General features: G+C 55.5%; 55 protein-coding genes (1 of these 55 running past the window's edge). 46 read left to right on the forward strand and 9 right to left on the reverse strand.

Annotated features, from left to right (window positions below):
* Window positions 1-359: NUDIX domain-containing protein (locus PCH01S_RS26325; RefSeq protein ID WP_042234868.1), on the forward strand; the 359-nt coding region annotated here is incomplete at its 5' end.
* Window positions 360-487: 128 nt separating this feature from the next.
* Here PCH01S_RS26325 and PCH01S_RS26330 read toward each other — a convergent pair.
* Together PCH01S_RS26330 and PCH01S_RS26335 are read right to left on the reverse strand one after the other, a co-directional pair.
* Complete coding sequence (locus PCH01S_RS26330) at window positions 488-1102, reverse strand: superoxide dismutase (protein WP_009676925.1); 615 nt, start codon at window positions 1100-1102, stop codon at window positions 488-490.
* 85 nt (window positions 1103-1187) lie between these two features.
* Window positions 1188-1385, reverse strand: a complete 198-nt coding sequence (locus tag PCH01S_RS26335; protein ID WP_042234871.1) for a hypothetical protein — start codon at window positions 1383-1385, stop codon at window positions 1188-1190.
* 414 nt (window positions 1386-1799) lie between these two features.
* On the opposite strand from PCH01S_RS26335, the gene PCH01S_RS26340 reads away from it, so the two are divergent.
* From PCH01S_RS26340 to PCH01S_RS26455, 22 genes are all read left to right on the forward strand, one after another.
* The gene (locus PCH01S_RS26340) at window positions 1800-2693 is read left to right on the forward strand and encodes a carbohydrate ABC transporter permease (protein WP_009676921.1); all 894 of its coding nucleotides are present in this window, start codon (window positions 1800-1802) and stop codon (window positions 2691-2693) included.
* Window positions 2690-3574: a carbohydrate ABC transporter permease gene (locus PCH01S_RS26345; protein WP_042234873.1), complete on the forward strand. Its 885-nt coding sequence runs from the start codon at window positions 2690-2692 to the stop codon at window positions 3572-3574. The genes PCH01S_RS26340 and PCH01S_RS26345 overlap by 4 nt, the downstream gene beginning before the upstream one ends.
* A 31-nt stretch (window positions 3575-3605) precedes the next feature.
* Complete coding sequence (locus PCH01S_RS26350; protein ID WP_042234875.1) at window positions 3606-4985, forward strand: ABC transporter substrate-binding protein; 1380 nt, start codon at window positions 3606-3608, stop codon at window positions 4983-4985.
* 63 nt (window positions 4986-5048) lie between these two features.
* A complete protein-coding gene (locus PCH01S_RS26355) occupies window positions 5049-6077 on the forward strand; it encodes a LacI family DNA-binding transcriptional regulator (protein WP_042234876.1) in 1029 nt (342 codons plus the stop codon).
* A 53-nt stretch (window positions 6078-6130) separates the two neighbouring features.
* Window positions 6131-7093, forward strand: a complete 963-nt coding sequence (locus PCH01S_RS26360; RefSeq protein ID WP_042234878.1) for an N-acetylglucosamine kinase — start codon at window positions 6131-6133, stop codon at window positions 7091-7093.
* A gap of 22 nt (window positions 7094-7115) precedes the next feature.
* The gene (locus PCH01S_RS26365) at window positions 7116-8438 is read left to right on the forward strand and encodes a 6-phospho-beta-glucosidase (protein ID WP_042234880.1); all 1323 of its coding nucleotides are present in this window, start codon (window positions 7116-7118) and stop codon (window positions 8436-8438) included.
* Window positions 8439-8863: 425 nt separating this feature from the next.
* Entirely contained in the window at window positions 8864-9295 is a 432-nt protein-coding gene (locus PCH01S_RS26375) for a GNAT family N-acetyltransferase (protein ID WP_042234884.1), read from the forward strand.
* 280 nt (window positions 9296-9575) lie between these two features.
* Entirely contained in the window at window positions 9576-10127 is a 552-nt protein-coding gene (locus tag PCH01S_RS26380; RefSeq protein ID WP_042234887.1) for a DUF402 domain-containing protein, read from the forward strand.
* 1 nt (window position 10128) lies between these two features.
* Window positions 10129-10737, forward strand: coding sequence for a signal peptidase I (gene lepB, locus PCH01S_RS26385; protein ID WP_042234889.1), 609 nt, complete (start codon window positions 10129-10131; stop codon window positions 10735-10737).
* 147 nt (window positions 10738-10884) lie between these two features.
* Window positions 10885-12132: a tRNA epoxyqueuosine(34) reductase QueG gene (gene queG, locus PCH01S_RS26390; RefSeq protein ID WP_042234891.1), complete on the forward strand. Its 1248-nt coding sequence runs from the start codon at window positions 10885-10887 to the stop codon at window positions 12130-12132.
* Between the two features lie 73 nt (window positions 12133-12205).
* Window positions 12206-12805, forward strand: coding sequence for a methylated-DNA--[protein]-cysteine S-methyltransferase (locus tag PCH01S_RS26395; RefSeq protein ID WP_042234893.1), 600 nt, complete (start codon window positions 12206-12208; stop codon window positions 12803-12805).
* Window positions 12802-13833: an HD-GYP domain-containing protein gene (locus tag PCH01S_RS26400; RefSeq protein WP_042234896.1), complete on the forward strand. Its 1032-nt coding sequence runs from the start codon at window positions 12802-12804 to the stop codon at window positions 13831-13833. Before PCH01S_RS26395 ends, PCH01S_RS26400 begins: the two co-directional genes overlap by 4 nt.
* 78 nt (window positions 13834-13911) lie before the next feature.
* The gene (locus PCH01S_RS26405) at window positions 13912-14154 is read left to right on the forward strand and encodes a YneF family protein (RefSeq protein ID WP_042234898.1); all 243 of its coding nucleotides are present in this window, start codon (window positions 13912-13914) and stop codon (window positions 14152-14154) included.
* Between the two features lie 93 nt (window positions 14155-14247).
* The gene (locus PCH01S_RS26410; RefSeq protein ID WP_042234900.1) at window positions 14248-14856 is read left to right on the forward strand and encodes a TetR/AcrR family transcriptional regulator; all 609 of its coding nucleotides are present in this window, start codon (window positions 14248-14250) and stop codon (window positions 14854-14856) included.
* Entirely contained in the window at window positions 14846-15433 is a 588-nt protein-coding gene (folE, locus tag PCH01S_RS26415; RefSeq protein ID WP_042234902.1) for a GTP cyclohydrolase I FolE, read from the forward strand. Before PCH01S_RS26410 ends, folE begins: the two co-directional genes overlap by 11 nt.
* 287 nt (window positions 15434-15720) lie before the next feature.
* Window positions 15721-16827 (forward strand): putative 2-aminoethylphosphonate ABC transporter substrate-binding protein, encoded by a 1107-nt coding sequence (locus PCH01S_RS26420; protein ID WP_042234904.1) that lies wholly within the window; start codon window positions 15721-15723, stop codon window positions 16825-16827.
* A gap of 73 nt (window positions 16828-16900) precedes the next feature.
* Entirely contained in the window at window positions 16901-17947 is a 1047-nt protein-coding gene (locus PCH01S_RS26425) for a putative 2-aminoethylphosphonate ABC transporter ATP-binding protein (RefSeq protein ID WP_042234906.1), read from the forward strand.
* A gap of 18 nt (window positions 17948-17965) precedes the next feature.
* A complete protein-coding gene (locus PCH01S_RS26430) occupies window positions 17966-19726 on the forward strand; it encodes a putative 2-aminoethylphosphonate ABC transporter permease subunit (RefSeq protein ID WP_042234908.1) in 1761 nt (586 codons plus the stop codon).
* 126 nt (window positions 19727-19852) lie between these two features.
* Window positions 19853-20701, forward strand: a complete 849-nt coding sequence (gene phnX, locus PCH01S_RS26435) for a phosphonoacetaldehyde hydrolase (RefSeq protein ID WP_042234910.1) — start codon at window positions 19853-19855, stop codon at window positions 20699-20701.
* 43 nt (window positions 20702-20744) lie between these two features.
* On the forward strand, window positions 20745-21872 hold the full coding sequence (gene phnW / locus PCH01S_RS26440; RefSeq protein WP_129112583.1) for a 2-aminoethylphosphonate--pyruvate transaminase: 1128 nt from the start codon (window positions 20745-20747) through the stop codon (window positions 21870-21872).
* A gap of 70 nt (window positions 21873-21942) precedes the next feature.
* Window positions 21943-23127: a saccharopine dehydrogenase family protein gene (locus tag PCH01S_RS26445; RefSeq protein ID WP_042234912.1), complete on the forward strand. Its 1185-nt coding sequence runs from the start codon at window positions 21943-21945 to the stop codon at window positions 23125-23127.
* A 190-nt stretch (window positions 23128-23317) separates the two neighbouring features.
* On the forward strand, window positions 23318-24103 hold the full coding sequence (locus tag PCH01S_RS26455) for a DeoR/GlpR family DNA-binding transcription regulator (RefSeq protein WP_042234918.1): 786 nt from the start codon (window positions 23318-23320) through the stop codon (window positions 24101-24103).
* Window positions 24104-24305: 202 nt separating this feature from the next.
* On the opposite strand, the gene PCH01S_RS26460 is transcribed toward PCH01S_RS26455, so the two are convergent.
* Window positions 24306-26093, reverse strand: coding sequence for a Fe-Mn family superoxide dismutase (locus PCH01S_RS26460; RefSeq protein ID WP_042234920.1), 1788 nt, complete (start codon window positions 26091-26093; stop codon window positions 24306-24308).
* 68 nt (window positions 26094-26161) lie between these two features.
* Complete coding sequence (locus PCH01S_RS26465; protein ID WP_042234921.1) at window positions 26162-27175, reverse strand: alpha/beta hydrolase; 1014 nt, start codon at window positions 27173-27175, stop codon at window positions 26162-26164.
* Window positions 27176-27473: 298 nt separating this feature from the next.
* Here PCH01S_RS26465 and PCH01S_RS26470 point away from each other — a divergent pair, with 298 nt between their 5' ends.
* The 4 genes from PCH01S_RS26470 to PCH01S_RS30015 all read left to right on the forward strand — a co-directional run bounded on the left by PCH01S_RS26470 (window position 27474) and on the right by PCH01S_RS30015 (window position 30058).
* Window positions 27474-28214 carry an IclR family transcriptional regulator gene (locus PCH01S_RS26470; protein WP_042234923.1) on the forward strand — a complete coding sequence of 247 codons (741 nt, stop codon included), beginning with the start codon at window positions 27474-27476 and terminating at the stop codon, window positions 28212-28214.
* 76 nt (window positions 28215-28290) lie between these two features.
* Window positions 28291-28413, forward strand: coding sequence for a hypothetical protein (locus PCH01S_RS31540; protein ID WP_255246869.1), 123 nt, complete (start codon window positions 28291-28293; stop codon window positions 28411-28413).
* 232 nt (window positions 28414-28645) lie between these two features.
* On the forward strand, window positions 28646-29587 hold the full coding sequence (locus tag PCH01S_RS26475) for a cation diffusion facilitator family transporter (protein ID WP_042234988.1): 942 nt from the start codon (window positions 28646-28648) through the stop codon (window positions 29585-29587).
* A 267-nt stretch (window positions 29588-29854) separates the two neighbouring features.
* Window positions 29855-30058, forward strand: coding sequence for a DUF1272 domain-containing protein (locus tag PCH01S_RS30015; protein WP_084706689.1), 204 nt, complete (start codon window positions 29855-29857; stop codon window positions 30056-30058).
* Between the two features lie 147 nt (window positions 30059-30205).
* Here PCH01S_RS30015 and acnA read toward each other — a convergent pair whose 3' ends face one another.
* The gene (acnA, locus tag PCH01S_RS26480) at window positions 30206-32920 is read right to left on the reverse strand and encodes an aconitate hydratase AcnA (protein WP_042234925.1); all 2715 of its coding nucleotides are present in this window, start codon (window positions 32918-32920) and stop codon (window positions 30206-30208) included.
* A gap of 268 nt (window positions 32921-33188) precedes the next feature.
* Between acnA and PCH01S_RS26485 the strand changes: the two genes are divergently transcribed.
* The 9 genes from PCH01S_RS26485 to PCH01S_RS26525 all read left to right on the forward strand — a co-directional run bounded on the left by PCH01S_RS26485 (window position 33189) and on the right by PCH01S_RS26525 (window position 41410).
* Entirely contained in the window at window positions 33189-34211 is a 1023-nt protein-coding gene (locus PCH01S_RS26485) for an amidase domain-containing protein (RefSeq protein ID WP_042234927.1), read from the forward strand.
* Between the two features lie 32 nt (window positions 34212-34243).
* The gene (locus tag PCH01S_RS26490; RefSeq protein WP_042234928.1) at window positions 34244-35383 is read left to right on the forward strand and encodes a D-alanine--D-alanine ligase; all 1140 of its coding nucleotides are present in this window, start codon (window positions 34244-34246) and stop codon (window positions 35381-35383) included.
* A 163-nt stretch (window positions 35384-35546) separates the two neighbouring features.
* On the forward strand, window positions 35547-35870 hold the full coding sequence (locus PCH01S_RS26495) for a hypothetical protein (RefSeq protein ID WP_042234930.1): 324 nt from the start codon (window positions 35547-35549) through the stop codon (window positions 35868-35870).
* A gap of 213 nt (window positions 35871-36083) precedes the next feature.
* Entirely contained in the window at window positions 36084-37085 is a 1002-nt protein-coding gene (gene uvsE, locus PCH01S_RS26500; protein WP_042234932.1) for a UV DNA damage repair endonuclease UvsE, read from the forward strand.
* A gap of 220 nt (window positions 37086-37305) precedes the next feature.
* A complete protein-coding gene (gene fabI / locus PCH01S_RS26505) occupies window positions 37306-38082 on the forward strand; it encodes an enoyl-ACP reductase FabI (protein ID WP_009676877.1) in 777 nt (258 codons plus the stop codon).
* Between the two features lie 207 nt (window positions 38083-38289).
* Window positions 38290-39123 carry a hypothetical protein gene (locus PCH01S_RS26510; protein ID WP_042234935.1) on the forward strand — a complete coding sequence of 278 codons (834 nt, stop codon included), beginning with the start codon at window positions 38290-38292 and terminating at the stop codon, window positions 39121-39123.
* Complete coding sequence (locus PCH01S_RS26515; protein WP_042234937.1) at window positions 39123-39617, forward strand: S24/S26 family peptidase; 495 nt, start codon at window positions 39123-39125, stop codon at window positions 39615-39617. Before PCH01S_RS26510 ends, PCH01S_RS26515 begins: the two co-directional genes overlap by 1 nt.
* Window positions 39618-39761: 144 nt before the next feature.
* A complete protein-coding gene (locus PCH01S_RS26520) occupies window positions 39762-40622 on the forward strand; it encodes an inositol monophosphatase family protein (protein ID WP_042234939.1) in 861 nt (286 codons plus the stop codon).
* 164 nt (window positions 40623-40786) lie between these two features.
* Entirely contained in the window at window positions 40787-41410 is a 624-nt protein-coding gene (locus PCH01S_RS26525; protein WP_241688749.1) for a hypothetical protein, read from the forward strand.
* A gap of 157 nt (window positions 41411-41567) precedes the next feature.
* Here the strand turns inward: PCH01S_RS26525 and PCH01S_RS30710 are convergent, their stop codons facing one another.
* Together PCH01S_RS30710 and PCH01S_RS26530 are read right to left on the reverse strand one after the other, a co-directional pair.
* Complete coding sequence (locus PCH01S_RS30710) at window positions 41568-41774, reverse strand: hypothetical protein (RefSeq protein WP_129112544.1); 207 nt, start codon at window positions 41772-41774, stop codon at window positions 41568-41570.
* Window positions 41775-41878: 104 nt separating this feature from the next.
* Window positions 41879-42772, reverse strand: a complete 894-nt coding sequence (locus PCH01S_RS26530) for an AraC family transcriptional regulator (protein WP_042234941.1) — start codon at window positions 42770-42772, stop codon at window positions 41879-41881.
* 170 nt (window positions 42773-42942) lie between these two features.
* Between PCH01S_RS26530 and PCH01S_RS26535 the strand changes: the two genes are divergently transcribed.
* From PCH01S_RS26535 to PCH01S_RS26565, 7 genes are all read left to right on the forward strand, one after another.
* Window positions 42943-43701: a sugar phosphate isomerase/epimerase family protein gene (locus PCH01S_RS26535; RefSeq protein WP_042234943.1), complete on the forward strand. Its 759-nt coding sequence runs from the start codon at window positions 42943-42945 to the stop codon at window positions 43699-43701.
* Window positions 43702-43971: 270 nt separating this feature from the next.
* A complete protein-coding gene (bioB, locus tag PCH01S_RS26540; RefSeq protein ID WP_042234945.1) occupies window positions 43972-44991 on the forward strand; it encodes a biotin synthase BioB in 1020 nt (339 codons plus the stop codon).
* Window positions 44992-45192: 201 nt separating this feature from the next.
* Window positions 45193-46161 carry an ABC transporter permease gene (locus tag PCH01S_RS26545; RefSeq protein ID WP_042234947.1) on the forward strand — a complete coding sequence of 323 codons (969 nt, stop codon included), beginning with the start codon at window positions 45193-45195 and terminating at the stop codon, window positions 46159-46161.
* 25 nt (window positions 46162-46186) lie between these two features.
* Complete coding sequence (locus PCH01S_RS26550; RefSeq protein ID WP_042234949.1) at window positions 46187-47083, forward strand: carbohydrate ABC transporter permease; 897 nt, start codon at window positions 46187-46189, stop codon at window positions 47081-47083.
* A 90-nt stretch (window positions 47084-47173) separates the two neighbouring features.
* Window positions 47174-48814, forward strand: coding sequence for an extracellular solute-binding protein (locus tag PCH01S_RS26555; RefSeq protein WP_042234951.1), 1641 nt, complete (start codon window positions 47174-47176; stop codon window positions 48812-48814).
* Window positions 48815-48907: 93 nt separating this feature from the next.
* Window positions 48908-50479 (forward strand): response regulator, encoded by a 1572-nt coding sequence (locus PCH01S_RS26560; RefSeq protein WP_042234953.1) that lies wholly within the window; start codon window positions 48908-48910, stop codon window positions 50477-50479.
* Window positions 50480-50527: 48 nt separating this feature from the next.
* Window positions 50528-52294 (forward strand): sensor histidine kinase, encoded by a 1767-nt coding sequence (locus tag PCH01S_RS26565; protein WP_042234955.1) that lies wholly within the window; start codon window positions 50528-50530, stop codon window positions 52292-52294.
* Window positions 52295-52642: 348 nt separating this feature from the next.
* On the opposite strand, the gene PCH01S_RS26570 is transcribed toward PCH01S_RS26565, so the two are convergent.
* Window positions 52643-53953, reverse strand: coding sequence for a glutamate-1-semialdehyde 2,1-aminomutase (locus PCH01S_RS26570; protein WP_042234957.1), 1311 nt, complete (start codon window positions 53951-53953; stop codon window positions 52643-52645).
* Between the two features lie 124 nt (window positions 53954-54077).
* Window positions 54078-55157: an LCP family protein gene (locus PCH01S_RS26575; protein WP_084706687.1), complete on the reverse strand. Its 1080-nt coding sequence runs from the start codon at window positions 55155-55157 to the stop codon at window positions 54078-54080.
* A gap of 278 nt (window positions 55158-55435) precedes the next feature.
* Between PCH01S_RS26575 and PCH01S_RS26580 the strand changes: the two genes are divergently transcribed.
* The 3 genes in view from PCH01S_RS26580 to PCH01S_RS26590 are tightly spaced (at most 3 nt apart) and all read left to right on the forward strand, a layout consistent with a single transcriptional unit that may run on beyond the window.
* Window positions 55436-56518 (forward strand): ABC transporter ATP-binding protein, encoded by a 1083-nt coding sequence (locus tag PCH01S_RS26580; protein ID WP_042234959.1) that lies wholly within the window; start codon window positions 55436-55438, stop codon window positions 56516-56518.
* Entirely contained in the window at window positions 56511-57305 is a 795-nt protein-coding gene (locus PCH01S_RS26585; protein ID WP_042234961.1) for an ABC transporter permease, read from the forward strand. The genes PCH01S_RS26580 and PCH01S_RS26585 overlap by 8 nt, the downstream gene beginning before the upstream one ends.
* A 3-nt stretch (window positions 57306-57308) precedes the next feature.
* Window positions 57309-57671: the start of an ABC transporter permease gene (locus tag PCH01S_RS26590; protein ID WP_042234964.1), read on the forward strand. The gene runs 423 nt beyond the window's last position; the window shows 363 of its 786 coding nt (coding positions 1-363); the start codon lies at window positions 57309-57311; the stop codon falls past the right edge of the window.

Consider the following 57671-nt stretch of genomic DNA (forward strand, 5'->3'; position numbering starts at 1 on the left):
CGGCCGCCGGGCCGGAAGCGCCGGCGAAGCGGGGCCGCCGCGGCAAAGCCGCCGCTGCGGGCAGCGAGGCTCCCGCAGCTTGGCCGGGCGATGCGCACAGCATGGAGCAGTTGCGCATTGCTCTGGCCGAGGAGGAGCACGTGGACGTGCTCCCGCAGGGCTGGATCGCCGACACGAACCACACCTTCAGCCATCTGTACTGGGACATGAAGGTGTACCGGTGCCGGCTCGGCGGCCAGGGAGGCGCCCCCGCGGGGCAGCTTCCTTACCGTTACCGCTGGATGTCGCCGGAGGAGCTGGAGCGCTACGCGTTCCCGAACGTCTTCCTGCGCGTTTTGAAGATGTACGCGGAGGAGTAGGGGGTATGGGCGGGGACGAAGGGAAGTAGACCCCGGCCGCCCCCGCTGCCGTCTAAAATACAGCCACATAAAAAAAAGACGCCCTCCCAGACTTATCGCCTGGGGAGGGCGTCTTGCGTATACCGGAATTATTTCTTAGCGGCTTCGTAACGCTTGTTAACGGCATCCCAGTTAACAACGTTCCAGAAAGCGGAGATGTAGTCCGGACGTTTGTTTTGGTATTTCAGGTAGTAAGCGTGCTCCCATACGTCCAGTCCGAGAAGCGGAGTGTCGCCTTCGAAGAGCGGGCTGTCTTGGTTAGGAAGGCTGTATACTTTCAGTTGGCCGTCTTTGCCGAGCGCAAGCCATGCCCAGCCGCTGCCGAAACGGGTAGTAGCCGCTTTGGCGAAATCTTCTTTGAATTTATCGAAACCGCCCAGCTCGCTGTCGATAGCTTGAGCCAGAGCGCCGGTAGGCTGACCGCCGGCGTTAGGAGCGATGGTTTCCCAGAAGAGGGAGTGGTTGGCGTGTCCGCCGCCGTTGTTGCGTACTGCAGTGCGGATCGCTTCCGGAATGCTGTTCAGATCGCTGATCAGGTCTTCCAGGGATTTGTTCTGAAGGTCCGCATGGCCTTCAAGTGCAGCGTTCAGGTTCGTTACGTATGTGTTGTGATGACGATCGTGGTGAATTTCCATCGTTGTTGCGTCGATGTGCGGTTCCAGTGCGTTATTCGGATAAGGTAGAGCCGGTAATTGATGTGCCATGATTTGAATACCTCCTAAGCGATATGTTAACACTTACCTGTTTATTATAAGACGATTTTTGATAGTAAATCAACATTTATGTATATTAAGTCGGCTGGACCGTGTTTTCCCGCCTTTTTTCGATCTCCCGGATGACCTGCGCATGTATAGCCGTACCTTGTGCGTTGAGCCAGGGGGACAACTCGCTCATCACCGAATGGTGATAAGACAATTCTTCTTCATCCCAGGCGGAAGCGTCCAGTGAACTCAGTTCGTGCAGATGCCGTCTTTCCTGCTGTGCCATTTTTTCACCTCCCTATATAAGAATGACCGGAAACCGGAGTTATTATCAGAAATTTTCTGCAAGAAGGCGCGGGGAAGATGTGAATAAGACGGAGGTTAGTTATAGAAGGATCGGAAAGGTCAACATTTTCTTTACCACATGATTTGTAAGCGCTGTACATATTTGCTTGTGAAAGCAAATAAGGGATTGACACCCGACATGAAAGCGTTTATCTTAAACTTATAAAAGTTAAACCCTTTTAATTTTGAGAACAAGCTGACACGGATGACAGAATAGGAATTTGAAGTGGTTTAAGAGGTTTTAGGCTGAAAAATGGGCATAATATCCAGAAATCCGAATCGGTTTATATGGAAATCATGTCTTTTATTTTTAGACTAAAATTAAAGCGTTTTAACTTTCGAAAGGAAGGATGCCATGAGAACCAAAACGGCAAGGCACCAAACGCTCTGGTTTTACATCTTCATTTCACCTTGGCTGATCGGAGCTGTTCTGTTTGCCCTGTATCCCATCGTATCATCGGCTTATTACAGTTTTACCGAGTATGACATCGTAAATCCCCCGAAATGGGTCGGCTTTCAGAACTACGTCGATTTGTTCCACGATGATATCTTCTGGATTTCCATCTGGGCTACCGTGCGGTATACGCTGCTGAGCGTTCCGATCCAATTGGGGCTTTCGCTTCTTTTCGCACTCCTGCTCAATCAGAAAATCCCGTTCAAAGGTTTTTTCCGGACGGTCATGTATTTCCCGAGCATGATATCTGGTGTGGCTATGGCACTGATCTGGATGTGGATTTTCAATCCGCAGAGCGGGCTGCTCAACCAGGGACTCAGCCTGCTGGGGCTGCCGGGGCCGCTTTGGCTGTTTGACGAGAAGTGGGCCATCTTCGCTCTTGTGCTCATGTCCCTGTGGACGGTAGGCGGCGGAATGGTTATCTTCCTGGCGGGTCTGCAAAGCGTGCCGCCCAGTCTGTACGAAGCGGCCGAACTGGACGGTGTAACGCGTCTTCGCTCGTTCTGGCACATTACGCTGCCGATGATTTCGCCCGTGTTTCTTTTTCAACTGATCATGGGGCTGATCGAGTCTTTCCAGGTCTTTACCCAAGCGTTCATCATGACCAAGGGCGGACCGAACTATTCGACGATGTTCTATGTGTATTACCTGTATCAGAACGCCTTCAAGAACTTCAAAATGGGTTACGCTTCCGCGATGGCCTGGCTGCTGCTGATCGTTGTCATGGTTCTTGCCCTGCTTATTATGAAAGGCTCTAAACGATTCGTTCACTACGAAGGGGGAGACGGAGTTTGAGCAGCACGGTTCCTACACAGCCCGCGAGGGCCTATAAACCTTCCAGGCTGAAGGCTGGGCGCAGAACATGGTTCGACTGGTTCGTCTTCGCCATGCTGATCGTCCTGTCGGTTCTGATGATTCTGCCGTCGGTCCATATGCTGTCCACGGCTTTCAAAACGCGGGCGGAATCGCTGAGATTCCCGCCGACGATCTTACCGGAGAAATTCGTAACGGAAAACTTCAAAAAATTGTTCGAGCTCGATTTTCTCAACTGGTATCAGAACAGCCTGCTCATCGGCATTATGACGGTGATCGGCACGGTGCTTTCCTCCGCACTGGTCGCCTACGGCTTTTCGCGGTACCGGGCGAAGGGCAAGGACGCCCTGTTCGCTTTTCTGCTGGCCACGATGATGCTGCCTTATCCGGCCGTCATGATCCCGCAGTTCATCCTGTTCAAGGAACTGGGCTGGATCGATACGTTCCTGCCGCTGATCGTTCCGGCATTCCTGGGCTCCGCCTATTTTATATTCCTGCTTAGGCAGTTCTATACCTCCCTGAGCAACGAGCTTTTCGAAGCGGCCAAAGTCGACGGCTGCTCGGAACTCCGCCAGTGGTGGAGCATCGCTCTTCCGCTGTCGGGCCCGGCCCTGGCGACCGTCGCCATTTTCTCCTTCATCTGGAGCTGGAACGACCTGCTCGGGCAGGTGCTTTATCTGAACTCGACCGAGAAGTTCACTCTGCCGATCGGCATGGCCGGCATGGTGTCATCGACCACGCGCCCTCCTTCCTGGAACGTCGTTATGGCCGCATCTCTGCTGGCGCTGGTACCGATTCTGGTTTTATTCTCCGTTGCGCAGCGCTATTTCGTACAGAGCATCGTGCTGACGGGTGTGAAATAAGAGAGGGAAACAATAAGGAGGTCTACCTTAAATGTGGATGACTAGAAAACCGTATCATTTGACGCTCGCGGCCGTATTGGCGGCGTCGGTAACGCTGGCGGGCTGTTCCGGGGGAGACAAGAAGACCGAGGGGACGGGCGGTTCCGGCAAATCGGGAGACACCGTAACGATCACCCACTACACCCAGGATGCGCCGGACAAAGCCTACGTGGAGGAGCTCATTCCGGAATTCGAGAAAAAGTTCCCCAACATCAAGGTCAAAGTGGTAAAAGCGCCTTACGAGCAATTCGAATCGAAGCTGCAGAGCATGGTAGCCGCCGGCAATTCGCCGGACGTCACTTCCCACTGGGGAGATGCGGGCTTCGCGGAATACTACAACAAAGGCTTGGTCCGCGACATGACGGACCTTCTGAAAGAAGACAATTTCAAAGCTTCCGATTACGGAATTTCGGATCATTTGATGGATATCTACAAAGTCAATGGAAAAACTTATGGAATTCCTGTCTATAGTTACGTATCTGTTCTCGTATATAATAAGGATATGTTTGACAAGGCAGGAATTCCGTACCCTCCGTCCGATTATGAAGACAAATCGTGGACGTTCGAGAAGATGCAGGAATATGCCAAGAAGCTGACCAAAATATCCAAAAACCTGAACGATACCCAGTACGGCATCGATTGGGGCTGGTCCGAGAGAGATATGAGACCGCTTTATTTCGGTGCCAGTGCGTATCCGGAAGAAACGTTTACGAAGAACGGCGGCAACCCGGAGGTTTCCAAGTTCAATTCGCCTGAAGTGAAAGACGCTTACCGGACGATGTTCGATATGATGCACAAAGACAAAAGCATGATCGATCCCGTTACGACCAAAGCAGTCGCGGGCGAAGGCGGAGATCCGTTTGCCGCTGGTAAAGTCGCGATGTCCGTGGGCGGCGCCTGGCTTCTCGCCGGCTCCAACGATTTCGGCTTTAAAGTCGGCGTAGCCGCCGTCCCGGCCGGAAAGAACGAGAAGGCGAGAGACGTGCTGTTCGTCGATCCCCTGTTCATCCTCAAAGACTCCAAGCATCCGAAAGAAGCGCTGGAGTGGATTAAATTCCAGCTTTCCAAAGAAACGCAGGAGAAGGCGGTCGAACTTAGCGGAGGCACGCCGCCGGCGAATTCGCTGGCAGGTGAGAAGTACTTCAGCTACTTCCAGAATATCGATCCGAAAGATCTCAAGAACGTGTACGAAGGCGGCCTGAAGTACGGCGTGGAATCGTGGAACCACATGATCCCGGGCTATGCGGAGCTTAATACGATCATCAAAAACGAGATGGAGCCGATCGAGAACGGCAAAAAATCGGTCGACGAAGTCATGCCGGATCTTGAGAAGCACATCAACGACGTTTTGGCGAAAAGGCAGAAAAAATAACACAGTCGGACTCTTGACCAGCCCCGCTGCATGGTGGGATTCCGACGTTGGGAGTTCGATTGGATGAAAATAAGCATATTTGATGTTGCAAAAAGGGCGGGAGTATCGGTCGTCACCGTCTCCCGCGTTCTGAACGACTCGCCTACGGTGAGGGAAAACAACCGGCAGAAAGTGCGCCAGGCTATCAAGGAGCTCGATTACCGGCCCAATTCGGCCGCAAGGAGTTTAGCCAGAGGGAAGACGGGCGTAATCGGTCTTACGCTTACGACTTTGCAGGATTCCCTGTTCGACGGGATCGTCAAGTGCGTGAACGATGCGTTGAAGGAGCACGGCTATTTCCTGGCCCTGTCCATCGGACCGGACACGAGTGATTCCGATTGGGGAGAAGGCAGCAACTTTCTGTACCAGGAAGACAGGGTGGACGGAATTATCGTACTTTCCCCTCTCAAGGAGGAAAACGACGTCCTGGAGTTGAAAAGGAAAAAGATCCCATTTGTTCTGGTGGATAACCAACTGGAAGACATGAGCGCCTCGGTCGTTAACGTCGATAACTATATGGGCGGTTTGGAGGCGACGCGTCACCTGCTGAGTCTCGGACATACCAAAATCGCGCATATCGCGGGTCCCGAGCTTTATCGGAGCGCGAGGGAGCGGAAACGGGGCTATATCGATGCCATGGCGGAAGCGGGGCATCCCCCGTTTCTTTTGGTGGATTCGGATTTCGATATCCGAAGCGGCTTCGACATCGCCAAGAGCTGGCTGGCGGAGGGCGATAGGCCGACGGCCGTGTTTGCCGCCGACGACTTTATCGCGCTCGGCGTGATTGAGGCCTTCCGCGATGCGGGACTTCACGTGCCGCGCGATCTGTCCGTCATCGGTTACGATGACCAAGCTTTCTCGTCGGCGATTCATCCCCGGCTGACGACCGTTCGTCAGCCTTCCGAGGGGATGGCGCAAGAAGCGGTGAAGCTGCTGCTGAAGATCGTGAACGGCACGCAGAAACGGAATGCTTCGGTGAAGCTGGAGCCGAAGTTAATCGTACGCGAATCCACGGCGTCTCCGGACGGCAGAACACTCGAAATAGACAGATAAAACAGGAGCTGTGAAATAGAAGAACAATTGCATGAAACGGGAGATGGAGAACTGTGACTTATTATTTGGGCATGGATGCAGGAGGCAGCAAAACTTACGCGGTTATCGCCGATGAAACCGGACGGGTGGTCGGCACCGGCAGAAGCGGCATGGGGAATCATCAAATTCATCACGACCGGGCGGCCGCGAGCATCGGGGGCGCCGTGGACGAGGCGCTTCGCGAAGCCGGCTTGACGAAAGCCGATATCGCTTTCGCTTACTTCGGGCTGGCGGGTGCGGACCGCGAGATCGACTTCCGCATCCTGCGGAAGCTCCTGGAGCCGATCGGCTTCGCGAACTGGGATCTCGCCTGCGACACCATCGTCGCCATGCGGGCGGGCACGACGAAGCCTTACGGCGTCGTCGCCATCTGCGGCACCGGCGTGAACTGCTCGGGCATGAACCGGCAGGGCGAAGCCTACCAGTGCGGCGGCTTTACCTACATGTTCGGCGACTTCGGCGGCGGAGGCGGCCTTGCCGTCGAAGCGTTCCGCTCGGTCGTCCGCGCCTGGGACGGACGGGGCGAGCAGACCGTGCTGACGGGACTGGTTCTGGAGCAGCTCGGCTACGAAACGGTCGGAGACATGTTCCACGATTTTCTCGACCATAACAAGTCCGTTCCGCTGGAGCTCGCGAAGCTGCTCTTCACGGCCGCAGGCCAGGGCGATCAGGTTGCCCTCGATATTTTGAAGGAGCAGGGCGAGGAGATCGGCCTTTCGATCAAAGCGATCGTGAACAAGCTCGGCATGGCCGAAGAAGAGTTCGATGTCGTGCTCGCCGGCAGCGTGCTGATGCGCGGAAACGGCGACTACATCGAGAAGTATATCGTAGACGCGGCGAAGAAGGCGGCTCCGGCAAGCACGATCCGCCGTTTGGACGCCGAGCCGGTAGTGGGCTCCGTGCTGCTTGCGATGGAGCGCGGCGGCATGACGGTCAGCGAAGAAGTGAGCGAGAAACTGAAGCAGTTAAGCATGTAAACCAAATCGGGGAGTGAGAGAGATGGACAAAAGTTTGAAAATCGTCGTCATCGGTGGAGGTTCCTCTTATACGCCGGAAATCGTAGAAGGATTTATTCTGAATTACGACAAGCTGCCGATTCGCGAAATTTGGCTCGTCGACATTCCGCAGGGCGAATGGAAGCTGAACATCGTGGGAAGCCTGGCGAAGCGCATGGTCGAGAAATCCGGCCTGCCGATCCAGGTTCATCTGACGCTGGACCGCCGGGAAGCTCTGCCGGGCGCAGACTTCGTCTCGACGCAAATGCGTGTCGGCATGCTGGAAGCCCGCGCCTGGGACGAGTCCATTCCGCTGAAATACGGCGTCATCGGCCAGGAAACGACGGGACCGGGAGGCATGATGAAGGCATTCCGGACGATACCGGTTCTGCTCGACATCTGCCGCGACATGGAAGAACTGTGCCCGGACGCTTGGCTGCTTAACTTCACGAATCCGGCCGGCATGGTGACGGAAGCTATCTCCAAGCACAGCTCCATCAAATCGATCGGCCTGTGTAACGCTCCGATCGGCATGCACAAATGGCTGATGAAAGAATACGACGTTCCGGCGTCGAGCATTTATACCGAATTTGTCGGTCTTAATCACCTTCACTGGATCACGCAGATCACCGTGGACGGGGAGTCGAAGCTGGAAGAGCTCGTCGGCAGCGGCAGCGGATATTCCGCCAAGAACGTGCCCCAGATGGAATGGAACGCAAGCTTTATCCGCGGTCTGGGCGCGGTGCCTTCCTACTATCTCAAGTATTTCTACCTGAAGGATGAAATGCTGGAGGAGCAGATCGAGGCGTCGAAGAAGGACGGCACGCGCGCCGAGGTCGTCAAGCGGGTCGAAGACGAGCTTTTCGAGCTGTACAAAGATCCGGATCTGGCAGAGAAGCCGAAACAGTTGGAGAAGCGCGGCGGAGCCTATTATTCCGAAGCGGCGGTCAACCTGATGTGCTCCCTTTACAACGACACAAAGGATATCCAGACCTTGAACGTGCGCAACGACGGCATTCTGGATTTCCTTCCGAACGAGTCGAGCATCGAGGTAAACTGTGTGGTGACCCGGCAGGGACCGATCCCGCTTTCGGTGACTCGCGTGCCGGAGGCTGTTAAAGGCCTGATCCAAGCCGTGAAAACGTACGAGATCCTCGCGATCGAGGCGGCCGTTACGGGGGACAGAAGCATCGCCCTTCAGGCGCTTGCCCATCACCCGCTTATTTCCTCGGTCAATACGGCCGAAAAAATGCTGGATGAAATGCTGGAGCAGAACCGCGCTTATCTGCCTAATTTCTTTCCCGCAGCGGAACATTCGAACGTTTAACGGTTTACGGCCCTAATCATTTCCGCGTAAAAGAAAAATCGACAATCGAAGAAACAATTCCGCTGATGGAATGGAACGAAAACGAACCGCCGGGATATCCCGGCGGTTTTTTTGTATGCGCGAATCGGAAGTTTCCGCCTGTGCGGTCACAGGCAATACATGACAGCGATCTTGCCGGAGGATTGAATGAAGAAGGTGTCTGAAAGGGTTCCTTCCAGGCCCATGTTCCTATGAAACCGCTGGAAGAAGAAGGACTTTTTAGGCGAAAAAAAGCACAAAAAGTCATGTAAACGCTTCCTATTAAGCGCTTTCAAGAGATTTATTAAGAAAAGCTAGTGTTTTTTGAAAAAAAGGGAGGATTTTCGGCGTTTTTTGTCGTAAAATTATTTTTACACCGAAAAATTGATATTGTGGGAGTGGACCTCATGCGTGTTCGTTCTTTTCGATTGTCTGATTACAGCCTGATCTCCGGTTTGCTACAGGAAGCGCTAAGCGATCCTTGTTACAAGGAAACGATGCAGGCGTTTGCCAAGCAGTTGTCGTGGGACGGCGAATTAGTGTTGGTTGCGGAAGAGCAGGATGAGCTGGTTGGTATGGTAATCGGAACCATTGATGACAACAAAGGCTACTATTACCGTCTGGCAGTTGCACCCGGGCATCGCCGCAAGGGAATCGGCAAGGCTTTGATTGAAGGAATGAAGCAGCGTTTTATGCAGCGCAAGGTTAAACGCATTCTAGTCACAGTCGATCATCACAATGAATTGGTGCTGCCTGTTTACGAGTCGGCGGGATACAATCACTCCGATTTTACGAGAACGGCAAACCGGCTCAGCATTGTAAAGAAAGCAAGCATGTAGGGGTCAATTATAGTATAATGAAGGCATATCTTTTTGTCGCTGGCGGACAGGCTCCGCTCCCGGGAGGAAGGTATGCTTTTATTGTAACCACTTCTTTTATGCCGGGAAGAACGGGCTCCGTAGGGAGCTTTTTTAGTCGCTGCGTATTTGTTTTTCTACGCGGGTTCCGGTCATTTCGTTTCAACCTGATCGAATTTCGAATGAACCGACAATAACAATGAAGTCATGAGCATAAGCTGCATTAGCCGGATGAGACGGTCTATATAGAGGGGCAATTTTAATGGAATCTTTCGAGCATTTTGTCATTAAGAGCTTTAAGCACGACGGTCATCTGCACCGGATGTGGCTGGAGAACTGGAAAGTGCCCCAGCACGAGCTCCATCCCGAACATCAGAGAGAAAACATGAACGTGTTTATCAACAACCAGACGAAAATCCAGGAAGCGGACGGGAAGGAATGGACAAGCCGGATTCCGGGTGTCTCTTTTTTTATACCGGGGGAATGGTACAATATCGTCGCTCTTCTCGAAGAGGGGGGCGTGCGCTACTACTGCAACGTAGCCTCTCCGTTTTACCGGGCGGGCAACGTCATTACCTACATTGACTACGATCTGGATGTGATCCGGATGGCCGGAGGCGACGTTCATGTCGTGGACCGGGAGGAATACGAGCATCATAAGGCGCTGTACCGGTATACCCCGCTGGTCGAGTCGAAAGTAAAGGCGGGGCTGGACGCCCTGGTGAAGCGAATCGGCAAACAGGACGCCCCCTTCGGGGACGAAAGCGTCCGCCGATACTATGAGCTGTGGAAGGACAGGGAAACGGAGGCGTGAGGTGACGGATTCCGGGCGGGAACCCCGGTCGTCTTCCGTACCCGCACCGGAGACGGGCGGAGTGGAGGGAGGCGGCCGCATTTCCGGGAGAAGAAACTGGAGCAGGCTGGGGACATTCGTTGTAATTATATTGGCTGCTGCCGTTATTCAGCGGTACGGATTCAACATTTCCGCCGTCCGCGGAATATCGATGGAGCCGACCCTGCATGAAGGGCAGCGGCTTTTTGTGAATAAAACGGCAGCTTGGACCGGGAGTTTCAGCCGGGGAGACGTCGTAGTCCTGAAAGAGCCGGATGGGACGGGTACGGAGAAGATTCACCCCTATCTGGTCAAAAGAATCGTGGCTGCGGCCGGTGACCGGGTTGAAATTACGGACGGGCGGGTATTTGTAAACGGGGAGGAACTGAAGGAGCCCTATACGGACGAAAGGATCGAGGACGGCGATTACGGTCCTTTTACCGTAGGAAAAGGTTACTGCTTCGTCATGGGCGATAACCGGCGCGCCGGAGCGAGTCTGGACAGCCGGAGTTTCGGTCCGATAGCCGTTAGATCGCTGGTCGGACGGGCAGAATGGATAGTATGGCCGCCAGACGCTCTGAAAGGTCTCTAGGGAGGCTTTGAGGTCACGAATAAGCTGAGAGAAGCAGCCGGCATTTAAAGGGCGCATGCGCAGGAAGAAAGGCCCTTGATACACTGTCCGTCGGCAGGGCTGACTGGGACGGTTCAACTCAAGATCATACGGAAGGAGGGATAGGGCATGCGGATAACACTTGCGGATGCTTCCGAAAGAGACCTGCTCCTGCTGAAGCAGGAAATCATCCAGGCGGCGCCGTCGCTCGGAATCGATAAGATCGGATTCGCTTCCGCGGAGCCTTTTCACGAGTTGAAGGATATTCTTCTTCGGCATCGTGAGAAGGGTTACGAATCCGGTTTCGAAGAACCGGATATCGACAAGCGCGTCCATCCGGACCGCAGCTTCGAAGGAGTCAAATCCATCCTTGCTATCGCGGTCGCCTATCCCTCCAAGCTGGTAAACCCGCCCCGCTCTGAGGCGGGAGCTTACCGGGGGATACTCGCCCGAGCCGCCTGGGGCGACGATTACCACCTGGTTCTGCGGGAACGACTGAAGCGGCTGGGCGCATTTCTGGAGGAACGCGTCGAAGGGGTCCGGTTTATGGACATGGTCGACACGGGCGCACTCGTGGACCGCGCTGTGGCCGAGCGTGCGGGCATCGGCTGGATCGGCAAAAACTGCGCCGTCATAACCCCCGAGTGGGGTTCTTGGGTTTACCTCGGCGAATTGCTTACAAATCTTCCTTTCCCCGCCGATACTCCTATTATGGACCAGTGCGGGGAATGCCGGATCTGCATCGACGCCTGCCCGACGGGAGCTCTTGTCGGGCCCGGGCAGCTGAACTCCAGCCGGTGCATCTCCTTCGTGACACAAACGAAGGGAATGATTCCGGACGAGTTCAAGGAGAAGATCGGGAACCGGCTGTACGGATGCGATACGTGCCAGATCGTCTGCCCGGTGAACAAGGGCAAGAACTGGACGCACCACGAGGATCTCCAGCCGGATCACGAGGTCGTGAAGCCGCTGCTGATTCCGCTGCTCACCATGGGCAACCGGGAATTCAAGGAGCGCTTCGGAAGAAGCTCCGCAGCCTGGAGAGGGCGCAAGCCCATCCAGCGCAATGCGGTGCTCGCGCTGGGCAATTTCAAGGACCGGTCGGCCGTACCGGTGCTCGCTTCCCTGCTCAAGGACGATCCGCGTCCGGAGCTTCGGGCCACGGCGGCCTGGTCGCTCGGCAAGATCGGAGGCGAGGCGGCGCTGGAAGCCGTGCTTCGGGCGCAGCGCAGCGAACGCGACGAAGCGGTGCTCGCCGAGCTGGACAATGCGGCGCGGAAGCTCGGCGGGCTTACGCCAAGCGGCGGCGATGCGGCCGCGGTAGAAGCCGGCGGACCGCAGGCGGACGGCGCCGGAGCGGCACCGGCTGCGGAGTAGCCGCTGTGCGTTAAGCCCGGGGCGTGCTGCCGGAAGTGCCGGCAGCCAACTACCAGAAGCGGAGGGATGCTTGATGGACGACAGCGGCAGAGGAACGGTCGCGACGACAGGGGAACCTGTTCTTATAGAAACCGATACGCTGGATGATTCTCCAATCGGCCCTTTGCTTCTCGCCAGGACGGAGAGAGGACTCTGCGCGATCGAATTCGGGAACGGGCCGGAAGCGGTCCGCAAGCTGGAACATTGGACGGACCGCTGGATTCCGGGCGGCACCGTTGTTCCGAGTCCCGCAGGACTCCGGGAAATCAGAGAACAGCTTGAAGAGTATTTCAGCGGACAGAGACGTTCGTTCGACCTTGCTTTCGATCTGCGGGGGACGGAGTTTCAGCTCAGGGTATGGAAGGCGCTGCTGTCCGTTCCGTACGGAGCTACCGCTTCTTATAAAGATATCGCCGCCGCCATCGGATCGCCTCAGGCGGTCAGGGCGGTCGGCGGGGCCAATAACCGCAATCCGGTCCCGATCGTCATTCCGTGCCACCGCATTATAGGCGCAGGCGGGCAGCTGGTAGGATACGGGGGCGGACTTTCCGTCAAGACGGCCCTGCTTGAGCTGGAGGGCTGGTCGCCGGCGGATGTCCGGCATACATCGAAGAATCGGGAGTGGAAAGCATGAAATATGTTCCTATTGATTCCATAGAACCGGGACAATATCTGGGAAAGACGATCTTTACGGCGTCCGGGGCGGTTATGCTGGCCGAGGGGGTTCAGCTTACCGTTTATATGATTAATACGCTGAGGCGCATCGGGGTTTCCATGCTTTATATCCAAGATCAGGAGACGAGCGACATCGAAATTCCCGAAGTCGTCAGCGAGGAAACGAAGCGGATCGTCATCCGGCAGATGCTGGACACCTTCGATTCCATCCGGTCCGGTAAAGATTTCAATACACGCCACATGAGCAAAAACGTGGATACGCTGCTGGACGAAATTTTAAAAAACAAGGACGTTCTGATCCAGTTGACGGATATCCGTACGAAAGACAATGACATGTATCTGCATGCCCTCAACGTCTGCATGATTTCCACATTGATCGGGATCAATATGAATCTGAATCCCCAGCAGTTGAAAGAGCTGGCTATAGGGGCGCTGCTTCACGACGTAGGCAAGCTCGACGCGATTACGGACGACGAATCCAAGGACGATCGGCTTCATCATACGTGGAGAGGCTTCGAGGCGCTTAAAGCCAAGCGGGAATACAGCCTGCTCATCGCGCATGTCGCGTTCCAGCACCACGAAACGCCCGACGGGCTCGGCGAGCCGCGCAGACTCCTGGGCGAGCAGATTCATCTGTACGCGAAGATTGTCAGTGCGGCCAATACCTACGACAATCTGCTTCAAGGCAGCGGTCTGAACGCGGGGCTGCTTCCCCATGTGGCGATCGAGCATATGATGGCTATGGCGGGCACGAAGCTGGACAGGGACATCCTGATTCACTTCCTGCGCACCGTATCGGTCTATCCGACGGGGATTTCCGTTCGTCTGTCCACCCGCGAAACGGGTGTCGTGGTCGGCCAGCACCGGGGCCTGCCGGGCCGTCCGGTGGTCCGTATCATCAAACAGGACGGCGGCAAAGAGTACGATGTGAAGGAAATGGATCTGGCGAAACACACGACGCTTTTTATCGAACACGTGTTGGCCTGAGAAGCTTGGATTTTCGGCTTTATAATGCTATGATGAGTTTGACTGAAAACAATCTTTGAACGCAGGGGGAAAAGCAGGATGTGGCAAATTATCATTCCGATTCTGACCTTGATCGGGGGACTGGTCGGAGGCTTTTTTATCGGGGTGTTCTATCTCCGTAAGCAGCTCGAATCGATGCAGAACAATCCGGAAATGATCCAGAAGATGGCTAAGCAGATGGGCTACAACATGAACAAGCAGCAGATGAACAAAGTGCAGACCATGATGAAGAACCAGAACCTGACCAACAAAAAGCCGAATAAAAATGCAAGATCCAAATAAAAAATCCGCATGAAAGCGGCCGGGAATCCTGTTTCACAGGTTGCTCGGCCCTTTGAGTAGAACGGACCAGTATTATCCAGAGGTGGTTGGCTTATGCCCAGCAACAAAGACAAGATTATCGCTGCTGCCATGGAACTTTTTCACGAGCAAGGCTTTCAGGCTACGGGCCTGGAAGAAATTCTCTCCCGGTGCGGCGTGGTGAAAAGCAACTTTTATTACCATTTTAAGAGTAAGGAAGAGCTCGGCCGGCAAGTCATTCAGCAGAAGATTGCGCTGATGGAGGAGCAGATATTCGGGCCGTCGCTGGGCAACCGTACGCTCGGGCCGAAAGAGAGGCTGGGACGGCTGTTCCGCCTCATGCAAGTCTCGGCGGAAGAGCATGATTGCCGCAGGGGATGCTACATCGGCAACCTGGTTGTTGAATTGGGGGACCGGTACGAAGAACTGCGCCGCTTGCTGGTGAATTTTCTCGAAGACATAGAGCATAGAATCGAAGCCTGCCTGCAGGAAGGGGCAGCTAATCAAGAGATCAACCTTCATGGCATGAAAGCCAGGGAAACGGCCGTTGCGCTGACCGCACTGCTGCAGGGCGGGATGCTTCTCGGCAAAGCGCACCGCAGCAGTTTCGCGCTGCAGTACGGCGGCAAGCTGGTAAAACATATCATAGGGAACGGATGGGAAGGAGAGCAACATGCCGGCTAAAGAATACAAAAACACGAAGGTCGCGGATAACCGTGAAGAGATTGAAGGGCATATCCGGGAAATACTTCGCCTGATCGGCGAGAACCCGGAACGCGAGGGGCTGCTGGATACTCCGGCGCGCGTAGCCCGTATGTATGAGGAAATTTTCGCCGGATATGAGGCGGATTTTCACGACGTACTCGGTGTAACCTTCGATGAGCAGCACGAAGAACTCGTCATCATCAAGGACATCGTCTATTACAGCCAGTGCGAGCATCATATGGCGCCGTTCTTCGGCAAAATCCACGTGGGCTACATTCCGAGCGGCAAAATCGCGGGCTTAAGCAAATTCGCCCGTTTGGTGGAAGCCATCACCCGCAAATTGCAGGTGCAGGAGCGGATCACTTCCCAGATCGCCAACACGCTGGACGAGGTGCTGGAACCGCACGGCGTCATGGTCGTCGTAGAAGGCGAGCATCTGTGCATGTGCTCCCGCGGCGTGAAGAAGCCCGGCAGCAAAACCGTCACGTCGGCCGTACGCGGCTCGTTCCGGACGGATTCCGCTTTGCGTGCGGAGTTTTTGTCGCTGATTAAGTAAATTCGGAGCACAACCTATCGGGAAATTAGAAGGATAGCGATCTACGGAACCCGAGATCCAAACCAACTGCAACGAAATCAAAGTGAAAGACAGCCATAAAGGCTGTCTTTTTTTTGTGCCTACATAAACAAAATACAACTAAAAACAACAAAATAAAATTAAACACACAATCTTTACTTGTATTTAATCGTGAGTTTACAAAACTCATTTACCATAAGAACTGTAAGAAAAACGAATTCAATTGCAGCTTATTTCATTTTACAAATTCGAGAGGATGAACGACGGTCATGAAAAAAACAGCTTCATTATGCCTGACTCTTCTTATGGCGATTTCCCTTCTGGCAGGCTGCGGCAAAAGCGGCAGCGAAGCGGGCGCCGCGACCAAACCCCCGGAAAAGGCGGGAGGCAATGAGGGCACTTCCCAAAACGCTGCCCTGAAAGGCGACCTGACGGTGTACACCGCACTGGAAGACGACCAGATTAAAGCTTACCTCGAATCGTTCAAAAAAACGAACCCGGATGTAAAGGTAAATATTGTGCGGGATTCGACGGGCATCATTACGGCCAAGCTGCTGGCCGAGAAGGATAACCCTCAAGCGGACGTCGTCTGGGGCTTAGCGGCGACAAGCCTGCTTGTGCTTGATCAGAACGGCATGGTGGAAGGCTACTCCCCTAAAGGAATCGAGCGGGTTTCCCCGATGTTCAAAAGCACCGGCACTCCTGCGAAATGGGTCGGCATCGACGCTTGGGAAACGGCTTTTATCGTCAACACGAAGGAACTCGAGAAAAAGAAGCTTCCGGTTCCGAAGACTTACCAGGATCTGATCAAGCCCGAGTATAAAGGCATGATCGTGATGCCTAACCCGGCTTCCTCCGGAACGGGGTTTTTCGATGTGACGGGCTGGCAGCAGCTCTACGGCAAAGGACCGTCTTGGGAGTACATGGACAAACTTCATGACAATATCGCCGTTTACACGCACTCGGGTTCCAAACCGGCCAAGATGGCGGCTGCCGGAGAATACCCGATCGGCATCTCGTTCGGTTACCGCGGCATTCAGGAGAAGAAGAAAGGCGCGCCGGTTGAGGTCGTATTCCCGCAGGAAGGCTCCGGCTGGGATGTAGAAGCGAACGCCTTGATGAAGAAAGCGACGATCAAGCCGGAAGCGAAGGCGTTCCTGGACTGGGCGATCGGCGACGAGGCGATGAAAGCCTACAACAAGAACTACGCGATCATCAGCGTGAACGACGGCTCCGGCACGATACCGGAAGGCTACTCCAAAGATCCGCTCAGCCAGCTCATCAAATATGACCTGAACGATGCGGCGAAGAATAGAGACAGCATTTTGAAAGAGTGGGAAAAACGCTACAACGCCAAGAGCGAGCCCAAATCCTAAAATAAAGCGGTAATCCCGCTTGCGGCAACAAGTCCGAACCGTCAAGCCGGCAGCCGGGAGGAGAGAAACACACATGAATCAGGCTCACTTATCGATCCGGGGCATCCGCAAAACATTCGGTTCTTTCACGGCCTTGGACAGCATTCACCTGGATGTCCGCAAAAACGAATTCGTCTGCCTGCTCGGCCCCAGCGGCTGCGGCAAAACGACGCTGCTCCGCATCATCGCCGGACTGGAGCACCCGGACACGGGCACGGTATCGGCAGGAGGAAGGGACATTACCGCTCTCCCTCCGGCTCAGCGGAACTTCGGCATGATGTTTCAGTCGTATGCCTTGTTTCCGAACATGACGGCAGCACAGAACATCGCGTTCGGCCTGAAGAGCAGGAAGCTCGGCAAACGCGATGTTGCCGAGAAGGTGAGGGAATCGCTGGACCTGGTGGACCTCTGGGAGATGAGGGATAAGTACCCGTCCCAGCTCTCGGGAGGCCAGCAGCAGCGTATCGCGTTGGCGCGCGCCGTCGCGCTATCCCCGGACTTCCTGCTGCTGGATGAGCCGCTGTCGGCGCTGGACGCCAAGGTGCGGCATAAGCTGCGCGGAGAAATCCGCGCGCTGCAGGAGAAGATCGGCGTCACGACGATTATGGTGACGCACGACCAGGAAGAGGCGCTGACGATGGCGGACCGCATTGTGGTGATGAACAATGCGGAGGTCGCACAGATCGGCACGCCGAGAGAGGTTTACGAACGGCCGGCTTCGCCGTTCGTAGCCGATTTCATCGGCGCAATCAACTTCCTGGACGGAGCCGAGCTCCAGGAAAGGGGAGTGCGCGGCGCCGGCGGCATGATGGCGGTCCGGCCCGAGCATATCGGCGCCGAAGAGCCCGGCTCGCGCGGCGGCATACCGGCCGTCGTCCGCGGCATTGAATTCCGCGGACCTTTCTATCACGTCATGCTGGACGTACTGGGCAGCGGCGGGGAACCGCTCGGACGCCCGATGACGATTCACGTGTCCGCTCAGCATTACCAGCAGTTGGGCCTCGAGAAGAATAAGAAGCTGTCGCTCCGCCTGCCGGAAGAAAGACTGATCGCCTTCGAGCCCCAGGCCGCGGCGAAGTAAGAGAAAGGAGTCCTTGTCATGATGATCGTACGCAGGGTGCAGAGCGCGGCCAGAGACCTTCGTTCCGGTCTTACGGGAACGAGAGGAAGGATCAGGCGCCGGCACGGCAAAGAGGAGCGGATGCAGCAGGCTCTGATCGCCCTCATGATCGCGGTACTGGCCGTTACGGTGCTGCTGCCCCTGATCGGGTTATTTTCCAAAGCGTTTTACGATAAAACGGGGCAGTTCGCGGGTCTGGAAAACTTCGTCGTGTATTTCACGACACCGGCCCTTCTCCGTTCGCTCCTTCATACCCTGAACGTGTCTTTACTCACTACAGTCATCTCAGTCGGTCTCGCGTTCTTGTATGCGTATGCGCTGACCCGCACGGATATCAAAGGCAGGACGCTTTTCCGCTATATCGCGCTGCTTCCGCTTTTTGCCCCGACGATGATGCACGGGATCGGCCTTATTTATTTGTTCGGCAACCAGGGGCTGGTGACGACCGGTTTGTTCGGTCTTCTGCCCGCCGGGCTGGATATCGGCCTGTACGGCCCGGTCGGAATCGTGCTGGCGGAAGTGGCGTACACTTTTCCCCAGGCGATGATGATCATGCTCGTGTCGCTGGCTGTCACCGACAACCGGCTGTACGAAGCGGCCGAAACGCTTGGCGCAGGGAAGTGGAGAACCTTTCTGAGCGTGACGCTGCCCAGCGTGAAATACGGCGTTATCAGCGCTTTGTTCGTCTGCTTTACGATGAGTTTTACGGATTTCGGCGCCCCGAAAATCGTCGGCGGCAACTACAATGTGCTTGCTACGGATATTTACAAGCAGGTGATCGGCCAGCAGAACATGACGATGGGGGCGGCCGTAGGCATTCTGCTTACATTGCCGGCTGTTCTGGCCTTTGCGGTGGACCGTTTCGTGGAACGCAGGCAGAAGACGCTCGTTTCGTCCAAATCGGTTCCCTATCGGATTCAGAAAGGAAGCTGGCGCAACGCCGTGTTTTACGTGATTTGCAGCTTGATCGGGGGCGCCATCCTGCTCCTGCTCGGCGCAGTCATTTTCGCTTCCGTGATTAAGGTGTGGCCCTATGAATTGTCGTTTACGTGGAATCATTTCGATTTCACATCCGTGGCCGGTGAAGGGCTGGCTCCGTTCTGGAACAGCATGCAGGCGGCTCTCTATACCGCTTTGATCGGTACGGCGGTTACGTTCGTTTTCGCTTATCTTATTGAAAAAGTTCGCCACTGGCATGCTCTGCGGCAGTTTGCTTATTTTTTATCCATTCTGCCGCTAGCGCTGCCGGGAATGGTGATCGGGCTGGCCTTTATTTTCTTCTTCAACCGGCCGGACAATCCGCTTAGCGGGATTTACGGCACTATCTGGATCGTCGTACTGGCCAACATCGTGCACTTCTATGCCGTTCCTTTTATTACGGCGACAGCGGCGCTCAAAAAACTCGACAAAGAGTTCGAGACGGTTTCGGAATCGATGCGGGTTCCGTTCTACCGGACATTCGCACGGGTCACGGTCCCTATGTCCCTGCCGGCTGTTCTGGAAATGTTCGTTTATTACTTTGTGAATTCCATGGTAACCGTGTCGGCAGTCGTGTTTCTGTACTCGGCCGATTTCAAGCTGGCTTCGGTAGCCATTGTCAATATGGACGATGCGGGGGATACCGCCCCGGCCGCCGCCATGTCCGTCCTTATTTTACTGACCAACATTGTCGTAAGGATCGGCTATGAGCAGCTTACGAAAGTGATGAGAAACCGGGCTTCCGCCTGGCAGCGGAAATGATTTTTAACAGGATTGACCGTTAACACGCTCTACTGTAAACGTCCTTACTTCTTACTTCATCAAACCGAAAGCGGAGCCGGATAGGCGGATGAGCCGCCACGGCCCGTTACCAGGAGGAGACTTCACATGATCAAAGCCGTCATTATGGACTGGGCAGGCACAACTGTAGATTACGGCTGCTTCGCTCCCTTGAACGTTTTTATAGAAATTTTCCGTCGCAAAGGCATTGAAATTACGCAGAAGGAAGCGCGTGAGCCGATGGGACTTCTGAAGTGGGATCACATCCGTGAAATTACGAAAATGCCTCGCGTGGCCGGCCTCTGGGAACAAAAATTCGGTAGCCGGCCGAACGATCGCGACGTGGATGCCCTGTATGCGGATTTCGAGCCGCTCTTGTTCGCCTCGCTGCGCAATCATTGCGAGCCGGTTCCGGGCGTCCTGGAATTGATGGGAAGACTTCGCGAACGGGGGATCAAAATCGGCTCCACAACCGGCTATACCGAAGAAATGATGGACATCGTTGTGGAGGAGGCAGGCAGAAGAGGCTACCGTCCCGATGTGCTCGTGACGCCTACGGAGATGCCCGCCGGCCGTCCGTATCCATGGATGATCTACGAGAACTGCATCCGTCTCGGAGTGTACCCGCTGCATCATGTCGTGAAAGTCGGGGATACCTTGAGCGACATCCGGGAAGGCCTGAATGCAGGCGTCTGGACGGTCGGGGTTGTGCTCGGCAGCAGCGAGCTCGGAATGAGCGAAGCGGAGGTATCCGCCTGCCCGCCGGAAGAATTGAAGCGCAGATGCGAAGAAGTGCGCGGAAGATTTTATGAAGCCGGAGCCCACTATGTGATTGAATCCGTAGGCAAGCTGGATGCGGTGCTGGAATTGATTGAAGCGAGTTTGAAGGCCGGTGCAGGCGTATCTGCGGGGGCGGCTGCTTCCGCCTCTGTGCCGCAAGGTGCGCGGCATGTATAAGGGGGAAGCGGAAATGGCACAGACGGACACCATGTACTCGGCGATGCCGGACAACGAATACCTGCTGCTGACGCCCGGACCTTTAACGACGACGAAACGCGTCAAAGCGGCCATGCTGCGGGACTGGTGCACCTGGGACCGGGATTATAACGGACTGGTCCAGGATATTCGCGCCCGCCTCGTCACTTTGGGGGCAGGGCGTGCGGAAGGCTACACCTGCGTGCTTATGCAGGGCAGCGGAACGTTCTGCGTGGAGTCCGTTATCGGCTCCGTTATCCCGCAGGGAGGCAAGCTGGCGGTGCTGACGAACGGGGCTTACGGCGACCGTATCGCCCAGATGGCGCGCGTGCTCGGCATCGAGACGGCTGTTCTCGATTCGGGAGAGCTCAGCCCGGTCAGTCCCGGCGAGCTGGAGGAGCTGCTTCGGCGGGATGAGGCGATTACCCATGTGGCGGTCGTTCATTCGGAAACGACGACAGGCATGCTGAATCCGATAGCCGAAGTAGGCGCCGCAGCCAAGAAATACGGCAAAACCTTTATCGTGGATGCCATGAGTTCGTTCGGCGGCATTGAAATGGACATGAGCGGGCTCCATATCGACTTCCTGATCAGCAGCGCCAATAAGTGCATTCAGGGCGTTCCGGGCTTCGGCTTTGTGCTGGCCCGCACGGAGGAACTGAAGCGCTGCGAAGGGCAGGCAAGGTCCCTGTCGCTGGATCTGTATGACCAGTGGGACACGATGGAACGGCAGTCGGGCAAGTGGAGATTTACCTCTCCCACCCACGTGGTCAGAGCTTTTCACGAAGCGCTGAAAGAGCTGGAGGACGAAGGCGGCATCAAGGCCCGCTTCGAACGTTACACCGAGAACCAGCGCACGCTGTCCGAAGGGATGGAAGCGATCGGGTTCCGGGCGCTGCTGGACCCGTCCGTGCAGTCTCCTTTTATCACTTCTTTTTACTATCCCGATTCGCCGGACTTCACGTTCCTTGCCTTTTACGAGGAATTGAAAAAGAACGGGTTCGTCATTTATCCCGGTAAAATATCCGCCGCCCAAACTTTCCGCATCGGCTCGATCGGCGATATTCATCCGGCCGATATGCGGCGTCTTGTACGCATAATAGCGGACGTTACGGGAGGCACTGCGGCAACGGCGGCTGCTACCCGGAACTGAGGCGGGAGAGCGCTGGGATTTAAAGCGAACGGGACAAGCGGAATGATCACTTGCCGAGGAGGACTGCGTCATGAAAGTATTTTGTCTGGGCGGAGCGGGCCGGATCTGCAGGGAAGCGATCCTGGATCTTGTCCAATATTCCGGTTTCGAGCAAATTACGGTCGCCGATTTTAACGAAGAGGAAGGACGCAAAGTCGTGCGGGAGCTGCACGATCCGCGTGTGGATTTTATAAAAGCGAACGTCTATGACAAAGAAGCGACCGTCGCGCAGATGCGGGGCTACGATATCGTCATGGACGGTACGGCGATCACGCTGAACGGCTTGTCAACGGCGTGCATAGCGGAAGCTGGCTGTCACGGTATCAACCTGAACGGCTTCGGGGACGAGGACGCTTCGGCGGCTCTGTTCGAGCGGCACGGCAAAACCTGCGTACCCGGCTTCGGCATGACCCCGGGCGTCACCCAGATGATGGCGATGCACGCCGCTTCACAGCTCGATACGGTAGATACCGTCCGCGTCAGCCACGGGTCTTACCGGCCGATCGCCTTTTCCAGGTCCATTACGGAAACGACGACCTACGAGTACGATCCGAACCTCCCGGGCCGGGTCGTGTACGAAAACGGGGCGTTCATCCAGGTGCCGCCGTTTGCGCGTCCCCGTGAAATCCGGCTCCCCGAGCCTTACGGCACGTCGGTTCAATATATCATCCCGCATGCCGAAACAAAAACGCTGGCGAAGGCTCTGGCCGGCAAAGGCGTGCGTCTGATCGAAGTCCGCGGTACATGGCCGCAGCCGAATATGAGACTCGTCCAGGCTCTCTATGAGTACGGGTTTATGCGCAACGACAGGATCCGGGTTAACGGCTCGGAAGTCGGCATCATGGACTGCATCAGCGAATATTTGTACCACTCCCGCGAAGGTTCGGAGACGGAGCTGTACGGCTACGCGCTGCATATCGAAGTCACCGGCGTCCGAAACGGCGTGCCGATGCGGCTGACGCTTACGCATACACATCCGGCCTCCGACGGTTCCGTGCGGGGCTGGGAAGGGCTTCGCGCCTACACCCGCAACGTGGGCATCCCGATGGCCATTGCGACCGTCATGATCGCGGAAGGCCGGGTCAACGGCGCGGGCATCCTGACGCCGGAAGAAGCCTTCGAGCCGCAGGCGGTCTTCGCCGAGCTGGAGAAGCGGGGCATCCGCATCCATCAGGACACGGAAGTGTTGACGGAACGGGAGCCGGTCCAGGCATGAGCGCAGCCATATCTTTCCGCCCCGTTCTGCTCGGCTGCGCAGTTCCGATAATCAAGCGGCTGATCGTATTGATTTATTCGTCTGAAATTCATCGTTGCTGCCGTATCCATAAAAGGCTGTCGCCCTTCCGCAAGGTTGGGTATAATGAATCCGGAAGCTATCACAGAACCGAAAGAACGGAGGCGGGCATGTGTCTCTAGTAGGGGAAGAACGCAAGGAACACATCCTCCACTTGCTCAATCTTCACAATAAAGTCCGGACACACGAACTGGTGGAGCATTTCGAGGTTTCCTCGGAAACGATCCGGCGCTATCTGGAGGAGCTGGAGCAGGAAAACAAGCTCAAGCGCGTGTACGGCGGGGCGGTCAAGTTTGACCTGATGAGGGAAGAGCCTTCCCCCTTTAACCGGGAAGTCACGAAAGCGGAGGAGAAGAAGAGGATCGGCCGGGCGGCCGCCGCCATGGTCCGGGACAACGACGTGATCGTCATCGACGACGGAACGACGACCCTGCAGATGATCAATTACTTGGCGAATACGCGGAATCTGACCGTTCTGACGCCGTCGGTGCCTGCCTTGTCTCTGCTTATCGAATACAAGAACAAAGATATGTTCTCCGGGGACATTTATTTTATCGGGGGCAAAATCAACGCGAAGCATTACCGTGCATCGGGCTCGGTAGCCGAGAGCATGATGGAATCCTTCTACGTGGACAAAGCGTTCATCGCCGTCGACGGGCTTCACCCACAAAGCGGGTTAACGAGCTACGATGCCGAGCGGGGGCTTCTCGTCCGGAAGTTTATGGAGCATGCGGCCCAGACAGTCGCGCTGATGGACCATACGAAGAACGGCAAGACGCATTTCTACAAAATTTCGGAACTGAAGGAAATCCAAGCGGTTATTTGCGATGCGGAGCATCCGCCCGAGTGGAACGGAGATTTCGAGGCGATAGACACGAAGTGGATTGTAGCGGAATAACCCGCCAGGACGGCGCGCGGTGTTAGGCGTCGTATGACGGTGATCAACTACATGGCAGGATTAAGGGAGGCTGGCTCTGTTGGCCGTCCCCCTTCTTAAGAAGGTCCTGTTCCAAAAAGTGTTCGCACGTAGCATGGCGGTATCTCCAATGGAAAACGAAAAGATCTCAAACCCACCGCAAGGTGGAGATGAGATCTTTTTTTTAATAAGGAAGCCAGGTGAGTTTGCTGGCCGGCTCGAACCGTTCGTTGACATGATCCCAGTTGACGACTTTCCACCAGTCTTCGATGTATTTGGCCCGGTTGCTTTTATGTTTGAGGTAATAAGCGTGTTCCCACACGTCTAGCACCAGCAAGGGAATGACGTCCCATTGGGACAGATTCTGGTGTTTTTCCGCCTGTAAAATTTCAAGCCGGTGACTACGCGGGCTCCAGACCAGAATAGCCCATCCGCCGCCTTCCACTTTCTTGGCGGCTTCGGTGAACTGCTTCTTGAACCGGTCGTAGCTGCCGAACGATTTGTTGATTTCAGCGGCAATGGGACCATAGGCTTTCCCGCCGCCGTTCGGTTTCATGATGTTCCAGAAAATCGTGTGCAAGTAATGGCCCGCGCCGTTGAAAGCCAGCTCACGTTCCCAGTGCTTGACGAGAGCGAAGTCTCCGCTGTCGCGGGCTTTCGCAAGCATCTGCTCGGCTTTGTTGAGATCGTCGACATAGGCTTTGTGATGCTTGTCGTGATGCTCGCGCATGGTCGCCTCGTCGATATGAGGCTCCAGAGCGTTGTAGGCATACGGCAGGGGAGGAAGCTTGTGCCCGCCTATCGGCACGGGCTTATAAGGCGATAGAGCCGGAGCGGTCTGTCCCTGCCCCGAAGTGTGCCCGGAAGCGTGGGCCGGAGGCGGGGCTACACCGCTCTGCGCCGCCATATCGCTTAGGGGCGGACGGTCGCCTTCCGTGCGCGTGTCCCAGGGGCCCTGCGGCCCGACAGGCCCGATTCCCGCGCCGGGATAGGCGGACGGCCCCGGCGTGTAGCTCGCCGGAGGACCGGGCGCCCCGACGCCGAAGCCGGGAGGCACGCCCGTGCCGGGTCCTGCGCCCGTCTGCGGGACGGCGTAGCCCGTACTGCCGGAGGAATATCCCGGTAGTACGGGCGCGGGACCGTCGGAATCGTGACCGGGAACGGGGACGCTGTAAAGCCCGTACTGTCCGGGCCCGGTCCCTCCGCCGGCTGTCATCGGCGTGCTGACGCCTTCCAGCAAGCTGCCGGCGCCGCCGATGGATGTGCTCGGCGAGCCGGCGCCGCCGAGGCTGTAGCCCGGCCCGCCGCCGAAGCCCGCCCCGGGCAAGATTATGCCGCCGGGGCCGTAATAGCCGGGCGCTCCCCACGCTCCCGGAGCTCCTGGGGCACCAGGAGCGCCCGGAGCACCAGGAGCTCCGGGCGCCCCGAAAGTGCCCAGACCACCGTCCCCGGCTTGGCCTGCGTAGCCGTCTAGGCCGGAATGAGCGCCCGGCGGCCAATGGCCCGGTACGCCGAAGCCCCAGCCTCCCGTTCCGTAGGGGCTGCCCTTCTGGGCGGTTTCCAGGCCTTTGAGCGTGCCGAGAAAATATTCCGACTCGCGGATAATATGCTCGATGACCGTTTTGACAACGGGATTCGAGCTGACGGGTTTGCTTTCTTTTTCGATAATCCGCAGAAATTCGATGAATTGAACCGATTGTTTGGTGGAGACATCAATGAGCTGCCGCAACTGCAGCTGAAGGAAGGGATCGTTGGGATTTTGCGTGCGGATCGCCCATTCCACCCATTGAACGGCTGCCGCCTCCGTCTTGGCGAAAACTTCCTCCCACTCCTTGAGCGCCTGTACATAAACAGGCTCCAGCGTAGGGACCAGCTCGCGGATAACGACGGTGTGCTCCTTCTCCTGGGTTTTCCAGAAACGGATTTCTTCTAAAATCCTAAGCGGCATCAAGCTGCCGTAGACCGAAAGCATCAGGACTAACCTCCCCGGAATCAACGTTATTCCTATCTTTATTCAAGGGAGGGATTGGCCTATTCTACTTACATTTCAACAAAACCGGATTCTGGAAGCTGAGGCCGGGAGATCGTTTTCAGGAACCCGAAGGTGCGGGTGATGTATTCGTCGGGTTTCGCCGAGTAGATCAGTTCGTGTTTGCCGGTAGGAAGCATCCAGTAGTTGCTGAACACGTTGTGCTGATTTTTATAGACCCCTTCGGCAATTTCATGGGGGGCCCGTTCATCTTCATCGCCGTGAATGAAATAAATCGGCATCGGATATTCATGAGTCGTGACGGCCTGATACGGAATCTGATTCATGTTAACCCCGTTAAGAAGCGGGAAAAATACACGGACAAGAGGGAGCGAAGGGAATTTAGGAATATTTACATACTGTTTCATATTATGATAAAGCGTATCGGGATTGAGCAGGAATGTGCTGTCCAGAATCATGCCGTCGATATCTTTGGTCTGCAGGGCGGCCTGGAGGGCTGTGCCCGCTCCCATTGAGAAGCCCCATACATAGACGCGCTCGGAGCCTTTTTCTTTAATATAATTGACGGCCCCAAGAAGTTCTTTGGATTCCTGGATACCGGCCGTAACGATCCGATCGTTTTCGGGATGAACGTAGCCGTAATCGAACATCAGCACGTTGTATCCGCTGTCATGAAGCTTTTTGGCAAGAGAATAGATGGGGACCCACAGTTCTTCGCGGTTGCCGCCGTACCCGTGCGAGAAAATGACCGTCTGGGAGGAAGCTTGTGCCGTCGGAATGTACCAGCCGCTCAGCGTGCTGCTGCCGTTCGAGCTGGGAAACGTAACGTTCTGATAAGGCAGACCGACCGCTTTCGCAGGGTTCGAGCTTAAAGGCGCAATGGTAGGCCGGGCCAGCGTCCAGGCGATAAAACCGTGGAAGCCGAGGATCAGACTGGAACAGAGCACGAAGAAGCAGAGAAGAGAAAGCAGGACAACCTTCTTGCGCCGAGAAATCGATTTAACCGGAATATGATCCAGCGGTGCGGGTTGTAGGGGAGTCGAGTTAATGGGATTCATGCTCATATAGGTTCCCTCCTTTGGAGAATGGGTCTTTGTTAGGAGAATTTAGTTAGTAGGAACCTGAATAATCAGAAGGTTTATAATTAACTAAATATTCTGAAAAGGACCTCGTGGTACTCTAATATTATGTCAACTTACACGCTTCGTCAATATGTGCAACACAATGTTAATTGTCTTGTAATCTCGCTGTAATACAAGGCTTTCGAGCGGTTTTTTCCTTTGCCTTTCGAGGGTTCATCAAGTATAATAAAAGAAACAGAGTTTCACTATGTGAAACAAAAATAGGCGGTGGTGAAACCCGATGGAGGAAGCAAAATCGACCGTCCGCGCCGTGGAACGGGCACTGGATGTACTCCTGTGTTATACCGACGCAACCGAACTGACGTTAACGGAGATTTCATCCAAAGTCTCTTTGCATAAAAGCACGGTTTACCGTCTCCTTGCGTCCCTGGAGGCGAAGGGATTCCTTGTGAGGGAGTCCGACGGAGACAAATATAGGCTCGGTTTCAGCATCTGGGAACTTGCCGCGCACATGTCCCAGAGCGACGACCCCGGCATGATCCTGCTGCCGGAGATGGAACGCTTGCGCGATCAGGTGAACGAGACGATCTCGCTGTACGTGCGAGACGGCCGGGAACGCGTGCGCGTCCAGGCCGTGCAGAGCAACCACGCGATCCGGCGGGTCGCGCCGATCGGTGCGAGAATGCCCCTGTTCGTCGGGGCATCGAGCAAGATCCTTCTCGCCTTCGGCGAGGCGGAGGTGCAGGAACAGGCGATGCTGGAGGCCGAGCTTGCGGGCATCCTGCGGGAACCGTTCCTGCAGCAGCTTCACGAGACGCGGAAGGCGGGTTACGCCACCAGCGTCGAGGAGCGCGAACCGGGAGCGGCGGCGCTTGCCGCTCCGGTGTTTAACCGGGCGGGCAAGCTCGTGGCCGCGCTGGCGGTGTCGGGGCCGTCCAACCGGCTCACGCTGGAGGCCATGCTGGAGCAGGCTCCGGTCGTGATCGAGGCGGCCCGGCGGATGGGCACCATGCTGAGATAGCGCGGCATGGGGATGTGCGGGCCTATGAGGCAATCCGGGGAAGGATGGCTGGAGGACTGCCGGAGAAGCATCAGAGATGAGTACCAGTACCGGAGAAGGGCCGGGAGGCTACCGAAGAACAGCCGTCCAACAGGACAACCGACTGCCGGAGGCGTTCTTCAGCCGGAACGCCCCCTGTCCGGCATCCGGTGCGGATTAGGACCGCGGCCGGTTTGTTGTTTTAAATCTTCCGCGGAAGCGTATCAATAGATAAGGCCAGCTGAGCCCTCGCCAGCTGGCCTTCGCTTGCCCGCGCGGGAAGAGGAACAAACATAAGGATGCTCCCTTTCCGCGATGCCGTTTTCCCCAATATTCGATTGAGGAAGATGCATGCAGGCATTTTTTTCCACCTTGGGGGCAATACTAGATCGGAACATACGGAAGGGGAAGGGTTGATGGAACAGCGCAAGTCGATGATTGCGATCTGGATTAGCCTGATTAGCAATGTCGTCCTGACGGGCATCAAGCTGGTCGTCGGCTGGTTGTTCGGCAGCCAGGTTCTGATTGCAGACGGAATACATAATGCCGGAGACGTGATTGCCACGGCAACGGCTTACAGTTCCATGCGGATTTCCAACCGCCCGGCCGACCACGATCATCCTTACGGGCACGGCAAAGCGGAGGTGCTCGGTTCGGGGGCCGTCGCGCTTTTACTGGGCGCCGCGGCAATCTATATGGGGTATCATGCGGTTATGGCGCTTTTGGAGCCGCCGGGCGAAGCTCATGTCCTCGCTCTGATCGCAGCGATTATTTCCCTGGTCTGGAAGCAATGGTTGTACGTATATACGATGAGGCTGGGCAGGGCCGTGAACAGCAAAGGCCTTATTGCCACGGCTTACGATCATTTGGCTGACGTTTATGCTTCTATTGCGGCATCTGCGGGGATCGCACTGGCCCTGGCGGGGGATTACTTCGATGTTCCTTTCTTGGCCTACGGGGATCCGGCTGCCGGAATTATCGTCTCTTTCCTCGTCATCAAGCTCGCATATACGATGGGGATAGAAGCCGTCAATATTCTGATGGAAACGAACGTTGAAGACGTTAAGCTGCAGCAGTATAAAGAGATCATTGAGTCGTTCCCCGACGTCAAACGCATCGATCGGCTGCGTGCCCGCGAACACGGCCATTACATACTCGTGGACGCGCGGATCGGTATCATGGGAACGTTAACGATTCAGCAGGGGCACGATATCGGGCGCAGCATCAAGGAAGCGATCCGGGCCAAGCATCCCGAAGTGGACGAGGTGCTTGTGCATCTGAATCCTTGGTACCCGGATGAGGAGCTCAACCCGGATGCCGGCCCCGGAATCACTCATGTAAAAAGCGGGGGCTAACCTGGGTGACGGAAAAAAGTGAAAAATAACGAAGGCGGCTTTCCTGCGGAAGGAAGGGCCGTCTTTTTCTATGCCATACAAAGAGGAGCTTATGAACGCCGGAGCTTGATTTTAAAAATTAAGTTTTGTACGGTCTTTTACTAAAATTTATAGGATCGTTGCGCCCTTAAAGGTTTAGAAGATGTCTGTATGTGCCGGGTTTTCTTTTATACACTGAAGTTAGATCATCGCACCGAGGATCGAATTCATGTTGAAGGGGATATGGGTATGGGTCTTGCCATGAAAAAGGATTGCCAGATTTGCGGGCACACGCTTGACGCTCAGTCGGAAGCTTACATTTGCGTGCATGAATGCACATTCTGTAAAAATTGCACGGAAGAGAGGGGTCACATCTGTCCTAACTGTTCGGGAGAACTGGTGCGGAGACCGCGCACGCCGTTAACTGCAGCGGCAGCTTGTCCACTGGGCTAAGAAGAGCGAGATGGGAAGCGTGAGAGATAGATACGGTTCTTGATTATCGAGCTTTACAGGAAAAGAAACGCTTTATAGGGAAAGAACCCGCACTTTAAACAGAAAAAAGAGAGCCCCCGAGGGGCTCTCTTTTGTTACATGCTTCTATTAAGCGTTGTACATCATTTGACGGAGTACGGTTTGCAGGATACCGCCGTTACGGTAGTAATCCACGTCCACCATGCTGTCCAGACGGACGATAGCTTTGAAGTCGAACGACGTGCCGTCTTCACGGGTAGCCGTTACGGTTATTTGCTCGCCTGGCTGCACATCATTGGACAAGCCGGAAATTTCGATTGTTTCGCGGCCGGTCAGACCAAGCGTTTTCCATCCTTGACCTTCCAGGAATTGAAGCGGAAGCACGCCCATACCTACCAGGTTGCTGCGGTGAATACGTTCGAAGCTTTCTGCGATAACGGCTTTGACGCCCAGCAGAAGCGTACCTTTGGCCGCCCAGTCACGGGAGCTTCCGGTTCCGTACTCTTTACCCGCGATAACGACGAGGGAAGTATTTTTATCCTGATAGTTCATCGAAGCATCGTAAATCGACATTACTTCGCCTGTCGGCAGGTAAGTCGTTACGCCGCCCTCGGTGCCCGGAGCCACTTGGTTACGGATGCGGATGTTCGCGAACGTACCGCGCATCATGACTTCGTGGTTACCGCGGCGGGAACCGTAAGAGTTAAAGTCTTTTTTGTCCACGCCATGCTCGATCAGGTATTTGCCCGCAGGGCTGTCTACCTTGATGTTACCGGCAGGAGAGATGTGGTCCGTCGTAACGGAGTCGGCAAGAAGCGCAAGCGTTTTGGCGCCGCGGACGTCTTTGATGTCGTCCAGGGACTGGCCAAGGTTTTGGAAGAACGGAGGCTCTTGAATGTAAGTGGAGTTTTTGTCCCACTCGTACAGTTCGCCTTCCGGTACCGCGATTTGGTTCCAACGCTCGTTGGCACGGAACACGTCTTTATATTTCTCGCGGAAAGCTTCGGCCGTAACGGCGGTTGCGACAGCTTCCTCGATTTCTTTGTTGCTCGGCCAGATGTCTTTCAGGTAGACAGGCTCGTTGTTCGTGCCGTAGCCGATCGGATCTTTCGTCAGGTCGATGTTCACGTTGCCTGCCAGCGCGTAAGCGACAACCAGCGGCGGGGAAGCGAGGTAGTTCGCTTTAACCTGTGCGTGAACGCGGCCTTCGAAGTTACGGTTACCGGACAGAACGGCAGCGACCGTCATGTCGTTGTCGGCAACGGCTTGGCTCACTTCGTCCGGAAGCGGACCGGAGTTACCGATACAAGTTGCGCAGCCGTAACCCGCTACGAAGAAGCCGAGCTCTTCAAGAGGTTTAAGCAAGTTAGCTTTCTCCAGATAGTCGGTAACGACCAGGGAACCCGGAGTCAGGGAAGTTTTCACGTAAGCCGGCGTTTTCAGGCCGCGCTCGACGGCTTTCTTCGCGAGAAGGCCCGCACCGAGCATAACGTTCGGGTTGGATGTATTTGTACAGCTCGTGATCGCTGCAATTACAACGGCGCCCGTGCTCATTTTGGTTGTTCTGCCATCCGCGTATTTCACTTCGACTTCTTCGGCGATTTTCTCGTCGGACAGACCGTATCCGCCTTTGTCTACAGGCGTACGCAGGATGTCGTTGAAAGATTCTTTCATCGCCGTCAGCTCGACGCGGTCTTGAGGACGTTTAGGACCTGCAAGGCTCGGTACAACGGTGGACAAGTCGATTTCGATTACATCGGAGTAGATCGGATCTTCCATGTCTTTCGTACGGAACATGCCTTGCGCTTTATAGTAAGCTTCAACGAGAGCGATCTGCTCTTCGCTGCGGCCCGTGTTTCTCAGGTATTCCAGCGTGCTGTTGTCAACCGGGAAGAAACCGACGGTTGCGCCGTACTCAGGAGCCATGTTGGCAACCGTCGCACGGTCGGACAAGACGAGGTCCTCAAGGCCGGGACCAAAGAACTCGACAAATTTACCGACAACGCCCTTCTTGCGAAGAGTTTGAGTGACGGTGAGGGCAAGGTCGGTCGCCGTTGCGCCTTCGGCAAGACGTCCGGTCAGTTTGAAGCCGATAACTTCAGGCGTTACGAAGTACAGCGGCTGTCCGAGCATACCGGCTTCGGCTTCGATACCGCCAACGCCCCAGCCTACGATACCGAGACCGTTGATCATGGTGGTGTGGGAGTCGGTACCTACCAGGGAATCCGGATATACGGTTGTTTCACCGTCTACGGTTTTGGTAGCCGCAACGGAAGCGAGATACTCCAGGTTTACCTGGTGAACGATACCGGTTGCCGGAGGTACGGCACGGAAGTTATCGAATGCGGTTTGCGCCCAGCGCAGGAAGCGGTAGCGCTCTTCGTTACGCTCGAATTCAAGCTCCATGTTGGTTTCAAGCGCCATACCGTTACCGTAAGCGTCGACCATAACGGAGTGGTCGATTACGAGGTCAACGGGTACGAGCGGGTTAATGCGTTTAGGGTCTCCGCCTGCGCGTGCAACGGTGTCTCTCATTGCCGCGAGGTCAACTACGACCGGTACGCCGGTAAAGTCCTGAAGAACGATACGGGCGGGAATGAAAGGAATTTCTTTATTGTGGTCGGCGTTCTCGTCGCCCCAAGTTGCGATTTGCTTCACGTGTTCGTCCGTGATGGCGCGGCCGTCGTATTGGCGGATCGCGGCTTCAAGGAGAACTTTAATGGAGAAAGGCAGTTTGGAAATTCCGGCGAACTGCTGCTGAAGATCCTGCAGGCTGTAGTAGTGGTAAGATTTACCGCCTACCGTCAACTGCTTGCGTACGTTAAAAGCGTCTTTTTGCGGCATTGCAAAGCCTCCCTTATGATCTTTGAAATGGCGAATTGAAATTTGTCCGGGTCTTACGTTTGATTGGTTGGTGATGTTTCATCTGATGAAACTCAATTTCATATTTCGCTATATCCTTAGTATACCGTGTTCCCCCTGCCGCGTAAAGAATAAAATGACTCATTTTTATTTGAAATTTTTCATATATTTAAGCGAATATCCACGCGTATTATCCATGCGTATAAGGCCGGTCCCCGCAGCGGACTGTAGGCTCTTGGGAGGGAAAGGCATGTCCTGGAAAACAGCGCTGTACGATTATCTGCACGCACGCAATACGGCGGAAACGGAAGCGTCGGCCGGAGTGCTGGCAAACGTTGTGGAAGACGAACGGTTCAACCGGGAAACCGACGCCCGGTATCGCCGGCTGATCGAAAGCCGCAAAGAACGCGGAGTCAAGGCACTGCGCGGAGAAATGCGGCTTAAGCTTCAGCATGTGCGCGAACACGAGGAAGGCGTTACCGCGGATGTCGAGTGCGGGCGGCAGTTTTTTTACGAACAAGGGGGCAGGGAGCGAAAGGAATGCATCGTCATCCGGGAACGGGTCGGCTTGATCCGTAAGGGATCGCGCTGGAGAATCGCGCAAATTTCGGCCCGGGAAAGTGAGAGGGAAAAAACGAAACAACCGTACTCCTGGCTGGCGGAGGAAGGAATTTACACGCCCGAAGGCGAAATCTCCTCGTCGCAGCCCTACCTGAATTATAGTATACTGAACCATGTCGGAACTTACCCCGAAACCCGGAAGAAGCTTTACGATCGCGCGAGAGCGGTCAAATATGCGGACACCTGGTGGAACGGGTACAACCCGGCTTTTATTGAATTCGAAGTGGATTGCACGAGCTACGTCTCCCAATGTCTCTTTGCAGGGGGATCACCGATGAACTATACTGGGAAAAGAGGCGCCGGCTGGTGGTACTCGGGCAAGCAGGGCAGCCGGGAGCTTTGGAGCTACAGCTGGGCGGTCGCCCAGGCTCTGCAGCTTTACGTGCCCGCTTCCCGCAGAGGCCTGACGGGAACGCTTGTTTCCTCGGCCGCCGAACTAAGGCCCGGCGATTTTATCAGCTATGACTGGGACGGGGACGGACGTTTTCAGCACAATACGTTCGTGACCGCACTGGATGCGGGCGGCATGCCGCTCGTTAACGCGCATACCGTCAGCAGCAAGCACCGCTACTGGGATTACAAGGACTCGTACGCGTGGACGGATAAAACCCGGTATGCCTTTGTCCGTGTTTCGGATGAAATGGATGGATAAATAAAGATTATGGAATCAGGCGGAGGGGAAACATGAGCCGGAAATTACGGATAGGACTGATCTATGGCGGTAAATCCGGGGAGCATGAGGTATCTTTGCAAACCGCGCATGCCGTCATTGGAGCATTGGACGTATCGAAGTATGAAATTACTCCTTTCTATATTACAAAACAGGGAGAATGGCGCCGGGGAGCGGCTCTAAACGGCCGGGTGGAGCGCAAGGAGCTGCTCGCTTTCGACGCTTCCGAGGGCGAAGCGGCGGGTGCGGCTCTGGCTCCTTTCTTCTCCGGTCTTACGAGCCAGGCGGGCGGGGTACTGGCCGAAGTGGCCGCTGCGGGCGAAGCCGCCCGGGAGGAAGCCGTCGATGTCGTGCTGCCGCTGCTGCACGGTACCTTCGGAGAGGACGGCACCATCCAGGGGCTGCTTGAGATGGCGAACATTCCGTACGTGGGAGCGGGCGTGCTCGCCTCGGCCGTCGGAATGGACAAAGTCGCCATGAAGAAAATGTTCGCGCAGGAGGGACTCCCGCAGTGCGTGTACCGGCATTTCACCCGCTCCCAGTGGGAGAAAGACCAGCCGTTCTTCCTGATGGAAACCGAAATTTCCATCGGCTATCCGTGCTTCATCAAGCCGGCCAACCTGGGTTCGAGCGTAGGTATTTCCAAAGCCCGCAACCGGCAGGAGCTGATTGAAGCGGTGGAGTATGCCTTCCAGTTCGACCGGAAGGTGATTGTGGAGGAATTCGTGGACGCGCGGGAGATTGAAGTTGCCATCCTGGGCAACGAAGAGCCTCTGGCCTCCGTTCCGGGCGAGATCGTGTCTTCCAGCGAGTTTTACGACTACAAGGCCAAATATGTCGACGGCAAATCGACGATGGTCATTCCGGCGGAGCTGCCGGAAGAAACCGCCGCGCAGATTCGGGAACTCGCCATCCAGGCGTTCCAGTCCATCGACGGATCGGGCCTGTCGCGGGTCGATTTCTTCCTGACCCGGACGGACGGCCAGATTTATATCAATGAGATCAACACCATGCCGGGCTTTACCCCGTTCAGCATGTATCCCCTTCTTTGGAAGGAAACCGGCAAACCTTACGCGGAGCTTCTGGACGATCTCATCCGGCTTGCGCTGGAACGCCACACGGCCAAACAGCAAATCAAATATACGGTGGAGTAACGGCTTTGCCGGACACCGATTTCGCATGCAGGGGAGCAGGTGCCGTCCGCAGGTACAACACCGCGGGCCCTGAAAACCGGAGGCTGGCGATGATGCCGGAGAGCGGCTTTCTCGCATGTGCTTTTAGCAACGACTACTTATTTCGATCAGCCGGGAGGGCGCTATGGGCTTTCAAACCGAATTTAATTCCGTATGCAAATTCAAATCCGAGCAGGAACTGTACGAGCTGTTGGAATACGGACGCTGTAAAATGCGCAAAAGCGGGTTCCGCGTGTATCCGACCGGCCAGAAAGTAATCGCATATTCACCTGCCAACGAGGCGGTGGCTATCGTAAAGATCAGCGCGTCCATCGCGGAAATCACTTTTCAGGGGGATGAAGTTACCCTCGTGGAGATGGATCTGGTGCGCAAGCTGACCGAGGAAGAGGCGCGCGTGCAGACGGCGCTGGCCGACGAGATGTTTTTCGGCGAACAAGGAAGCAAGTAAGAAGTGGCATTTCGGACAATTCGTTTCGTTTTATATTATTCATATGAGAAGCAGCTTTGATCTCGGCTCCGGTTGAGAAAACGGCTGCTTTTTGTTTTGGGCCGCTGAAATTTCGGATCGTTAAAATTTTGCCTCCATAAATATAGTAGCGCCTTTTATTCTGGGCATCTTATCATTAAAGACCAATCAGGAGCAAGGATGTGACCAACGGCCATGATCGTACGCCTGGGGTATGTGGCGATGTCCACGGAAGTGAAGAATGCGTCCCCGTCCAAGACGATGACGGCAACGCTGTTCAGCCAGTTGAATGACCGGGAAGCCGCTGTCCGCAAGCTGGAGAGAATAGGAGCCGAGAACCTTCACAATACGCTCCGGTTGCTTAGGCATAACCGCGCTTACGATATCAAGGTGTACCGCTACTCGTCCAAACTGATTCCCCTGCTGGGCCATGACATGCTGGAAGGCTGGGATCCGATCCCGGCTCTTGCCGCGGAATTTAAAGAGGTGGGAGATTACGCCAAGCTGCACGGAATGCGGACGAGCTTCCATCCCGATCACTTTACGGTTCTCAGCACCCCCCGCAAAGATGTCTTGCTCAAGTCTTATGCGGACCTAGAGCGGCATGCCGCGATGCTGGAGGCAATGGGACTCGGAGAGGACGCCAAGCTCAACATCCACGTAGGCGGAACTTACGGAGACAAACCGAAAGCGGCCAAGCGGTTCGTGGCCCATTTTGCCGATCTGAACGAAAGCGCCCGGCGCCGTCTCACTCTGGAAAACGACGACAAAACGTTCACCGCCCGCGAAACGCTGGAAATCTGCGAGAAGGTCGGAGTGCCCATGGTGCTCGATGTCCACCATCATCAAGTGAATAACGAGGGAGAGGATATTCTGGAGCTGTGGCCCCGGATCCAGGCGACGTGGAAAGGGCAGCTCTGCGTCTCGCTTCCGGATAGCGCGGATCAGCCGCTGCCGCCCAAAATCCATGTGTCGAGCCCCAAGAACGATAAAGACATCCGGAGCCATGCGGATTATGTGGACGCCGGTCCTTTGCTGGAATTTTTCAGAGGCATTGCCGGGATCACTCCGCGGCTCGACGTTATGATTGAAGCCAAAATGAAGGACGCCGCCCTGTTTCGTCTGATGAAGGATCTGGAACCGGAAAAAGGCGTAGACATACTGACAGAGGCTTCCGTGCAAATAAACGTTCCGTAGGTTCATGCCGGAAGCGATGAAGGCAAGGGAATCGGACTCTGCGAGATGATGGCCCACATAGGCCGTGTTTTTCCGCTTAAACATGTAAAAATCTCCGGAATACCGTGTTAATCCGGTAAAGCTGCATGTTTTTGCCGTGTTCTTCTTGTCTTTGCGGGTCAAATGGGGTACCTTGTTAAAGTGAAGGATTGTCCAATTCGAACCGAGAGGAGATTGTCGAATGACGACATCGGGTTTATTGAACGGCAAGAACATTCTGGTTATGGGGGTTGCCAACGACCGCAGCATCGCATGGGCGATTGCGCAATCTTTGGCGGCTCAAGGCGCGCGCCTCGCATTTACTTACGAGAGCGAGCGTGTGGAAGAGCGTGTACGCAAATTGGCCGGTAATATTCCGGATTCGCTTATTTTGCCCTGCAACGTAACGGTAGATGAAGATCTCGTACGCCTGGCTGATACGCTCAAAGGCGAGTTCGGCGTTCTGCACGGAGTGGTGCACAGCATCGCGTTCGCACGTACGGAGGAGCTGGAAGGCATGTTCGTGGATACGTCCCGCGACGGCTACGCTCTGGCACAAGACATCAGCGCATTCTCGCTGGTTGCGGTGTCGAAGCACATGTATCCGCTGATGACGGAGGGCGGCAGCATCATGACGATGACCTACCTCGGCGCGGAACGCGTTATGCGCAACTACAACGTGATGGGCGTGGCTAAAGCGGCGCTGGAAGCAAGCGTACGTTACCTGGCTGCCGATCTTGGCCAGCACGGTATCCGTGTGAACGGCATTTCGGCCGGTCCGATTCGTACCCTCGCCGCCAAAGGCATTAAAGATTTCAACTCCATCCTGCATCAGGTGGAAGAAAAAGCGCCGCTGCGCAAAACGACGGAAACGGCGGAAGTCGGCGATACGGCCATGTTCCTGATGAGCCATCTGTCGCGCGGCATTACCGGCGAAATTATTCACGTAGACGGCGGTTACAACATCGTAGGCGCGTAAAACCGCGCGGCCTGCAAGGAATAGTCCTTCCGAAAATTTGCAACTCCATACATACACGAGAACCCCTTTGGGCGGTTACACCTTGAGAGAATGGGAAGGTGCGCGCCGTTTGCGGGGGTTTTTGTGTTTTTTGTTGTTGTGAAGAGGTCCGATATCAGGTAAAATTTATGAAAATCAAGCTTATATTGCAAAAAGAGAGGACCCTCCATGACGCGTTTTATAACCCGGATCGGAAATGAGCGGATCGGCATTGAAACGGACTCTCCGGTACTCGGTGAGTGGTTGAGAGAATCATTTGACAGAGGCTTCGGGGACGACGGGGAAGAACCGCGTCTGCGGCTGAATATAAAAGGCGGCTTCGGCGTGCCGTTTGTCGATTTCGACGTTGCCGCGGAGAAGCGCGGCGGCAAGGTTATCTATACCCGGGCCGATTACCGGATCGAAGCGGACGAGGACCTTAGGGCGGCTTCCGTAGCGGTTCAGGACGAATTCGCGCTGAAGCATGCGCTGATGAACGTCTACAGCGCTTTTCTCATCCGCAACGGTCTGGGCCTGCTGATGCACTCTTCGTGCGCCGTTCAGGACGGCAGGGGCTACTTGTTCGCCGGGCCGTCCGGAGCAGGCAAATCGACGGCCGCGCTGCTGTCCAGACCGCGTGTCCTGCTCAGCGACGAGGCGACGGTGATTGCCCTCCCCGAAGCGGGACCCGGCGACGGAGCGGAATCGCTGGCGCTGGCGCACAACTCGCCTTTCCGCAGCGATTCGCGCTGGGATATCGGCGAGGGCATCCCGGCTGCTCCGCTGGAGGGAATGTACGTGCTCAGGCAATCGGAGGAAGTCCGGACGGAGCCGATGAAAGCGGCGGACGCCCTGCCGATCGTCATGAGCCAGGTCTTCTTCTGGACGACGGGGGCAGAGGAGACACGCGCTGTGATGCAGTTGTGTATGCGCTTCCTCGAGCGGGTACCGGTGCAGGAGCTTTTCTTCCAGAAGAACGATCTCTTCTGGGATGTCATTGCTCCCCGCAAGGCCGGCGTCTGATGGGCGGAGAGGCCCATAGCCGCCTCGGCAGCGGGGGGTTCGGCGCCGAGGCGCTTGTCGTGCGGCGCGCCCTGGAGCTTAAAGGGCGCGTGGAGATTCCGTCGCGCGGCACGAGCATGCGGCCGCTGATCCGCGAGGGCAGCGTCTGCGCGTTCGTGCCGGTGGCGGCCGCGGATCTCCGCAGAGGCGATATCGTCCTCTTCGAAGGCGAAGAGGGCGGGCTTATCGCCCACCGCCTGATCCGGCGCGGAGAAGAAGGCCCGCAGGCTCCGCTGCTCTGCAAGGGCGACGCGAACATCGGCTTCGACCCGCTTGTGCCCGCCGCGAAGGTGCTGGCCCGGCTGGAGACGATAAGCCGGGACGGCCGCGTATCGTCGAGGCTGTCGCCCGGCTTCCGGATCTGGGGCCGGATTATGACGGCTTTTCCGGCACTTTCGCGGGGGTTCCGTCTAGCTTCGCGGGTTGCGAGGAGGCTCCGCGGACAGAGAAATTGACCGGCGGATGAATGCGCCGCGCGTGCGGCTTTACTTTTTTGGCAGATCCTACGAGGAAATTTGGGTGAAACGATGTGGCACGGAATTCGTTTCATTTACTATACTAGAACTATACTAGATTGCGAGAGAAAAGAGTGATATCCAATGACGACTGTAAATCAGGAACCTTACCGTGTCGGCGGCAAAAGCTTTACGGCCGTCGCTATCAATACCGCCGCGAAGGCGGGCGAATGGATTAAGAGCCGGGTGGGTGAAATCCGCCGGGTGGATGTGAAGTATTCCTCCCACGATCTTGTGACGGAAGTGGACAAGGGATCGGAGAAAATGATCCGCAATCTGATTCTGACGCATTTCCCCCATCATGCGTTTCTTGGCGAGGAAGGTGTGGAGCCGGGGCCCGAGGCATCGGCGGCAGCCCTGGAGAACGTGAGCGATGCCGAATACTTATGGATCGTCGATCCGATCGACGGTACGACGAATTTTATACATGGATTTCCGTTCTTCAGCGTGTCCATTGCGCTTGCTTACAAAGGCGAAGTGATTGTGGGCGTGGTCTACGATCCCATGCGCGACGAGCTGTTTGTGGCGGAAAAAGGCAAGGGCGCTTACCTGAAAGCCGCCAAGCTTGGCGTATCGGGTGAGTCGGCGCTGTCCGAAAGCCTGGTCGGAACGGGTTTCCCCGCCGACCGCGAAGGAGCTCTTCCGATCAACCTGGCCGGTATCAACGCTCTCATGCCGAAGGTGCGCAATCTCCGCAATGCGGGTTCGGCGGCGCTGCATCTGGCTTACGTGGCGGCGGGCCGTCTGTCGGGCTTCTACGAAATCGGGCTGAATGCCTGGGATATAGCGGCGGGCGCGCTGCTCGTCCAGGAGTCGGGCGGCCGTGTCACCGATACGGCGGGACAGCCTTATACGCTTGGCGTACGCAATGTGATGGCGACAAACGGTCTCATTCACGAGGAGCTGCAAAACGAGCTTCAGCAGGCCGGCGCTACCGGGTTATAGGTTTTTCGAACTTGTTGGCGTGAGGCGCCGCCGGAACCCGCTTAGGTACCTGGACGCAAGGAAATGCGAAGGCTTAGGCCAAAGGCCCCGAAGGATACTTCGGGGTTTGTTTTTTTTGCGCGGAGGAAGTAACATGGACAAAGAGAGAAACGGAGGGGGAACGGATGAATAGAAAAAAGTGGCTGATCGGGCTCATTTTGTTGTGTCTGGCTGCCGGAATATATGCGGTGATCCGTTTCAACATAGATCCGACGCTGGCGCCCGAGGACGTTAAACTCCGTGCCCGGATTGTGCCTGCGGCGGAGAAGCCGGCGGAGGTGCCGTCCCAGGCATCCGCAGCGTACGCGACGGTGGTCGAGGTAGAGCTGGAGAGCACCGGCGGTAAAGCGCTGAAACAAGAAGGATACAGCTACAAGGTGTATCCTTACGTTCAGAACGGCACCGTGGCCGCTTGGGAGCCCGCGCCTGACGCGCTCGGCAAGGGCCAGAAGCCGGAGAGCTACACCTTCGGCCCCGATGCCGTGACGATGCCGCGTGCGCTGGAGATGATCGAGCGGCTTACGGGCGCATCGACGAACGAAGAAGAAGCGAAGAAGGCGGGCATGTCCGGCGGGTTCGTTTACAGCGGCGAGACTTTCCCGGCGAAAGTGCGCTATTACGCCAAGGAAGCGGGAGCGGGTTCAGGCGCGGATGCGAATGACGGGCGCACCTATATCCTTTTCTCGTACCATGAGAAAAAATGGGGCAAAGACGTCAGCTGGGTCAAAGCGGTGAAAGTCACTCCTTAGCTGTCGGCGGAGCCGTGCGAGGGGAAGGCAGGCGGGTTCGCGCCGCTTATGAGCAGAACGGAATGAGCGGCTCGACGGTGCATCTGCCACGAGCAAGCACGGGGCGCCCTCTGTATGTGGCGCTTCGACTTGATGCACGGAGCTTCGGATAGCAGCGTCAAAAGATACGGCGCAGCAGGAAAAACAGCCCTTGTCCGGGAGAGGACAAGGGCTGTTTTTGTTTGGCCGCTGTTTTGGCCGGTACCGCGCAGCCGAAGCGGCTATGCGTAGCTGCGCTGGCGGAGTGGCTGCGCCAACGTCGTAGCAGCGCTGACGCCGTAGCCGCATCAGCGTCTCCGCTGCCGCATCTTGCCGCACGGCGCAAGGCTGGGCCCGCCAGCTTATGCGGCCCGATTTCGCCTGCGTGGCACAAAGCAGGCCCGCATCGCGCCTCCGCCGGGCCAAATCCCCGTGCGCTGCCGTCCCGCTTCAAGTCACGCCGTGTACTTGAGGCTCCTCCAGGCTGCCGAGCTTGCCGTCGCGGTACTCGCGGGGAGAGAGGCCCATCCGCGCCCGGAAGGTGCGGTGGAAATACGAATAGCTGTGGAAGCCGCAAGATTCCGCGGCCTGTTCCAGCGTCATCGCGCCGAAGCGGATGCGCTCGCACGCCATCGAGATCCGGACCTCGATGGCGTAATCCATGACGGACTGGCCGAACGTCTCACGGAACAGGTGACCCGCGCGTGAGGTGCTGAGTCCGACATGGTCGGCCAGATCCTGGAGCGTGAAGGCCTCCGAGGCATTCTGCTCGATGTACGTTTTCATCCGCTGGACCATGTAAGAGAAGCGCGGTTTCTGGGGAAACGATCCCAGATCCGCGAGATCGCCGATGACGCGGTCCAGCGACAAGCAGAGCACGCGAACGAGATAATCGCCGATTTCCTGAAGGTTATCGTGCAGGCGGCGGCGTTCGCGGAAAATTTCCCGCCAGATATTCAGCCAGCTGTCGTCCAGGCCGACCCGGATAATGCCGGGCCTCTTGAAACGCTCCCACCAGGCGTCCATCCAGCTTCCGCTGCACATCAGGTAATAATCGCCGCTGTACACGGTATCGGCGTCCGGCGGTAAAGTCTCGTGCTGGCTGCCGATGCGCAGCTCGTAGGCGTCTCCGGGACGGTACAGCAGCAGATCGCCCGGCTCTGCGGTCACGTAGCGGCCTTCCTGCCAAACCTGGCAGGTGCCTTCCGTTTGAAGACGCAGCAAATAGTATTGGATTCCGTCCCGCTGATTGGAGACGAAAGGCTTGCGGTGCACCGAATAACCGGCGGACAAAATATGGACCTCATCTTTAACGGCTGACGCCGGGTCCTGAATTCCTGTCACGAGGCATCGTTCCTTTTTGATAATTTAGCAAAATAGTTCATGTTCTGCGTGGATCATTCATTCTCATTATAAACGAGGTATGGTATCAATAGAAGGAGAGGTTTTTTGGCGAAGGGAAGCGTTTCCCTTCCGACATCCCACAACCCAGGACAGAGGAAAGGTGATCGTAGATGACAAAGATCGGAATTGGCGTGCAGTTATACACCCTGCGTTCGGAAACGGAGAAGGACTTCAGAGGCTCTTTGAAAAAAGTGGCGGAGCTTGGGTATGAAGGGGTAGAATTTGCCGGTTACGGAGGACTTTCTCCCCGTGAATTGAGTGAACTTCTGAAAGAACTGAACCTGACTTCCGTCGGCAGTCATGTAGGCATTCACCGTCTTCAGGAAAACCTGGACGAAGAAATCGAAATGAACGTGGCCATCGGCAGCAAGTATGTCGCCTGCCCGGGCTGGTTCCCGCCTGAACGTACGGAGGAAGGCTTCCGTGAAGTCGTGGAGATTCTCAAGGAGAGCAGCCGCCGTTTCGCGGAACACGGAATCGCTTTCGGGTATCACAACCATTCGTTCGAGTTTGAAGAGAAAATCGGCGATCAGACGATGTTTGACGCATTTTTCTCCGCGCTTCCCGAGAATGAGCTGTTTGTGGAATTGGATGTGTGCTGGGCTCATAACGCCGGCCTCGATCCGATCGGGGTTATGAAGCAGTATGCGGGCAGAACGCCGCTTCTTCACGTGAAAGACCTGCGCAGGGAAGAAGGCAAGCTGCTCACGGTTGAGCTGGGCACGGGCGAAGTCGACCTGAAGCCGGTACTGGAAGCCGCCGAAGAAATCGGTACGAAGTGGTTCATCGTCGAGCAGGACGAGTGCCAGAATCCGCCGTTTGAAAGTATTGCCGCAAGCAGGGAATGGCTGCGCCAAAACTATCGGTAAGCATTTAACCCGCCGGGGTTCCGGCGGTCAGGAAGAGCATTTCCCTTCGGGGAGATGCTCTTTTTTTTGTGAGCATTAAAGGGAAGGGGCTGCCTTTACGAATACCCGCCCCGGAAATAACTTCCCGTGTGGGCGAAATCCTGTTACAATAAATTTAATTGTAAACCTTAAATTAATTTATATGGTTAACAATTGATGAGCAAACGGAACTTACAAACCGAAAATCCGGATGATGGTTTACTTTTTTTGGCAAGAAAGGACGTGCTGAGCATGCATACGGAACAACAAACGGATGGCCGGACAGAAACCCTGTCCAGATGGGATCATTACGCGGACAAGGCGCTTCGGGGTGACAAGCTTGAGATGGAAGAGGCGCTGACCGTACTCCGGGCCGACGACGATGAGCTGCTGCCTCTTATGCAGGCGGCTTTCCGTGTACGTAAGCATTACTACGGACGCAAAGTTAAGCTCAATCTTATTATTAACGCGAAAAGCGGACTGTGCCCTGAGGACTGCGGCTACTGCTCTCAATCCATCGTGTCCAAGGCTCCCATTACCAAGTACCCGCTTCTGGAGAAGGATGTTCTGATCGAGGGGGCGCGGAAAGCGCTGGAGATGAAAGTGGGCACCTACTGCATCGTGGCCAGCGGCAGAGGACCGACTAACCGTGAGCTGGATCAGGTGATTGAAGCCGTGCAGACGATTAAAGGGGAAATGCCCCTGAAAATCTGCGCCTGTCTGGGCATCTTATCGGACGAGCAGGCTGTGCGCCTGAAAGAAGCCGGGGTGGACCGCTACAACCACAATCTCAACACGAGCGCTTCCCATTTCGCCAAAATTACGTCCACGCACACATACGATGACCGGGTCCGGACGGTAGATCAGGCGAAGCGGGCGGGAATGTCGCCCTGTTCCGGAATTATTGCGGGAATGGGCGAGTCGGAAGAGGAACTGGCGGAGATGGCTTTCGCGCTGCGGGAGCTGGATGCCGATTCCATTCCCGTCAACTTCCTGAACCCGATTCCCGGCACGCCGCTGGCGGAACAGCGGAGCCTGAATCCGCGGCAGTGCCTCAAAATTCTCGCGCTCATGCGGCTGATTTGCCCGTCCAAGGAAATCCGTATCGCCGGCGGCCGGGAAGTGAATCTGAAATCGCTGCAGCCGCTAGGCCTGTATGCGGCCAATTCCATTTTCCTGGGAGATTATCTGACTACGGAAGGCCAGGAAGCCGGCGATGACCACCGGATGCTGGAAGATCTCGGCTTCGAGATTGAACTGTGCGCCTTGTAGGCGGCCTTTTAAGCGGACTGTCGCATCGAAAAAACAGAAGAAAAAGAGCAGAGGACCTTCTGCTCTTTTTTTGCATTTTTATACGAACCAACGCGAATTGCATTGAAAAGTATTAATTTTCGTTGTTCCGTCAAATGGGCGGACAAAGCGAAAGCGGATACAATTAGTCTAACGGCTTAAGGCCGGAAAGGAGGGGAGACAATGGCACAAGTTGCAGTAGAAACCAGCGTAAGTAAAGAGGCGAAAAGCCCGTCGATATGGAAGCGTTTTTTTAAACAGTGGGATATTCAGCTCATGGTAATTCCAGGGATTGTTTTTCTTCTTATCTTCCATTACATTCCGATGTACGGAGTGTTGACCGCATTTAAGGATTATGATCTTTTCAACGGTTTTTTCGGAAGTCCTTGGGTAGGACTCAAGCACTTCAAAATGTTTTTCGAGTCTCCTGATTTCCCGAGGGTCATGAGGAACACGATCATGATCAGCTTGTTCAAGCTTCTGATCGCATTCCCGGCGCCTATTATACTGGCCCTCATGCTGAACGAGGTCCGGAACAAGCTTTTCAAAAACGTCGTACAAACGGTCACGTACCTGCCCCACTTCTTGTCCTGGGTTGTCGTGGCGGGATTCGTGACATCCTTCCTGTCTACGGACAACGGAAGTTTGAACATCGCTATGCAGAAGCTGAGCATGATCGACGAGCCGATCAACTTCCTGGCGATTCCGGAATATTTCTGGACGATCCTGATCTCCACGGGGATATGGAAAGATATCGGGTTCGGTTCGATCGTATACCTCGCGGCTATCGCGGGAATCGATCCGGCTTTATACGAATCCGCCTCGATCGACGGAGCGTCGCGGTTTAAACAAATTTATCTGATCACATTGCCTTGCATTTTCCCGGTCATCATCATTTTCCTCATTCTGCAGATCGGAAGTCTGATGAACGCGGGTGCCAACGGCGGCTACGAAGATATTCTCCTGCTCAGTGCGAATCCGGTTCTCAGGGAATACTCGGATGTCCTCGATACGTTCGTATATCGGACCGGTATTCAGAACCAGCTGTTCTCATACGCGACGGCAGTCGGATTGTTTAAAGCGGTCATGAGTATTGTTCTGCTGAGCGGCGCCAACCTCCTTGCCCGCAGAACGGGGCAAAGTCTATGGTAGCTGGAGAAAGAAAGGCGGAAACAACATGTTGAGAGCAAACTTCGGGGACCGGTTCATGACGGTCGTCATCTATACACTGCTGATATTTCTGGCCTTCATTACGCTGTATCCGTTCTGGAATTCGGTCGTCATTTCGTTCAACAGCGGCAAAGACACGATGCTGGGCGGAATCACCTTCTGGCCTCGTGAGTTTACACTGGAAAACTACAACGTCGTTTTCGAAGACAAGAGGATCATCCAAGGCTTTCTGATTACGGTCAGCCGTACCGTGATAGGAACCGTTGTAGGCATTCTGGCGACTTCTCTCTTTGCCTACGGGTTGTCCAGACGCGGGCTTATCTTCCGCAAGTATTATATGGTGATGGCCGTGGTCACGATGTATTTCACCGGTGGCCTGATCCCGAACTTCCTGTTAATCCGCGGACTCGGCCTGATGGATACGTTCTGGGTCATGATCCTGCCGGTTATGATCAACGTTTGGAACATGATTATCTTCATGACGTTCTTCCGGAGTATTCCGGCAGGGCTTGAAGAAGCGGCTAAACTGGACGGTTGTGGAACCTGGTCGGTGTTTTTCCGGATCGTGCTTCCTTTGTCCGGGCCCGTTATCGCCACGCTGGGGCTGTTCACGGCGGTTCAGCACTGGAACGAGTGGTTCCTGCCCAGCATCTACCTGAACAACACCGATTTGTACCCGGTACAAACGCTGCTGAGACAGATTTTGAACTCGAATATTATGTCGGAGCAGCTTGCCAATCTGGACTCTGCGGCTTTGACCCAACTGTCCAAGATGCAGTCGATTACGACCAAATCGTTGTCGATGGCCACAATGGTCGTTTCCACTCTGCCAGTCATGCTCATCTATCCGTTTGTTCAGAAATATTTTTCGAAAGGCGTTATGATCGGCTCCCTCAAGGAGTAGATCTTCGCTTTTCAAACGGAATGTAAGCGCAACCACATGCAACACGATTGACCACATAGATTATAATATCGATTAAGGGGAGTGTCACAAATGGCAAAATGGAAAAAAGGGGTCTCGCTCACGCTTATTACCGTGCTGTCTTCCATCGCGGTACTCAGCGGCTGCAGCAGTGACAGCAAGCCGAACGCTACGGATACCGGCAAACAAGGAACCGCTCAAACGACCGGGGTCAAGTTCGGCGAGCAGCAGCTGGATATCAGCTTCTACGGCAACTACGACTGGTTCACTATGCCGGTGTGGGGCCAGGATCTCGCTACAAAATGGGTAAAAGAAAACAAGAAAGTCAACGTAACGGGCGTACCTAACGGCGGGAACTCCGAGCAGAAGTTCAATACGCTGATGGCTTCTAAAGAGCTGCCGGATGTCATCTGGCTGGAGCGTGGAGCCCAGGTAGAGAAACTGCGTGCGGCAGGCATGCTGGTGTCTTTCGACGAATACCTCGACAAATATCCTAACCTCAAGAAGTGGGCGGGAGAAGCGACCCTCAACATGCTGCGCTCCAGCGACGGCAAGCTCTATCAGTTCCCGAACTGGTATACGCAGCGTCCTGCAGGCAACGCGGGTTATATGATCAACCTGAAAATTTACAAAGAGCTGGGCGAACCGAAGCTCGAAACCTACGATGATCTGTATGCTTATCTGAAACAAGTAAAAGCCAAGTACCCGGAAGTGACTCCGTTTGATTCCGGCGTGCAGGCTCAAAACGTTGAAATCATGTACCCGGGCTTCGCCAACGATCACCCGGTCACGAACATCAACATGCGTGCCGTTCCGGAAGGCAACGAACTGAAATCGATCTTCGCGGATCCCGTTTACCGGGAGTCTCTGACTTACTCAAGCAAGCTTTTCCGCGAGAAATTGATTACTCAAGACGTATTGACTCAAACGAAAGACCAGATCGACGAGAAAGTAAACAACGGCAAAGTTGCGGTTATGGCGGCTTCCAGCGTGACGGAATTCGGTTCGAAAGGCACGACAGCTCTTCAATCGAAAGATCCGAGCCACCCGGGCTACCAAATGATCTGGCCGATTCATAAAGAAGGCGTGGACAAAACCAAAGTATTCCCTGGCCACTACGCAACACTTGGCTGGAACGTAAACGTTATTACGAAGAGCGCCAAAAATCCGGAAGCGATCTTCGCTTTCCTTGACTGGATGACCGGAGAAGAAGGACAGCGCGTTATGTTCTGGGGGCCTGAAGGCGAGTACTGGCAGGGCACCGACGACAAAGGCACACCTAAATTTACAGATAAATACTACAGCGACGCAACTGGACGCGCGAAGCTGATGGATTCCCTCGTCAACCTGCAATGGGTGGGCAATACGACGTACATCGATACGGCGAAAACGGACATCGAGCTTAAGCTTCCTGCTGAAAAACAAAGCTGGGAAACGCGCAACCAGACGCAAGTGGCATGGAAAACCGTATTTAACCGTACGGAGTTCGTAAACCTCGACCCGCCTTCCAACACGGAAGAAGGTATGGTGCAGCAGCGCATTAAGGATATCTTCACTGAATCCCGCGCCAAAGCTCTCTTCGCGAAAAGCGACGCGGAAGTGACATCCATCCTGGACAAAGCGGAAAAAGATGCTCAGGCTGCCGGATACGCCAAGCTGCTGAAATACCAAACGGACCGCTGGCAGGAAAACAAGAAGAAAATCGGCAAATAAGAAGTTGATTGGAAATTTAATGCCGCCTAGGCGGGCAGAAGAGGTATACTTGGGGTATACCTCTTTTGCTATTCGCCGGGAAAGGAGAACAACATGTATAACGTGCTGCTGGCAGATGATGAAATATTGGACCTGGAGGGCATGCAGACTTTTATCCCCTGGGAGCGTCTCGGCCTTCATGTGGTCGGGGCTGTCAATAACGGTTTCGACGCCGTAAGGGTTATGGAACAGGAGAAGGTCGATATCCTCGTGACGGACGTACGGATGCCGAGCATGACCGGTCTGGAGCTGGCCCGTAAGTCGCTGGAGAGGCATACGGGACTGCGGGTTATTTTCTTGAGCGGGCACCAGGATTTCGGCTATGTTAAGGAAGCGCTTTCCCTGAAAGCGTGCAGCTATGTGCTAAAGCCCATGGATGATAACGAACTGATCCAATCGCTGGAAACGATTATAGGCGATCTTAACCGGGAGCAGAAGCGCCGCAAAACGGAACGGGCCTTCGAGCAGATGAGACCGATTGTGCACAATGAATATGTGTTTCGTTTGCTGGAAGGTACGGCAGGCCGGCAGGAACTCGATGACCTGTTGACCGAGGAAGGCTTGGAACCGATCCGGTATCCCATCCGGGCCGCGGTTTTGGAAACCGACGATCTGTCGTGGAAGCTGAATCCTTATACGGCGAAGGAACGCCAGGATATGCTCAACGATTTCGGCGGACAAATTATGGATTTGTGCCGGCCGCGCGGAATCACGCATATGTGCCGGATCACGAAGCAGCGCCTGGGCCTGCTGGTTACGGCCGATGAGAAAGGGATCAAAGAGCTTCAGGAAGTGATCGCTTACGTGAAGGAGCATTTTCCTTTTACAATCACAATCGGGCTCGGCAACCCGGCTGAAGATCCGTCGGCTCTGCAGGAGTCTTACCGCGAAGCGCTTGCGGCGCTTGATGCCAAGATGTTCTACGGCAAAGCGAAAATCATCGAGACCCGCGAAATTCCGCAGGAAGAAATCGCCGATGCCAAGCAGCTGGAGTTCCGGCTTGACGCCTTGTTCAACGCGATGGTCCAGTATGACCTGGTCGGTATCCATGATGAAATCGACCGGCTGTTTAACGTGGCGGTTTGTCTGCGATCGCGTTTTACGATCCATAACTTCGCCACGTACCTGATCGTCAAGCTGGACGGCTATCTCCAGACGAGAAACGAGCAGTTGTTCACGCTGCTGGGGATGGAGCTGCAAAACCTCGATATTTTGCTGCAATTCGAAACCATCGAGGATATCAGAAGCTGGATGCGGCGCATGCTGTTCGAAATTTCCGAGAAGCTGAACATGGGGAATCAAAGCAAAAACCGCAAGCTGATCCGCGATATGATGGAGTACATCAAGGAACGGCTTCACGAGAACGTGACGCTGCGCGATGTGGCGGACCGCTTTTCTTTCTCCCCAAATTACCTCGGCCATGTGTTCAAAGAAGAAACCGGCCAAAATTTCAGCGATTACGTGATTGCTCTGCGTATGGAGAAAGCCAAGGAGCTTCTGGGAGATCCCACGCTTAAAATTTATGAAGTGGCGGACCGGATCGGTTACCGGTATCTTCCCTATTTTAGCCGGCAGTTTAAGGAAACGTTCGGTATGACCCCCATGCAGTTCAGAAGAAACCATTAAGCCCGCGTTGGGGACGAATCCCCGGATGCAGGAAAGGAGCCGGAACGAATGAAACCGGAAGAGCGCCGGCGGTTCGTTCCGTTCGGCTACAAGCTGATGCTCTCGTACGCGCTCTGCATTCTCGTGCCGGTGATTATTGTAGGCTCTTTTGCGGTGTCTACGCTGGTCAAATCCGTGCGCGAACAGGCCGAGAGCAGCGTGCAGGGCACGATGAGGCAGATCAGGGACAATATCCAGTACAAAATCGAGGATATGAGACGGCTGACGGATATGCTCTACGGGGATACGACGTTGGCCAAGCATTTGAAACATTACGACGAAGGCTGGGTCAGCTACGAAGCGACGACCGGCTACCTGCTTCCCAAAATGATGCAGACCATTCAATCGAGCAGCCTTCGGCTGTGGCTTTCGGTTTATCTGCACAACGAGACCCTGCGGGAAGTGTACTATAACCACGACAATATCGACCCTTTAATGACGGTGGGAAAACTTTACGAGCTCTATCATATGAAACGGATCAAGGATGCGGACTGGTACAAGAGCTTCGCGCCCGAGCGCTACGGCACGACGATGCAGTGGCGGCAGATTGAGGACGATGCCAAGTTTAGCCGGCTTTCTTTGCTGCGCCGGATCGTGGACACGACGAACGGGGTGGAGCTGAGAGAGATCGGCTTTATCCGGGTGTCCGCCCATCTGCAGGATCTTTTTGAAAGTGTGGATTACACGAAAGTCGGGGAAGGCAGCGCCATTTACATCGTCGGTCCCCAGGGTGACATCCTTTATTCGTCGGCGGCCGATCCAAACATGACGGGCAAGACATGGAATGAATCGTGGACCCGGAATCATCTCGTGCTGCGCCAGCCCCTCGAAGGTCTGGACTGGAGCGTGGTTTCGCTCGTTCCGACGGCGATCATGGAAAAGGATGCGGACAAAGTGCGGATGCTGACGGCGATCGTGTGCCTGATTTCCGTGCTGGTTATTTTTTTCGTAGGCTGGATGTTTTCGAGGTTTTTCTCCAAAAGGGTGACCAAAATCGTCTCCGTCCTGCATGCGTTCAGGGAAGGGGAATTCCGGAAGCGGATGGCATACGAAGGGCGGGACGAATTCGCTCAGATCGCTGCCGCGCTGAACGATATGGGACAGCACACGGAGGGACTCATCCGCGAAGTCTATCTCACGAATCTTCAGAAAAAAGAGGCGGAGCTGGAATCGCTGCAGGCGCAGATCAACCCGCACTTTCTGTACAACACCTTGTCGTCGATCAGCCGTCTGGCCCGGTTCGGCGATATCGACAAGCTTCACCGGATGGTGATCGGACTGGCGAAGTTTTACCGGCTGACGCTCAACGACGGACGCACCTTCATCCCGCTGAGCAAGGAGCTGGAGCAGGTCCAGGCTTATGTGGACATTCAGTCGATCAAGTACGGCGACCGCATGGAAGTTCTCTTCGATATCCAGCCGGAAGTAAACCGGTACGATACGGTGAAGCTCATCGTGCAGCCTTTTATCGAGAATGCGCTTCAGCATGCCTGGTGCGGCGATCATATTCACATCCGGATCAGCGGGGAAATCATCGGCGGCGACATTCATCTGAAAATCATCGATGACGGCAACGGTATCCCGCAGGACCGATTCCGCAAGCTTTTCGATCCGCTGGACGAGGTGGAATCCGGCTACGGCATCCGCAATGTGGACCAGCGGATCAAGCTTCATTTCGGCAAAAAGTACGGCGTCTCGCTGGCCAGCCGGCCCGGAATCGGTACCGCCGTGCTGCTGCGCATACCGACCTACAAGCACAAGAAGAACCGAGAGTAACCTTGCTAAAAAAGCTCCCGTCCTGCATAAGCAGAGCGGGAGCTTTTGGTATAGGGGCAGGCAGCGCAAGCAAAGCGGCCTCTATGAGCGGCAGAGGCTGACTTCGCACGTCGGTTCACGTGTCCGTTTGTATCAAGGGCGGACAGAGGCTGGGCCTCTCGCTGCGGTGCGCACCGCAGTAGGCGTAAGGCGGCGCTTACGGCGAGGATGGAGCGGTCACTTGAGCCGATGTCCGGCTTTTCGTGCACGCGGATACGAAACTCCGGCCTCCGCCGGCAATGCGACGGACAAGAGACGGGCCAGGACTGCGAGGAGACGCCGTAAGAACGCCCCTTCTGCCCCGGAGCATCAGCCCAGCAGGCGGAAGGCCTCGTCGGCCGCCTGCAGCGTGCGGGCCACGTCTTCGTCGGTGTGCGCGGTGGTCAGGAACCACGCTTCGTACTTCGACGGCGCAAGATTGATGCCGCGCTCCAGCATGAGCCGGAAGAAGCGGCCGAACCGCTCGCCGTCCGTGTCCTGCGCCTCGTCGTAGTTCGTGACCGGATGGTCGCAGAAGTGCGTCGAGATCGCCCCCGCGATGCGGTTCACGGTCAGCGCGACGCCGTGGCGGGAGGCCGATTCGCGGAGGCCGTCCGCCAGCTTCGCGCCGAGCTGCTCGAGGCGCTCGTACGTGCCGGGCTGTCTCAGCACCTCGAGGCAGGCGATGCCGGCGGAGATGGAGGCGGGGTTGCCCGCCATCGTGCCGGCCTGATACGCAGGTCCTAGCGGAGCGACCTGCTCCATCACTTCCTTACGGCCGCCGTAAGCGCCGATCGGCAGCCCGCCGCCGATGATTTTGCCGAGCGCCGTAAGGTCGGGCTCGATCTCCTCGGGCCGGCTGTTCAGGCCCGCGTAGGTTTGCGCCGTTCCGTAATGGAAACGGAACGCGGTAATCACCTCGTCGTAGATGACGAGGGAGCCGTTTGCGTGCGCGGCGGCGCAGAGCCCTTCAAGGAAGCCCGGCTTCGGCATCACCATGCCGAAGTTGCCGACGATGGGCTCGACCATCACCGCGGCGATGTCGTCGCCCCAGCGCGTCAGGGCTTCTTCCAGTGCCGGAATGTCGTTGAACGGCACGGTGATGACCTCCTGCGCGATGGAAGCGGGCACGCCGGCGCTGTCGGGCGTGCCCAGCGTGGACGGGCCGGAGCCCGCCGCGACGAGCACGAGATCGGAATGGCCGTGGTAACAGCCGGCGAATTTGATGATCTTCGTGCGGCCGGTGTAAGCCCTCGCCACGCGGATGGTCGTCATGACGGCTTCCGTGCCGGAGTTGACGAAGCGGACTTTGTCCAGCGACGGGATGGCTTCTTTCAGCATGCGGGCGAAGGTGATTTCGAGCTCCGTTGGAGTGCCGTACAGCGTACCGCTGCGGGCGGCGCGGATGATCGCTTCGGTGACGTGCGGATGGGCGTGTCCCGTAATAATCGGTCCGTAAGCGGCGAGATAGTCGATGTATCGGTTATCGTCCTCGTCCCAGAAGTAGGCGCCTTCCGCACGCTTCATAAATACGGGAGCGCCGCCTCCGACCGCTTTGAACGAACGGGAAGGGCTGTTGACTCCGCCGACAATGTGCTGGAGCGCTTCTTCGTGGAGCTGTTCGGAACGTGTATGATTCATGGCTTTGTAACTCCTTTGTTTATGTAGTTAGATCGTGTCTTCTATAGCCTATCACCGAATGGCGGGGGCCGGGAAGAAAAATAACGTGCCGTCTCCCGGGAGGAGACGGTCACGTTAGAAAGCTTTACTGCCTGGTGTTCTTGCTGGTGCCGGAGGTTCCGGCAGTTCCGGAAGACGAGCTGCTTCCCGAGCCCGAGCCGGTGCCGGTTCCTGTGACTGTGCCTGCTGCGGGAGCGTCCGTCATGCCCTCGAATACATCGTCAATGTAGCGCTTGAGCTTCGTCTTGTCGACGGAGAGGACCTGTGCCCCGTTGATTCTGCGTTCGACGACCAGGTTTTCCGGCGGCAGCTGGATGCTCTGAATACCTTTGGCTCTCGCGTCGAAGGCAAGCCCGCCGAGTTTGACCATATCTCCGAACGACATGTTCGTATTGATGTAAGGCTCCATGCTCTTCAAAATAGAAGGTAGTTTAAGAATGGACTGCGTGCTCTGCATCTTATCGGCTACGGCCGTCAAAAATTTGCGCTGGCGTTCCGTACGGGCGTAGTCCGACTGGGCGTCGTGGCGGAACCTGACATACTGCAGAGCGGTCTGGCCGTCCAGATGCTGCATGCCCTTTTTCAAATTAATATCGAATACGTGTCCGTCCGCGGCATCCGTATACTTCATGTCCTTCTCGACTTCGAGGTCGATTCCGCCGACGGCGTCCACTAGGGCGATAAACCCTTTGAAATCCGTGTACAAGTAGTACTGGATCGGAATCCCGGTCAGCTCGCTGACGGTTTTCATCGCCAGATTGGGCCCCCCGATAGTAAAGGCCGAGTTAATGCGCCCTTCGTCGTTGCCGGGGATCTTGACCCAGGTATCCCGGAGGATCGACATCAGGGAGGCCTTTTTGGTCACGGGATCGATGGAGGCGATCATGAGCGTATCGGAGCGCGGCGGCTCCCCGTTCTCTACGCCCCTGGAGTCCGCGCCGAGCAGAAGCACGTTCACACGCCCGGTTCCCTCCCAGACCGGAGGCTTATAGTCGTCCCCCTGGTACTTCTTATCGAATCCTTGGATTGTGTCTTTATTGTTAATGTTATCGGCGAAGCTGTATATGCTGTAAGCAAAATAGCCTGCGGTGCAGATCAGGGCGAACAGGATGCCGACAAAGAGCATCCGCCACGGTCTGACCCGTCTTTTTTTGGCCTTTGGCATGTGAGTTCCTTCCCTTTCCTTAAATAAAAGTAGGCGTTATCTGTACATGATTAACTGGATATCCGGCTGCTGAAACAACGCTTTCCGATTCCCGCTTTTTTGTATCCTGACGGCGCCCGGGTGTGTTTACAAAAAGCTCATTTGTTGTATGATGAGGGGTGGGGAACGGCGAACTCATGTATTTCATTATAGGGGCAACTTCTTCTCCGCCGCAAGTTACACATGAATTCACAGGGCTTTCAAACTTTCCCAGTCTAACTAAACAGCAGGAGGAAAACATGCCAGCTATCGAAGTGAAAGATCTCCGCAAAGAGTTTCGCGTGCAGAAAAGCAGAAGCGGGCTCAAAGGAGCGTTTCGCGATCTGTTCGACCGTGAATATAACCAGGTTACGGCCGTTAAAGATATCAGTTTTGAAATCCCCGAGGGAGAGATTTGCGGATATATCGGAGAGAACGGCGCCGGCAAATCTACGACGATCAAAATGCTCACGGGCATTCTCGTTCCCACTTCGGGCCATCTTCAGGTGAACGGATATATCCCTTACAAGGACCGAGAAGCTTTCGTCAAAGGCATCGGGGTCGTTTTCGGCCAGAGGAGCCAACTGTGGTGGGATATCGGCGTCATCGAATCGTTCCAGTTGCTTAAGAAAGTATACCGGGTTCCGGAAAACGACTTTAAAGCGCGGCTGGACGAGCTGTCCGACCGGCTCCAGCTCGGCGAGCTGCTCAGCCGGCCGGTCCGGAAGCTGAGTCTCGGTCAGCGGATGCGCTGCGAGCTTGCGGCTTCGCTGCTGCACAACCCCGCGATCGTTTTCCTGGACGAGCCTACGATCGGGCTCGATATCGTCGTGAAAACCGAGATCCGCGAGTTCCTGAAATCGCTGAACCAGCGCTACGGGACGACCATCCTGCTTACAACGCACGATCTTCAAGATATCGAAGCTCTTTGCTCGCGGGTCATTATGCTGGATGACGGGCGCATCATATACGACGGCGGGCTCGATCAGCTGAAGGAAACGTGGGGCAAAGGCAAGGAAGTGGTGCTGCAGTTCAACGACCCGGTGCCGCTGGAAAATCTGAAGCTGCTCACGGAAGGCCTGGATGTGACCTGGGAGCAGGACAGCGCGCTGGACGCCCGTGTGCTTATCCCGCAGCGGAGCGCGAACGTGTCCGACGTTCTGGCGCGGATCGTCGGTGTCGTCCAGATTGCGGATATACGCATCCTGGAGACGAATACCGACGATATCGTCCGCGAGATTTACAAATCCGGTTCGGCCGAAGCCCGGAAGCCGTCCGTGCCGGAAGCGGGGAAGCCGGGCAGCGGGGCCGAAGAGGATAAAGGAGCGGTGCCGCATGTATAAGGCTTATGTGGAGCTGATCCGCATCCGATTCATAACCATGCTCGCCTACCGGGTGAACTATTACAGCGGCATTCTAGTATACGCGCTCAACATCGGTTCCTACTACTTCCTGTGGAAGGCGATCTACGGCAGTCAGGAAACGCTTGGCGGACAGACACTGGGACAGATGACGACGTATATCGTGGTGTCCTGGATGAGCCGCGCTTTTTACTTCAATAACTTGGACCGGGAAATCGCGAATGAAATCCGGGACGGGAGCGTCGCGATCCAGTTTATCCGTCCTTACAATTATGTCGTGTACAAAATGATGCAGGGCCTCGGAGAAGGCTTGTTCCGGCTTCTTCTGTTTACGACGCCGGGTCTTGTGATTGTCTCACTTTTGTTCCCGGTCGAGCTGCCGACGGATATTTCCTTGTGGCTCGTCTATCTGCTCATGCTGCTGTTTGCTTTCTTAATCAATTCCCAGATTAATATTATGACGGGATTGTCTGCGTTTTTCCTGGAAAACAGTGAGGGTATGATGCGGATGAAGCGGGTGGCCGTCGATCTGTTCTCCGGGCTGATTCTGCCGATCACCATGTTCCCCGGCTGGACGGCGAAGCTTCTGGAATGGCTGCCGTTCCAAGCCATTACGTATTTGCCCGGTTCGGTGATTACCGGCAAAATGACCGGAAGCGCCGTATGGCAGGCGGTTTCGATTCAAGTCATCTGGTTCGTCGCGCTTCTTGTGCCGATTGCCTTCATGTGGCATAAAGCAAGAACCCGGCTGTTCGTGCAGGGGGGTTAACGCATGTTCTATTTATCGCTTATTCTGGATTACTTGAAAAATTATTTGAAAACCAGGCTGACCTACCGTTCGGATTTCTGGATCGAGGTCGTTTCGGATTTGCTGTTCAACGGGTTGAACCTCGTGTTTATTCTCGTCGTTTTCCAGCAGACCGCGCTTCTCGGAGACTGGAACCGCGATCAGATTTTGTTCATATACGGCTTCTTTATGATCCCTTACGGATTATTCTCCACGATTTTCAACCTGTGGAATTTCAGCGAACGCTATATCGTCAAAGGGGAAATGGACCGTATTCTGACCCGCCCGGCCCACAGTCTGTGGCAGGTTATGCTGGAGAACATGGACCCGGCATCCCTGTTCAGCGCT

It is taken from the genome of Paenibacillus chitinolyticus NBRC 15660, assembly GCF_000739915.1.
Taxonomy (GTDB): domain Bacteria; phylum Bacillota; class Bacilli; order Paenibacillales; family NBRC-103111; genus Paenibacillus_F; species Paenibacillus_F chitinolyticus.

Excerpts from the sequence above, each read along its gene's own strand:
- queG (WP_042234891.1), top strand. The coding sequence starts at position 10,885 with ATGCGGATAACACTTGCGGATGCTTCCGAAAGAGACCTGCTCCTGCTG.
- PCH01S_RS26575 (WP_084706687.1), bottom strand. The coding sequence starts at position 55,157 with ATGCCAAAGGCCAAAAAAAGACGGGTCAGACCGTGGCGGATGCTCTTT.
- PCH01S_RS31540 (WP_255246869.1), top strand. The coding sequence starts at position 28,291 with ATGAGTACCAGTACCGGAGAAGGGCCGGGAGGCTACCGAAGAACAGCC.
- PCH01S_RS26470 (WP_042234923.1), top strand. The coding sequence starts at position 27,474 with ATGGAGGAAGCAAAATCGACCGTCCGCGCCGTGGAACGGGCACTGGAT.
- PCH01S_RS26445 (WP_042234912.1), top strand. The coding sequence starts at position 21,943 with ATGAAAGTATTTTGTCTGGGCGGAGCGGGCCGGATCTGCAGGGAAGCG.
- PCH01S_RS26425 (WP_042234906.1), top strand. The coding sequence starts at position 16,901 with ATGAATCAGGCTCACTTATCGATCCGGGGCATCCGCAAAACATTCGGT.
- PCH01S_RS26525 (WP_241688749.1), top strand. The coding sequence starts at position 40,787 with ATGAATAGAAAAAAGTGGCTGATCGGGCTCATTTTGTTGTGTCTGGCT.
- PCH01S_RS26410 (WP_042234900.1), top strand. The coding sequence starts at position 14,248 with ATGCCCAGCAACAAAGACAAGATTATCGCTGCTGCCATGGAACTTTTT.
- PCH01S_RS26400 (WP_042234896.1), top strand. The coding sequence starts at position 12,802 with ATGAAATATGTTCCTATTGATTCCATAGAACCGGGACAATATCTGGGA.
- PCH01S_RS26335 (WP_042234871.1), bottom strand. The coding sequence starts at position 1,385 with ATGGCACAGCAGGAAAGACGGCATCTGCACGAACTGAGTTCACTGGAC.
- PCH01S_RS26585 (WP_042234961.1), top strand. The coding sequence starts at position 56,511 with ATGTATAAGGCTTATGTGGAGCTGATCCGCATCCGATTCATAACCATG.
- fabI (WP_009676877.1), top strand. The coding sequence starts at position 37,306 with ATGACGACATCGGGTTTATTGAACGGCAAGAACATTCTGGTTATGGGG.
- PCH01S_RS26405 (WP_042234898.1), top strand. The coding sequence starts at position 13,912 with ATGTGGCAAATTATCATTCCGATTCTGACCTTGATCGGGGGACTGGTC.
- PCH01S_RS26460 (WP_042234920.1), bottom strand. The coding sequence starts at position 26,093 with ATGCTTTCGGTCTACGGCAGCTTGATGCCGCTTAGGATTTTAGAAGAA.
- folE (WP_042234902.1), top strand. The coding sequence starts at position 14,846 with ATGCCGGCTAAAGAATACAAAAACACGAAGGTCGCGGATAACCGTGAA.
- PCH01S_RS26565 (WP_042234955.1), top strand. The coding sequence starts at position 50,528 with ATGAAACCGGAAGAGCGCCGGCGGTTCGTTCCGTTCGGCTACAAGCTG.
- PCH01S_RS26555 (WP_042234951.1), top strand. The coding sequence starts at position 47,174 with ATGGCAAAATGGAAAAAAGGGGTCTCGCTCACGCTTATTACCGTGCTG.
- bioB (WP_042234945.1), top strand. The coding sequence starts at position 43,972 with ATGCATACGGAACAACAAACGGATGGCCGGACAGAAACCCTGTCCAGA.
- PCH01S_RS26395 (WP_042234893.1), top strand. The coding sequence starts at position 12,206 with ATGGACGACAGCGGCAGAGGAACGGTCGCGACGACAGGGGAACCTGTT.
- PCH01S_RS26560 (WP_042234953.1), top strand. The coding sequence starts at position 48,908 with ATGTATAACGTGCTGCTGGCAGATGATGAAATATTGGACCTGGAGGGC.
- PCH01S_RS26490 (WP_042234928.1), top strand. The coding sequence starts at position 34,244 with ATGAGCCGGAAATTACGGATAGGACTGATCTATGGCGGTAAATCCGGG.
- uvsE (WP_042234932.1), top strand. The coding sequence starts at position 36,084 with ATGATCGTACGCCTGGGGTATGTGGCGATGTCCACGGAAGTGAAGAAT.
- PCH01S_RS26375 (WP_042234884.1), top strand. The coding sequence starts at position 8,864 with ATGCGTGTTCGTTCTTTTCGATTGTCTGATTACAGCCTGATCTCCGGT.
- PCH01S_RS26580 (WP_042234959.1), top strand. The coding sequence starts at position 55,436 with ATGCCAGCTATCGAAGTGAAAGATCTCCGCAAAGAGTTTCGCGTGCAG.
- PCH01S_RS26430 (WP_042234908.1), top strand. The coding sequence starts at position 17,966 with ATGATGATCGTACGCAGGGTGCAGAGCGCGGCCAGAGACCTTCGTTCC.
- PCH01S_RS26570 (WP_042234957.1), bottom strand. The coding sequence starts at position 53,953 with ATGAATCATACACGTTCCGAACAGCTCCACGAAGAAGCGCTCCAGCAC.
- PCH01S_RS26485 (WP_042234927.1), top strand. The coding sequence starts at position 33,189 with ATGTCCTGGAAAACAGCGCTGTACGATTATCTGCACGCACGCAATACG.
- PCH01S_RS26365 (WP_042234880.1), top strand. The coding sequence starts at position 7,116 with ATGGACAAAAGTTTGAAAATCGTCGTCATCGGTGGAGGTTCCTCTTAT.
- PCH01S_RS26515 (WP_042234937.1), top strand. The coding sequence starts at position 39,123 with ATGGGCGGAGAGGCCCATAGCCGCCTCGGCAGCGGGGGGTTCGGCGCC.
- PCH01S_RS26350 (WP_042234875.1), top strand. The coding sequence starts at position 3,606 with ATGTGGATGACTAGAAAACCGTATCATTTGACGCTCGCGGCCGTATTG.
- PCH01S_RS26545 (WP_042234947.1), top strand. The coding sequence starts at position 45,193 with ATGGCACAAGTTGCAGTAGAAACCAGCGTAAGTAAAGAGGCGAAAAGC.
- PCH01S_RS26520 (WP_042234939.1), top strand. The coding sequence starts at position 39,762 with ATGACGACTGTAAATCAGGAACCTTACCGTGTCGGCGGCAAAAGCTTT.
- PCH01S_RS30015 (WP_084706689.1), top strand. The coding sequence starts at position 29,855 with ATGGGTCTTGCCATGAAAAAGGATTGCCAGATTTGCGGGCACACGCTT.
- PCH01S_RS26510 (WP_042234935.1), top strand. The coding sequence starts at position 38,290 with ATGACGCGTTTTATAACCCGGATCGGAAATGAGCGGATCGGCATTGAA.
- PCH01S_RS26340 (WP_009676921.1), top strand. The coding sequence starts at position 1,800 with ATGAGAACCAAAACGGCAAGGCACCAAACGCTCTGGTTTTACATCTTC.
- PCH01S_RS26535 (WP_042234943.1), top strand. The coding sequence starts at position 42,943 with ATGACAAAGATCGGAATTGGCGTGCAGTTATACACCCTGCGTTCGGAA.
- PCH01S_RS26420 (WP_042234904.1), top strand. The coding sequence starts at position 15,721 with ATGAAAAAAACAGCTTCATTATGCCTGACTCTTCTTATGGCGATTTCC.
- phnW (WP_129112583.1), top strand. The coding sequence starts at position 20,745 with ATGCCGGACAACGAATACCTGCTGCTGACGCCCGGACCTTTAACGACG.
- PCH01S_RS26330 (WP_009676925.1), bottom strand. The coding sequence starts at position 1,102 with ATGGCACATCAATTACCGGCTCTACCTTATCCGAATAACGCACTGGAA.
- PCH01S_RS26380 (WP_042234887.1), top strand. The coding sequence starts at position 9,576 with ATGGAATCTTTCGAGCATTTTGTCATTAAGAGCTTTAAGCACGACGGT.
- PCH01S_RS26355 (WP_042234876.1), top strand. The coding sequence starts at position 5,049 with ATGAAAATAAGCATATTTGATGTTGCAAAAAGGGCGGGAGTATCGGTC.
- PCH01S_RS26495 (WP_042234930.1), top strand. The coding sequence starts at position 35,547 with ATGGGCTTTCAAACCGAATTTAATTCCGTATGCAAATTCAAATCCGAG.
- PCH01S_RS26550 (WP_042234949.1), top strand. The coding sequence starts at position 46,187 with ATGTTGAGAGCAAACTTCGGGGACCGGTTCATGACGGTCGTCATCTAT.
- phnX (WP_042234910.1), top strand. The coding sequence starts at position 19,853 with ATGATCAAAGCCGTCATTATGGACTGGGCAGGCACAACTGTAGATTAC.
- PCH01S_RS26465 (WP_042234921.1), bottom strand. The coding sequence starts at position 27,175 with ATGAGCATGAATCCCATTAACTCGACTCCCCTACAACCCGCACCGCTG.
- acnA (WP_042234925.1), bottom strand. The coding sequence starts at position 32,920 with ATGCCGCAAAAAGACGCTTTTAACGTACGCAAGCAGTTGACGGTAGGC.